58 protein-coding genes and 1 tRNA gene (2 of these 59 only partly in view) are annotated in these 56,289 nt (G+C 54.6%); 40 read left to right on the top strand and 19 right to left on the bottom strand.

Annotation, left to right across the window (positions count from 1 at the left end; translation table 11 throughout):
• Positions 1 to 955, top strand: the 3' portion of a protein-coding gene (locus QLG09_RS01510) for an Nramp family divalent metal transporter (RefSeq protein WP_020883097.1). Its footprint begins 284 nt before the window's first position; the window shows 955 of its 1,239 coding nt (coding positions 285–1,239); its start codon lies beyond the left edge, outside the window; its stop codon occupies positions 953 to 955.
• Between the two features lie 75 nt (positions 956 to 1,030).
• Here QLG09_RS01510 and QLG09_RS01505 read toward each other — a convergent pair whose 3' ends face one another.
• The gene (locus QLG09_RS01505; RefSeq protein ID WP_014171067.1) at positions 1,031 to 1,378 is read right to left on the bottom strand and encodes a DUF2502 domain-containing protein; all 348 of its coding nucleotides are present in this window, start codon (positions 1,376 to 1,378) and stop codon (positions 1,031 to 1,033) included.
• Positions 1,379 to 1,505: 127 nt separating this feature from the next.
• Positions 1,506 to 2,504, bottom strand: a complete 999-nt coding sequence (gene mgrA / locus QLG09_RS01500; protein WP_049022633.1) for an L-glyceraldehyde 3-phosphate reductase — start codon at positions 2,502 to 2,504, stop codon at positions 1,506 to 1,508.
• Between the two features lie 184 nt (positions 2,505 to 2,688).
• Here mgrA and ipdC point away from each other — a divergent pair, with 184 nt between their 5' ends.
• Entirely contained in the window at positions 2,689 to 4,347 is a 1,659-nt protein-coding gene (gene ipdC, locus QLG09_RS01495; protein WP_049022634.1) for an indolepyruvate decarboxylase, read from the top strand.
• Here ipdC and QLG09_RS01490 read toward each other — a convergent pair whose 3' ends face one another.
• Positions 4,348 to 5,583 carry an ion channel protein gene (locus tag QLG09_RS01490; protein ID WP_020883101.1) on the bottom strand — a complete coding sequence of 412 codons (1,236 nt, stop codon included), beginning with the start codon at positions 5,581 to 5,583 and terminating at the stop codon, positions 4,348 to 4,350. It lies immediately after the preceding gene.
• Positions 5,584 to 5,788: 205 nt separating this feature from the next.
• Here QLG09_RS01490 and glk point away from each other — a divergent pair, with 205 nt between their 5' ends.
• Complete coding sequence (glk, locus tag QLG09_RS01485) at positions 5,789 to 6,754, top strand: glucokinase (protein WP_020883102.1); 966 nt, start codon at positions 5,789 to 5,791, stop codon at positions 6,752 to 6,754.
• Between the two features lie 32 nt (positions 6,755 to 6,786).
• Here the strand turns inward: glk and QLG09_RS01480 are convergent, their stop codons facing one another.
• Positions 6,787 to 7,518, bottom strand: coding sequence for a LytTR family DNA-binding domain-containing protein (locus QLG09_RS01480; RefSeq protein WP_020883103.1), 732 nt, complete (start codon positions 7,516 to 7,518; stop codon positions 6,787 to 6,789).
• Between the two features lie 13 nt (positions 7,519 to 7,531).
• Positions 7,532 to 9,229: a sensor histidine kinase gene (locus tag QLG09_RS01475; protein ID WP_049022635.1), complete on the bottom strand. Its 1,698-nt coding sequence runs from the start codon at positions 9,227 to 9,229 to the stop codon at positions 7,532 to 7,534.
• A gap of 386 nt (positions 9,230 to 9,615) precedes the next feature.
• On the opposite strand from QLG09_RS01475, the gene alaC reads away from it, so the two are divergent.
• Positions 9,616 to 10,854: an alanine transaminase gene (alaC, locus tag QLG09_RS01470; protein WP_025203511.1), complete on the top strand. Its 1,239-nt coding sequence runs from the start codon at positions 9,616 to 9,618 to the stop codon at positions 10,852 to 10,854.
• 52 nt (positions 10,855 to 10,906) lie between these two features.
• On the opposite strand, the gene ypdK is transcribed toward alaC, so the two are convergent.
• From ypdK to QLG09_RS01455, 3 genes are all read right to left on the bottom strand, one after another.
• Positions 10,907 to 10,978 (bottom strand): membrane protein YpdK, encoded by a 72-nt coding sequence (gene ypdK / locus QLG09_RS01465; protein WP_099458937.1) that lies wholly within the window; start codon positions 10,976 to 10,978, stop codon positions 10,907 to 10,909.
• A gap of 354 nt (positions 10,979 to 11,332) precedes the next feature.
• Positions 11,333 to 12,253, bottom strand: a complete 921-nt coding sequence (lpxP, locus tag QLG09_RS01460) for a kdo(2)-lipid IV(A) palmitoleoyltransferase (RefSeq protein ID WP_025203512.1) — start codon at positions 12,251 to 12,253, stop codon at positions 11,333 to 11,335.
• Between the two features lie 283 nt (positions 12,254 to 12,536).
• Complete coding sequence (locus tag QLG09_RS01455) at positions 12,537 to 13,013, bottom strand: WbuC family cupin fold metalloprotein (RefSeq protein ID WP_049022636.1); 477 nt, start codon at positions 13,011 to 13,013, stop codon at positions 12,537 to 12,539.
• Positions 13,014 to 13,187: 174 nt separating this feature from the next.
• Here QLG09_RS01455 and QLG09_RS01450 point away from each other — a divergent pair, with 174 nt between their 5' ends.
• The gene (locus QLG09_RS01450; RefSeq protein ID WP_071843330.1) at positions 13,188 to 13,862 is read left to right on the top strand and encodes a helix-turn-helix domain-containing protein; all 675 of its coding nucleotides are present in this window, start codon (positions 13,188 to 13,190) and stop codon (positions 13,860 to 13,862) included.
• On the opposite strand, the gene QLG09_RS01445 is transcribed toward QLG09_RS01450, so the two are convergent.
• Positions 13,822 to 13,896 (bottom strand) — tRNA-Arg (locus tag QLG09_RS01445). The genes QLG09_RS01450 and QLG09_RS01445 overlap by 41 nt on opposite strands.
• A 75-nt stretch (positions 13,897 to 13,971) precedes the next feature.
• Complete coding sequence (locus tag QLG09_RS01440) at positions 13,972 to 14,901, bottom strand: formate/nitrite transporter family protein (RefSeq protein ID WP_020883107.1); 930 nt, start codon at positions 14,899 to 14,901, stop codon at positions 13,972 to 13,974.
• 315 nt (positions 14,902 to 15,216) lie between these two features.
• Between QLG09_RS01440 and mlaA the strand changes: the two genes are divergently transcribed.
• Entirely contained in the window at positions 15,217 to 15,969 is a 753-nt protein-coding gene (mlaA, locus tag QLG09_RS01435; protein ID WP_020883108.1) for a phospholipid-binding lipoprotein MlaA, read from the top strand.
• A gap of 63 nt (positions 15,970 to 16,032) precedes the next feature.
• On the opposite strand, the gene fadL is transcribed toward mlaA, so the two are convergent.
• Complete coding sequence (fadL, locus tag QLG09_RS01430) at positions 16,033 to 17,361, bottom strand: long-chain fatty acid transporter FadL (RefSeq protein WP_020883109.1); 1,329 nt, start codon at positions 17,359 to 17,361, stop codon at positions 16,033 to 16,035.
• Between the two features lie 372 nt (positions 17,362 to 17,733).
• Between fadL and QLG09_RS01425 the strand changes: the two genes are divergently transcribed.
• The 4 genes from QLG09_RS01425 to sixA all read left to right on the top strand — a co-directional run bounded on the left by QLG09_RS01425 (position 17,734) and on the right by sixA (position 22,410).
• Positions 17,734 to 18,018 (top strand): YfcZ/YiiS family protein, encoded by a 285-nt coding sequence (locus QLG09_RS01425; protein ID WP_014171053.1) that lies wholly within the window; start codon positions 17,734 to 17,736, stop codon positions 18,016 to 18,018.
• Between the two features lie 239 nt (positions 18,019 to 18,257).
• Positions 18,258 to 19,568: an acetyl-CoA C-acyltransferase FadI gene (gene fadI / locus QLG09_RS01420; RefSeq protein ID WP_049022637.1), complete on the top strand. Its 1,311-nt coding sequence runs from the start codon at positions 18,258 to 18,260 to the stop codon at positions 19,566 to 19,568.
• Positions 19,568 to 21,715: a fatty acid oxidation complex subunit alpha FadJ gene (gene fadJ, locus QLG09_RS01415; protein ID WP_020883111.1), complete on the top strand. Its 2,148-nt coding sequence runs from the start codon at positions 19,568 to 19,570 to the stop codon at positions 21,713 to 21,715. The genes fadI and fadJ overlap by 1 nt, the downstream gene beginning before the upstream one ends.
• Positions 21,716 to 21,924: 209 nt before the next feature.
• Positions 21,925 to 22,410, top strand: a complete 486-nt coding sequence (sixA, locus tag QLG09_RS01410) for a phosphohistidine phosphatase SixA (protein WP_014171048.1) — start codon at positions 21,925 to 21,927, stop codon at positions 22,408 to 22,410.
• A 48-nt stretch (positions 22,411 to 22,458) separates the two neighbouring features.
• On the opposite strand, the gene smrB is transcribed toward sixA, so the two are convergent.
• Positions 22,459 to 23,010 (bottom strand): endonuclease SmrB, encoded by a 552-nt coding sequence (smrB, locus tag QLG09_RS01405; protein ID WP_014171047.1) that lies wholly within the window; start codon positions 23,008 to 23,010, stop codon positions 22,459 to 22,461.
• 145 nt (positions 23,011 to 23,155) lie between these two features.
• On the opposite strand from smrB, the gene prmB reads away from it, so the two are divergent.
• From prmB to QLG09_RS01375, 6 genes are read left to right on the top strand one after another with little or no spacing between them, the layout of a single operon-like run.
• Complete coding sequence (gene prmB, locus QLG09_RS01400; RefSeq protein ID WP_014171046.1) at positions 23,156 to 24,088, top strand: 50S ribosomal protein L3 N(5)-glutamine methyltransferase; 933 nt, start codon at positions 23,156 to 23,158, stop codon at positions 24,086 to 24,088.
• Between the two features lie 60 nt (positions 24,089 to 24,148).
• Positions 24,149 to 25,234, top strand: coding sequence for a chorismate synthase (aroC, locus tag QLG09_RS01395; protein ID WP_025203566.1), 1,086 nt, complete (start codon positions 24,149 to 24,151; stop codon positions 25,232 to 25,234).
• A gap of 2 nt (positions 25,235 to 25,236) precedes the next feature.
• On the top strand, positions 25,237 to 26,061 hold the full coding sequence (gene mepA, locus QLG09_RS01390) for a penicillin-insensitive murein endopeptidase (protein WP_014171044.1): 825 nt from the start codon (positions 25,237 to 25,239) through the stop codon (positions 26,059 to 26,061).
• Positions 26,061 to 26,870 carry a sulfite exporter TauE/SafE family protein gene (locus QLG09_RS01385; RefSeq protein ID WP_014171043.1) on the top strand — a complete coding sequence of 270 codons (810 nt, stop codon included), beginning with the start codon at positions 26,061 to 26,063 and terminating at the stop codon, positions 26,868 to 26,870. Before mepA ends, QLG09_RS01385 begins: the two co-directional genes overlap by 1 nt.
• Positions 26,870 to 27,415 (top strand): elongation factor P hydroxylase, encoded by a 546-nt coding sequence (locus QLG09_RS01380; protein WP_020883114.1) that lies wholly within the window; start codon positions 26,870 to 26,872, stop codon positions 27,413 to 27,415. Before QLG09_RS01385 ends, QLG09_RS01380 begins: the two co-directional genes overlap by 1 nt.
• A 13-nt stretch (positions 27,416 to 27,428) precedes the next feature.
• Positions 27,429 to 27,707, top strand: coding sequence for a YfcL family protein (locus QLG09_RS01375; RefSeq protein WP_014171041.1), 279 nt, complete (start codon positions 27,429 to 27,431; stop codon positions 27,705 to 27,707).
• A gap of 50 nt (positions 27,708 to 27,757) precedes the next feature.
• On the opposite strand, the gene mnmC is transcribed toward QLG09_RS01375, so the two are convergent.
• The gene (mnmC, locus tag QLG09_RS01370) at positions 27,758 to 29,755 is read right to left on the bottom strand and encodes a bifunctional tRNA (5-methylaminomethyl-2-thiouridine)(34)-methyltransferase MnmD/FAD-dependent 5-carboxymethylaminomethyl-2-thiouridine(34) oxidoreductase MnmC (protein ID WP_282488689.1); all 1,998 of its coding nucleotides are present in this window, start codon (positions 29,753 to 29,755) and stop codon (positions 27,758 to 27,760) included.
• Positions 29,756 to 29,913: 158 nt separating this feature from the next.
• On the opposite strand from mnmC, the gene fabB reads away from it, so the two are divergent.
• Together fabB and QLG09_RS01360 are read left to right on the top strand one after the other, a co-directional pair.
• The gene (gene fabB, locus QLG09_RS01365) at positions 29,914 to 31,131 is read left to right on the top strand and encodes a beta-ketoacyl-ACP synthase I (protein WP_014171039.1); all 1,218 of its coding nucleotides are present in this window, start codon (positions 29,914 to 29,916) and stop codon (positions 31,129 to 31,131) included.
• Positions 31,132 to 31,336: 205 nt separating this feature from the next.
• Positions 31,337 to 32,515, top strand: a complete 1,179-nt coding sequence (locus QLG09_RS01360) for an MFS transporter (protein ID WP_059306631.1) — start codon at positions 31,337 to 31,339, stop codon at positions 32,513 to 32,515.
• A gap of 76 nt (positions 32,516 to 32,591) precedes the next feature.
• On the opposite strand, the gene flk is transcribed toward QLG09_RS01360, so the two are convergent.
• Entirely contained in the window at positions 32,592 to 33,596 is a 1,005-nt protein-coding gene (gene flk, locus QLG09_RS01355) for a flagella biosynthesis regulator Flk (RefSeq protein WP_049022640.1), read from the bottom strand.
• Positions 33,597 to 33,709: 113 nt separating this feature from the next.
• Between flk and pdxB the strand changes: the two genes are divergently transcribed.
• The 15 genes from pdxB (at position 33,710) to hisP (ending at position 47,786) form a co-directional block, all read left to right on the top strand.
• Positions 33,710 to 34,846, top strand: coding sequence for a 4-phosphoerythronate dehydrogenase PdxB (pdxB, locus tag QLG09_RS01350; protein ID WP_020883119.1), 1,137 nt, complete (start codon positions 33,710 to 33,712; stop codon positions 34,844 to 34,846).
• Positions 34,847 to 34,913: 67 nt separating this feature from the next.
• On the top strand, positions 34,914 to 35,927 hold the full coding sequence (locus tag QLG09_RS01345; RefSeq protein WP_014171035.1) for an aspartate-semialdehyde dehydrogenase: 1,014 nt from the start codon (positions 34,914 to 34,916) through the stop codon (positions 35,925 to 35,927).
• Positions 35,927 to 36,739, top strand: coding sequence for a tRNA pseudouridine(38-40) synthase TruA (gene truA, locus QLG09_RS01340; RefSeq protein ID WP_025203571.1), 813 nt, complete (start codon positions 35,927 to 35,929; stop codon positions 36,737 to 36,739). The genes QLG09_RS01345 and truA overlap by 1 nt, the downstream gene beginning before the upstream one ends.
• A gap of 28 nt (positions 36,740 to 36,767) precedes the next feature.
• A complete protein-coding gene (locus tag QLG09_RS01335; protein WP_020883122.1) occupies positions 36,768 to 37,427 on the top strand; it encodes a DedA family protein in 660 nt (219 codons plus the stop codon).
• 154 nt (positions 37,428 to 37,581) lie between these two features.
• On the top strand, positions 37,582 to 38,487 hold the full coding sequence (gene accD / locus QLG09_RS01330) for an acetyl-CoA carboxylase, carboxyltransferase subunit beta (RefSeq protein ID WP_020883123.1): 906 nt from the start codon (positions 37,582 to 37,584) through the stop codon (positions 38,485 to 38,487).
• Between the two features lie 67 nt (positions 38,488 to 38,554).
• Positions 38,555 to 39,823 (top strand): bifunctional tetrahydrofolate synthase/dihydrofolate synthase, encoded by a 1,269-nt coding sequence (gene folC, locus QLG09_RS01325; protein WP_040018046.1) that lies wholly within the window; start codon positions 38,555 to 38,557, stop codon positions 39,821 to 39,823.
• Positions 39,813 to 40,514, top strand: a complete 702-nt coding sequence (gene dedD / locus QLG09_RS01320; RefSeq protein ID WP_049022641.1) for a cell division protein DedD — start codon at positions 39,813 to 39,815, stop codon at positions 40,512 to 40,514. The genes folC and dedD overlap by 11 nt, the downstream gene beginning before the upstream one ends.
• Before the next feature lie 211 nt (positions 40,515 to 40,725).
• The gene (gene cvpA / locus QLG09_RS01315) at positions 40,726 to 41,214 is read left to right on the top strand and encodes a colicin V production protein (protein ID WP_000262116.1); all 489 of its coding nucleotides are present in this window, start codon (positions 40,726 to 40,728) and stop codon (positions 41,212 to 41,214) included.
• 36 nt (positions 41,215 to 41,250) lie between these two features.
• Positions 41,251 to 42,768: an amidophosphoribosyltransferase gene (purF, locus tag QLG09_RS01310; protein ID WP_014171028.1), complete on the top strand. Its 1,518-nt coding sequence runs from the start codon at positions 41,251 to 41,253 to the stop codon at positions 42,766 to 42,768.
• 89 nt (positions 42,769 to 42,857) lie between these two features.
• Positions 42,858 to 43,427: a UbiX family flavin prenyltransferase gene (locus QLG09_RS01305; protein WP_014171027.1), complete on the top strand. Its 570-nt coding sequence runs from the start codon at positions 42,858 to 42,860 to the stop codon at positions 43,425 to 43,427.
• A 297-nt stretch (positions 43,428 to 43,724) separates the two neighbouring features.
• Complete coding sequence (gene argT, locus QLG09_RS01300; protein WP_014171026.1) at positions 43,725 to 44,507, top strand: lysine/arginine/ornithine ABC transporter substrate-binding protein ArgT; 783 nt, start codon at positions 43,725 to 43,727, stop codon at positions 44,505 to 44,507.
• A 226-nt stretch (positions 44,508 to 44,733) separates the two neighbouring features.
• Positions 44,734 to 45,516, top strand: a complete 783-nt coding sequence (hisJ, locus tag QLG09_RS01295; RefSeq protein ID WP_020883126.1) for a histidine ABC transporter substrate-binding protein HisJ — start codon at positions 44,734 to 44,736, stop codon at positions 45,514 to 45,516.
• A gap of 88 nt (positions 45,517 to 45,604) precedes the next feature.
• Positions 45,605 to 46,291, top strand: a complete 687-nt coding sequence (locus QLG09_RS01290; RefSeq protein ID WP_020883127.1) for a histidine ABC transporter permease HisQ — start codon at positions 45,605 to 45,607, stop codon at positions 46,289 to 46,291.
• A complete protein-coding gene (locus QLG09_RS01285) occupies positions 46,288 to 47,004 on the top strand; it encodes an ABC transporter permease (protein WP_008502590.1) in 717 nt (238 codons plus the stop codon). Before QLG09_RS01290 ends, QLG09_RS01285 begins: the two co-directional genes overlap by 4 nt.
• A gap of 8 nt (positions 47,005 to 47,012) precedes the next feature.
• Positions 47,013 to 47,786, top strand: a complete 774-nt coding sequence (gene hisP / locus QLG09_RS01280) for a histidine ABC transporter ATP-binding protein HisP (RefSeq protein WP_020883129.1) — start codon at positions 47,013 to 47,015, stop codon at positions 47,784 to 47,786.
• A gap of 47 nt (positions 47,787 to 47,833) precedes the next feature.
• Here hisP and QLG09_RS01275 read toward each other — a convergent pair whose 3' ends face one another.
• From QLG09_RS01275 to yfcG, 4 genes are all read right to left on the bottom strand, one after another.
• A complete protein-coding gene (locus QLG09_RS01275) occupies positions 47,834 to 48,343 on the bottom strand; it encodes a GNAT family N-acetyltransferase (RefSeq protein ID WP_032678617.1) in 510 nt (169 codons plus the stop codon).
• 41 nt (positions 48,344 to 48,384) lie between these two features.
• Positions 48,385 to 49,278: a TIGR01777 family oxidoreductase gene (locus QLG09_RS01270; protein ID WP_014171021.1), complete on the bottom strand. Its 894-nt coding sequence runs from the start codon at positions 49,276 to 49,278 to the stop codon at positions 48,385 to 48,387.
• Positions 49,279 to 49,291: 13 nt separating this feature from the next.
• On the bottom strand, positions 49,292 to 49,660 hold the full coding sequence (folX, locus tag QLG09_RS01265) for a dihydroneopterin triphosphate 2'-epimerase (protein ID WP_032680550.1): 369 nt from the start codon (positions 49,658 to 49,660) through the stop codon (positions 49,292 to 49,294).
• 74 nt (positions 49,661 to 49,734) lie between these two features.
• Positions 49,735 to 50,364, bottom strand: a complete 630-nt coding sequence (gene yfcG / locus QLG09_RS01260; protein ID WP_020883132.1) for a GSH-dependent disulfide bond oxidoreductase — start codon at positions 50,362 to 50,364, stop codon at positions 49,735 to 49,737.
• 140 nt (positions 50,365 to 50,504) lie between these two features.
• Here yfcG and yfcF point away from each other — a divergent pair, with 140 nt between their 5' ends.
• From yfcF to yfcD, 3 genes are read left to right on the top strand one after another with little or no spacing between them, the layout of a single operon-like run.
• Positions 50,505 to 51,149, top strand: a complete 645-nt coding sequence (gene yfcF, locus QLG09_RS01255) for a glutathione transferase (protein ID WP_049022765.1) — start codon at positions 50,505 to 50,507, stop codon at positions 51,147 to 51,149.
• A 54-nt stretch (positions 51,150 to 51,203) separates the two neighbouring features.
• Complete coding sequence (gene yfcE / locus QLG09_RS01250) at positions 51,204 to 51,755, top strand: phosphodiesterase (protein ID WP_014171017.1); 552 nt, start codon at positions 51,204 to 51,206, stop codon at positions 51,753 to 51,755.
• A 55-nt stretch (positions 51,756 to 51,810) separates the two neighbouring features.
• Positions 51,811 to 52,365: an NUDIX hydrolase YfcD gene (gene yfcD / locus QLG09_RS01245; protein WP_014171016.1), complete on the top strand. Its 555-nt coding sequence runs from the start codon at positions 51,811 to 51,813 to the stop codon at positions 52,363 to 52,365.
• A gap of 3 nt (positions 52,366 to 52,368) precedes the next feature.
• On the opposite strand, the gene QLG09_RS01240 is transcribed toward yfcD, so the two are convergent.
• The gene (locus QLG09_RS01240) at positions 52,369 to 53,388 is read right to left on the bottom strand and encodes a LacI family DNA-binding transcriptional regulator (protein WP_049022766.1); all 1,020 of its coding nucleotides are present in this window, start codon (positions 53,386 to 53,388) and stop codon (positions 52,369 to 52,371) included.
• Between the two features lie 238 nt (positions 53,389 to 53,626).
• Between QLG09_RS01240 and QLG09_RS01235 the strand changes: the two genes are divergently transcribed.
• From QLG09_RS01235 to QLG09_RS01220, 4 genes are all read left to right on the top strand, one after another.
• Positions 53,627 to 54,070 carry a PTS sugar transporter subunit IIA gene (locus QLG09_RS01235; protein ID WP_025203579.1) on the top strand — a complete coding sequence of 148 codons (444 nt, stop codon included), beginning with the start codon at positions 53,627 to 53,629 and terminating at the stop codon, positions 54,068 to 54,070.
• A gap of 79 nt (positions 54,071 to 54,149) precedes the next feature.
• Positions 54,150 to 54,422, top strand: a complete 273-nt coding sequence (locus tag QLG09_RS01230) for a PTS sugar transporter subunit IIB (protein ID WP_014171013.1) — start codon at positions 54,150 to 54,152, stop codon at positions 54,420 to 54,422.
• Between the two features lie 21 nt (positions 54,423 to 54,443).
• Positions 54,444 to 55,835: a PTS ascorbate transporter subunit IIC gene (locus QLG09_RS01225; protein WP_020883137.1), complete on the top strand. Its 1,392-nt coding sequence runs from the start codon at positions 54,444 to 54,446 to the stop codon at positions 55,833 to 55,835.
• Positions 55,832 to 56,289, top strand: partial view of a transketolase gene (locus QLG09_RS01220; protein ID WP_049022768.1) — the 5' portion only. The gene runs 373 nt beyond the window's last position; the window shows 458 of its 831 coding nt (coding positions 1–458); it begins with the start codon at positions 55,832 to 55,834; its stop codon lies beyond the right edge, outside the window. Before QLG09_RS01225 ends, QLG09_RS01220 begins: the two co-directional genes overlap by 4 nt.

Raw genomic sequence — 56,289 nt, 5'->3', positions numbered from 1 at the left:
GCTTTACTGGGTTCAGGCGGAAATTATCGCCATGGCAACTGACCTCGCCGAATTCATCGGGGCCGCGATTGGTTTTAAATTGATCCTCGGCGTCTCGCTGCTTCAGGGCGCGGTGCTCACCGGGATTGCCACTTTCCTGATCCTGATGCTGCAGCGTCGCGGTCAAAAACCGCTGGAAAAAGTTATCGGTGGGCTGCTGCTGTTTGTGGCGGCGGCCTATATCGTCGAACTGATTTTCTCTCAGCCGAATCTGGCACAGCTCAGCAAAGGGATGATTATCCCGAGCCTGCCAACCTCTGAAGCGGTGTTCCTGGCCGCCGGTGTGCTGGGCGCAACCATCATGCCGCATGTCATTTACCTGCATTCCTCGCTGACACAGCACCTGCACGGTGGGACGCGCAAAGAGCGTTACTCTGCGACGAAATGGGATGTGGCGATCGCCATGACCATTGCCGGTTTTGTGAACCTGGCGATGATGGCGACCGCTGCCGCCGCTTTCCATTTTAACGGTCACACCGGTATTGCCGATCTCGACCAGGCATACCTTACGCTGGAGCCGTTACTGAGCCATGCTGCTGCCACGATATTCGGGCTGAGCCTGGTGGCGGCCGGTCTCTCGTCAACGGTTGTGGGGACGCTGGCAGGGCAGGTGGTGATGCAGGGCTTTGTCCGTTTCCACATTCCGCTTTGGGTTCGTCGCTCCGTGACCATGCTGCCCTCCTTTGTTGTGATTCTGATGGGGCTGGATCCCACGAGAATTCTGGTCATGAGCCAGGTACTGCTGAGTTTTGGTATCGCGCTTGCACTGGTGCCGCTGCTGATCTTTACCAGTGACAAAAGCCTGATGGGCGAACTGGTGAACAGCACGCTGGTGAAACGAACCGGTTGGGTCATTGTGGCGGTAGTGGTGTCGTTGAACCTGTGGCTCCTGGTCGGCACTGCTCTGGGGTTATAGCATCGCGTTGAACCAAAGAAAAAGGAGCCGGGAGGCTCCTTTTTGCATTACTGATGATGCATTAGTGATGATGCATTAGTGATGATGGCCGTGACCACCGTGTCCTCTGCCACCGTGACCCCAGCCACCGCGGCGGTCGTCACGATCGTTCCAGCCTTCACGGTAACCACGCTCATAGGCGTTGTTTTTGTACCAGCCGCGATGCAGGCCATTATCATGTCTGCGCCAGCGGTCGCCGCGCCACTCATAGTGACGGTTCCAGTAATCACGGTCGCGCCAGTAGCCACCGTCCCAGTATCTGCCGTAGTCGTCACGATCGCCAATTTGTAATTTAACTGATGGCAACAGGGTGATTTCGCCCGCAGTGGCGATCAGCGGGGCCGAAGCCAGTAATACCGCTGCAAGAATCAGTGACCTGAACATACTCTTTCTCCTTCACGATCGGGGCCTTTGTGGGGCCTGTTAACGCAATATTACGAGTTGGTAAAGGCTCGTTTCATCGCCTCAACTCCTAATTCATGAATGAGAGCACTTTTTGCTAAAAGTGATTTTATTTTGAGCTGTTCAGGATCTCATCAATGATTGCCAGTTCTTCCGCCGAGAAATGGCGGTTTTCCAGCATTGCCACGGCATCGTCAATCTGGGCAGTTTTACTGGCCCCAATCAGCACTGACGTTACCGACTCGTGGCGTAAAATCCACGCCAGCGCCATCTGTGACAGTTTCTGGCCGCGGTTTTCCGCCAGCGCGTTCAGTTGACGGACCTTCTCCAGCTTCTCTTCGGTGATCTGATCGGGGTTAAGGAACTTACTGCCGCTTGCCGCACGCGAGTCTGCAGGAATACCGTTCAGGTAGCGGTTAGTCAGCTGTCCCCCCGCCAGCGGCGAGAAGGGAATGCAGCCGACGCCTTTTTCCTGCAGCACGTCCAGCAGGCCTTCCTCTGGCGCACGTTCAAACATCGAATATTTCGGCTGGTGGATCAGACACGGCGTCCCAAGGTCGTTCAGGATATCGATAGCCTTGCGGGCCTGTTCTGCAGGGTAATTTGATAACCCGACGTAAAGGGCTTTTCCCTGGCGCACCACATGGTCAAGCGCTTTCATGGTTTCCAGCAGTGGCGTTTGTGGGTCAGGACGGTGATGATAGAAGATATCCACATATTCCAGCCCCATACGCTTCAGGCTTTGATCCAGGCTGGCAACCAGATATTTGCGTGACCCCCAGTCGCCGTAGGGGCCATCCCACATGGTATAACCCGCTTTGGTCGAGATGATCAGCTCGTCGCGCCATGGCAGGAAATCTTCCTGCAAAATGCGACCGAAGTTACGTTCGGCTGAGCCGGGAGGAGGACCGTAATTATTGGCAAGGTCGAAATGCGTAATACCCAGATCGAACGCGCGTTGTAAAAGTTGACGGCTGTTTTCGACAAGCGTGGCGTCGCCAAAATTGTGCCACAACCCGAGTGAGATGGCAGGCAACCTGAGTCCGCTTTGCCCACAGCGGCGATACTGCATTGTCTGATAACGATTTTTGTCCGGCTGGTAACCCATTCTGATGCCCTCTGGCGCTGAAAGGAAAAATCAGTGTATACGTTTACATTTACATGAAAAAAAAGAGCATAGCGCAGCCTTTTTTGTAAAGCATTCTTTCCATGCCCTTCTTACGACCAATTCTGGACAGCCATCACGCTTCTTTAATACTCAAAGTGAGGTCAACGTCAGAAGGACACCTGTTATGCGAACCCCATACTGCGTCGCCGATTACCTGCTGGACCGTCTTACAGATTGTGGTGCCGATCATCTGTTTGGCGTGCCGGGCGACTATAACCTGCAGTTTCTCGACCACGTAATAGACAGCCCGGATATTTGTTGGGTGGGCTGTGCCAATGAGCTGAACGCATCCTATGCCGCTGACGGATACGCCCGATGTAAGGGCTTTGCCGCGCTGCTGACCACATTCGGCGTTGGGGAGTTAAGTGCCATGAACGGTATTGCCGGCAGCTATGCCGAGCATGTCCCGGTTTTACATATTGTGGGGGCGCCGGGTACGGCGGCACAGCAAAGGGGAGAGCTGCTGCATCATACGTTGGGGGATGGGGAGTTCCGTCACTTTTATCATATGAGCGAGCCGATCACCGTCGCACAGGCGGTCCTTACCGAACAAAATGCCTGTTATGAAATCGACCGTGTGCTGACAACCATGCTTCGGGAACGTCGCCCCGGTTATCTGATGTTACCCGCCGATGTGGCAAAAAAAGCCGCCACGCCGCCTGTAAACGCTCTCACTCATAAGCAGGCTCATGCCGATAGCGCCTGCCTGAAAGCGTTCCGTGATGCTGCTGAGAACAAACTGGCGATGAGCAAACGTACCGCGCTGCTGGCCGACTTCCTTGTTCTGCGCCATGGCCTGAAGCATGCGCTACAGAAGTGGGTGAAAGAGGTACCGATGGCCCATGCCACCATGCTGATGGGGAAAGGGATATTCGACGAGTGTCAGGCGGGTTTTTACGGCACATACAGTGGTTCAGCCAGCACTGGCGCGGTAAAAGAGGCGATTGAAGGGGCTGACACGGTATTGTGTGTTGGCACGCGTTTTACCGATACCCTGACGGCCGGGTTCACGCACCAGCTTACCCCGGCGCAGACCATTGAAGTTCAGCCGCATGCCGCACGCGTCGGGGATGTCTGGTTTACCGGCATCCCAATGAACCAGGCGATTGAGACGCTGGTCGAACTCTGCAAACAGCATGTGCATGCTGGCCTTATGTCGTCATCATCCGGCGCAATACCTTTCCCGCAGCCGGACGGTTCGCTTACCCAGGAGAATTTCTGGAGAACGTTGCAAACCTTTATTCGCCCGGGGGACATTATCCTTGCCGACCAGGGAACATCGGCCTTCGGTGCGATTGATCTGCGTTTACCGGCTGATGTGAATTTTATCGTCCAGCCGCTGTGGGGCTCGATTGGTTACACGCTGGCGGCGGCGTTTGGTGCACAAACCGCATGCCCGAACCGACGCGTGATTGTGCTAACGGGGGATGGCGCGGCCCAGCTCACCATTCAGGAACTAGGCTCGATGCTGCGTGATAAGCAGCACCCCATTATTCTGGTGCTCAACAACGAAGGCTACACGGTTGAGAGGGCTATCCACGGGGCGGAGCAGCGGTATAACGACATTGCTTTGTGGAACTGGACGCACATTCCGCAGGCGTTGAGCCTCGATCCTCAGTCTGAGTGCTGGCGGGTCAGTGAAGCGGAACAGCTGGCGGACGTACTTGAAAAAGTGGCGCACCACGAGCGGCTCTCGTTGATTGAGGTGATGCTCCCGAAAGCGGATATCCCGCCGCTGCTCGGGGCGCTTACCAAAGCTCTGGAAGCGCGTAATAACGCCTGATTACTTGTCGTTTCGCCAGGCCATCATCATCGGTTTGCCCGCCAGCAGGAGCCAGGCGGGCAACATCACGATACAGAGCAGGGGGAAGAGCGTTGAATCCGGCACCACTACCGCCGCCATAAACAGGCTCAGCCACGCATCGCGCGTCACCACCAGCACCAGCCCCAGAATTGAGCAAGAGACCGTTATCGCTGCCGGCACCGCATCCACATGCTCATGCAGCATCAGCCCCAGCGCCACGCCGATAAACACCGCCGGGAAGATACGCCCACCGCGGAACCCACATGCTGCAGCTACCACCAGCGCCGCCAGTTTAACCAGCGCAAACAGCAGGTAATCAGACACGCTGAACACCTGGCTGAAAGCCAACTGCTGCATTTCATCAAGGCCTTTAAACAGCGTTACCGTTCCGCCGATAGCCCCTAATACGCCCAGCATCAGACCACCCGCCCCCAGAATCAGCACCGGGTGCTTCAGCCGGTGCATCAGACGGTGCAGGCGCGGAAGGCACCATACCGCAATCATCCCGAGTGCAATGGCGATCGCGACGACGATGGCACCGCTGAAAATATCGGCAATATGCATCTGACCGTAGTGGGGCAGAGAGAGTGAGAAATGAGGATGGAAAAACAGACTGGTCGTGAGCGCACCAGCCGCAGCGGCCATCAGCGGCGCAAAGAGTTTATCCCAGAGCGGGACGTCGTTATTGCTGGTAAGCGTCTGAGAAAAAATAAGGGCGGCGGCAACGGGCGTGCCGAAAAGCGCCCCGATGGTGCCTGCAGAGGCGAGGATGGTCCAGTCCAGCGCACCGACCCGGGGTAAAATGCGCGAACCGAGAAAGACCGCCATACCAATGTTTACCGCCATGATGGGGTGTTCAGGACCAAGGCTGACACCGCCCGCCAGACCCAGGATCAACGCGATAATCAGCCCCGGCAGCGCCGAGGGGGGAACGGGCGCACCGATCAGTGGCTCAAGCGCCGGATCCGGCCCGGCGTGCCCGGGGCTAAAGCGGATCACCAGACCCACCGCAACGCCGGTGAGCGTCAGCATCAACATGATCCATCCCGGCGAATCCACGCTGACGCCCAGTTGTGCAGGAAGCGCCGTCCATAACATCGCCTGCAACACCGACGCGACTTTCATCACGACAATGAGCACCAGACTTGAGGCAACGCCAATGATCAGCGCCGGTATTGCCAGTAAGAGCATGGTTCTGGCTCGCGGATGGAGCATGATGATTTCCTTGTACAAAACGCTATTACGTTACTTTGCACAATCAGCTTTATGGCAATAGTGCAAAAGGTGCTGAAACGGTAAAGTTATTCTGTGACGAAGATCGATAATCCACGGGCATTCACCTTCCGGTCGTTGTTGTTATCACGCCTTGAACTTACAGTGTCCCAAAGATTTATTCTGACTTTAGCGGAGCAGTAGAAGAATGACAAAGTATGCTTTGGTAGGCGATGTGGGCGGCACGAATGCTCGCCTTGCCCTATGCGATGTAAATAGCGGTGAAATTTCCCGGGCGAAAACCTATTCAGGGCTGGATTATCCAAGTCTTGAGGCCGTTGTTCGGGTCTATCTTGAAGAGCAACAGGTGAGCATCGAAGACGGATGTATCGCCATTGCCTGCCCGATTACCGGTGACTGGGTGGCGATGACCAACCATGTCTGGGCATTTTCCATCGCTGAGATGAAAAAAAACCTGGGTTTTGCGCATCTTGAAATCATCAATGACTTTACTGCCGTGTCCATGGCGATCCCGATGCTGAAGCCAGAGCATCTGATTCAATTTGGCGGTACAGCGCCAGTAGAAGGTAAGCCGATTGCGGTCTACGGTGCCGGTACCGGTCTTGGCGTTTCACATCTGGTTCACGTCGACCAGCGTTGGGTAAGCCTGCCGGGTGAGGGCGGTCACGTGGACTTTGCGCCCAACAGCGAAGAAGAGGGCATTATCCTCGAAGAGCTGCGCGCTGAAATCGGCCACGTCTCCGCCGAGCGCGTGCTTTCCGGTCCGGGTCTGGTGAATCTGTACCGGGCGATTGTAAAATCAGACGGCCGTCTGCCGGAGAATTTGCAGCCAAAAGATGTGACCGAGCGCGCGCTGGCGGACAGCTGCATTGACTGTCGCCGTGCGCTGTCGCTTTTCTGTGTGATCATGGGACGGTTTGGCGGCAACCTGGCGCTGACGCTGGGTACCTTCGGGGGAGTCTACATCGCGGGCGGGATCGTACCGCGTTTCCTCGACTTCTTTACAGCCTCAGGCTTCCGCGGTGCGTTTGAAGACAAAGGTCGCTTCAGAAGCTATGTGCAGGACATCCCTGTGTACCTGATTGTGCACGATAACCCTGGCCTGCTTGGCTCGGGCGCGCACCTGCGTCAGGTACTGGGTCAAATCCTCTGACGACTATCCCTCTCCTGCGGGAGAGGGGATTTTTACAGATGCATCAGCTGGCGGAACTCTTTCACCTTGCTGCGACTCACCGGGACCTGAAAATCAAGATCCTTCAGACGCAAAATATAGGTGTTGTTAAACCACGGTTCGATCTCGCGGATCTTGTTTAGATTGACGCAAAACGAACGGTGGCAGCGGAAAAAGTGCGCCGCCGGCAGTTTGTTGCAAAACTCGGTGATGTTCATTGCCATCACGTACGATTCACGCCGTGTATAGACAAACGTCATCTTCTCGTGCGCTTCGGCATAGTAGATATCGTCGATAGGCGTCACGATGATGCGTTCATCCTTGACCAGATTTATGGTGTCGTTTTCACGTATCGCCGGGCTTGCGTTAGCAGGCGTGGCCTGTTGTTGCCATGCGGCTTCCAGCTTTCGCAGCATGCTGACAATACGCGATTCCTGGTAAGGCTTCAGAATATAGTCAAACGCTTCCAGTTCGAAGGCTTCTACGGCGTGCTCTTTCCAGGCGGTAACGAAAACAATAAACGGCTTATGAGCAAACTGATTAATATTTTGCGCCAGTAATACACCGTCCAGTGATGGAATGTTGATATCCAGAAAAATGGCGTCGACCCGGTTATGCTGCAAAAACTTGAGCACGTCCAGACCATCCTCAAAGGTACCCACAATCTCCATCTGGCTGTGCGTTTTGATAAGCCAGCTCAGCTCCTGTTGAGCCAGAATTTCATCTTCCACGATGATGACTTTCATTGATTACTCCGGCCTATGGCAACAGTGATGTCGCTGCATGAACGGGGGAGCGTTCATTCGGGACGTAAAAAGCAATTTCGGTGCCGGGTTCGAGACGGTGAATGTGCAGTCCATCGCCGAACAACAGCTTGACCCGATGGTGCACGTTCAGCAGTCCAATTTTATTGCCCGGCATTTCGTTAGACTCCACGCGCTCAATGACTTTTGGATCAATACCGTGGCCGGTATCGCGCACGGCAATGCGCACGCGGTTACCGCTTTCGGTTACGCTGATGGTGACCACGCCTTTACCTTTACACGGCTGAATGCCGTGAACAATCGCGTTTTCCACCAGCGGCTGGATCAGCAGGCTTGGGATCACACAATTGATCTCTTCATCGATATCGTAAATCACCGTGAGCTTGTCACCAAAACGGGCCTGCTCAATCGCGATATAGTCCTTGATCTGATACAGCTCTTTTTTGATGTCGATCTGCTCGTCATCGTTCAGTTCAATGTTGTAGCGCAGGTAGCGCGACAGATTGAATATAAGCTGACGCGCGGTGTCCGGATTCATCCGGATGGAGGACGAGATGGCGTTCAGCGCGTTAAACAGAAAATGAGGATTGATTTTGCTCTGAAGCGCGCGCAGTTCTGCCTTATTTGCCATCTCGCGCAGCTGTTCTGCACGGGAAACTTCCAGCTGGGTAGAGATAATTTGCGACAGGCCGATGGCCATCTCCTGAAGCGTGGAGGTGATCTGGTGCGCGTGGCAGTAGTAGATTTTTAGTGTGCCCGTTACCACGCCTTTTTCCCACAGCGGAATCACCAGCATGGAGTGGATTTCCGGCGTTCGGTGAGCTTCATCATTGTTCTTAATGATGATTTTACCGTAGTTGATCGCCTGTCGGGTGGTGGGGCTAATGGTATCGTCATTATCGCGGTAATTGTGTTCCCCGACGCCGACGTAAGCCAGTACGTGGTCGTTATTGGTAATGGCGACCGCATCGGCATGAATATCGCGGCGGATTATATCGCAGACCTGACGTAACGACTCCGCGTTCACATGGCGGAAGAGTGGCAGCGTTTTGTTGGCGATATCCAGCGCCAGCTTGGCCTGACGCGCGGCACTGGCCTCTTTTTCTCCCTCAACGCTTTGTACCAGCAGCACGATAAAACCGATGCAGACGCTGCCGAGGATCATGGGAATACCGATTTTCGAAACGATATCCAGCCCCAGTGCGATAGTGGGGGCCCACACCACCACCAGGATCATGGTCAGCGTTTCGCACACCATGCCGGCGATGATCCCGGCGCGCCAGCGCTGCTTTTTCGGGATCTTGCGGTTAATCCATCCTGACAGTATCCCGGCAATAATACTGGTAATAAAACAGGGAATTGCCGTCACGCCACCGATATCAATCAGGTAACGGTGCGTACCGGCAATCAGTCCGGTGATGACGCCGACCCACGGGCCAAACAAAATCCCGCCGGACATAACGGCAATGATGCGCACGTTAACCAGCGATCCCTCGACCGGCACGCCGGACCAGGTGCTGAACAACGCGAACAGCGAGAAGATAGCCGTTACGGCCAGCAGCTCTTTTGGCGAGTGCGCAGACTTGTGCAAAAGCTCGCGGAACAGGCGAATGCGGATAAGGAAAAACAGGCAAATCAGCATTAATGCCGCGCGGTCAAAAACTGCCAGCAGCATATTGAATATTTCGTGCACGAGTAGACCAGGGAAAACGGGAAAGAACCATGATAAAAAACCTGGCGCGTATTGACCAGCTATCCGTCAGGTTTATCAAATGGGGAAAAACCCTGTTTTGCAAAGGGGATGATCAGGAGAGGGCTGAAGTCTCCCGATTTTTTTGTGATAACGCCTGAGCAGGTAACGGTTTTGATATCATCGTGTTACACAACAGATATCAGAAAGAGGCTGTCACTTCGGACGCTTCCGCTTTTCAATGCAGCAGGGTTCCGATTTTAGCGCGCACTCTTTTTTTTCATTTCCCTCTCGACAGCATGATTTTTTTCAGGTTATTTTCTAAACATGCCACATCGGTGGCAGCGTCGCTCGGACGGTCCGGGCGCTAACGTTAATCTGAGGAATCTATGGCTGAATTCAGTCCTGAACGCCGTTTTACGCGTATCGATCGTCTCCCCCCTTATGTATTCAACATCACTGCTGAACTGAAAATGGCTGCGCGTCGGCGCGGCGAAGACATTATTGATTTCAGCATGGGTAACCCTGACGGCCCAACACCGCCGCATATTGTTGAGAAGTTATGTACGGTTGCTCAGCGTCCGGATACGCACGGCTACTCCACCTCTCGCGGTATTCCTCGATTACGTCGTGCAATTTCTCGCTGGTATCAGGATCGCTACCAGGTTGATATCGACCCTGAAAGCGAGGCGATTGTCACCATCGGCTCAAAAGAAGGTCTGGCGCACCTGATGCTGGCGACTCTGGATCATGGTGATACCGTACTGGTGCCCAATCCGAGCTACCCGATTCACATTTATGGTGCAGTGATTGCCGGAGCGCAGGTTCGCTCCGTACCACTGGTGGAAGGGGTCGATTTCTTTAACGAACTGGAACGTGCGATTCGCGAAAGCTATCCGAAACCTAAGATGATGATCCTCGGTTTTCCGTCGAACCCGACGGCGCAGTGCGTAGAGCTCGATTTCTTTGAAAAAGTGGTCGCCCTGGCCAAACGTTACGACGTGTTGGTGGTGCATGATTTAGCCTATGCCGATATTGTCTATGACGGCTGGAAAGCCCCTTCGATTATGCAGGTTCCTGGTGCACGCGATGTGGCGGTTGAGTTCTTTACGCTGTCGAAAAGCTACAACATGGCTGGCTGGCGCATCGGCTTTATGGTGGGCAACAAGACGCTGGTGAATGCCCTGGCGCGCATCAAGAGTTATCACGACTACGGTACCTTTACCCCGCTTCAGGTCGCGGCTATTGCAGCACTTGAAGGCGATCAGCAGTGTGTGCATGAGATTGCTGCGCAGTATAAGCGTCGCCGTGATGTGCTGGTCAAAGGGTTGCATGAAGCGGGCTGGATGGTGGACATGCCGAAAGCGTCCATGTACGTCTGGGCTAAAATTCCGGAGCCGTATGCGGCAATGGGATCGCTGGAGTTTGCCAAAAAGTTGCTGCAGGATGCGAAGGTATGTGTCTCGCCGGGCATTGGCTTTGGTGATTATGGCGACACCCATGTGCGATTTGCTCTGATTGAAAACAGTGACCGCATCCGCCAGGCGGTGAGGGGCATCAAGAGTATGTTCCGCGCCGACGGACTTCTCTCATCGAAAAGCGTCACCGAACATCACGCGTCATCATGACATAAAAAAACAGGAGCCATCGGCTCCTGTTTTTTTGACTGCATGTTCTTCACTAGATCATCAGGGCAAACGTTCCGGCCCAGACTAAAACAATCACCGAAATGCCCATAAAGAAATATTTCACGTTTCATCGCTCCGCGTATCTTGTGGTACGCATTTAAAAACAGAGTCCACCTGATTATAGAGAGCTGAAGTTGGCTTATAGCGGAAATAAGATTTTTCCCGTAATACCGCCGACTCCCGCTCAGAATTCTGTGCTTTCCTGTTGCCAGACGGCGCTAATGTACGCCTAAAAATGGGGGGTGACAAGAGGGGTTTTTTTAAATAATTTCCGTCACTTACGGGTGTCGTGGAACGGCGACAGTTTGATTTCAGAACGCAATAAATTCACTTTGAGCGACGCAAAGAAAGACAGTACACAGCGTGATTACAGGTCATTGAAAAGGTTAGTTTCTTAACGAAACTAACCTTCTGGAATTTAGATATACAGCGAGGCTTCGCCAAGAGGGCGTGTTTTGAAACGGCGATGCATCCAGAGATATTGCTCAGGCGCACGCATGATTTCCATTTCGATAACTTTATTGATGAACGTAGCGGCTTCGCCTTCGTTTTCCGGATAGTTAGCCATCTCAGGGGAGATATGCAGGCGATAGCCTGATTTATCCGCTTTTCTGACCATCGTGACGGTCAACATGGAGGCACCGGAAAGGCGTGAAATCACAAAGGTACCATTGGTCGTGGCGACATCTTTCACTGCAAAGAACGGAGCGAAGCTACTGCCTTTACGCCCATAATCCTGGTCCGGTGCGAACCAGACGGCCTCACCTTTTTTCAGTGCGCCAACCATGCCGCGCAGGTTGTTACGGCTGATCATCGCCTTATTCGAGCGCATACGACCACGTGTCTGCACCCATTCCATCACAGCGCTGTTGTGCGGACGGTAGGTTGCCATCATCGGCTGGCAAAGCCCCATGACGCGCCCCCCCAGTTCCAGTGACATAAAATGAACGCCGACCACCATCACGCCGCGGTTTTGCAACTGGGCACGTTTCAGGTTATCCAGGCCTTCCACATCAAACCATTTACGAACACGCTCATCAGACCAGAACCATGCCATACCGGTTTCAAGCAGAGCCATGCCGATAGATTTAAAGTTTTCAGCAATCAGTTTTTCGCGCTGTTCCGCATTGTACTGTGGAAAGCAAAGTTCGAGATTTTTACGCGCAATAGACTCACGACGCTTAAGGAAGTGGCGCGATGCGCTGCCAAGCCTGGAGCCCAGAATGCGGATTACGGGATAAGGAAGCTGAACCAGTAACCAGAGCACGCCAAGACCAAACCATGTGAACCAGTAACGCGGGTGCAGAAACGCGCGTTTGAATTTGGATTGTGACAAAATAATGGGAACCTATATAAAGTCGGTGAAAGTCACGCATTGCGTAACCACGTACCTGTTAGACCGTAGTACAAGGTCATGGTTGCAGGCTTTACCGATCTTTACGGCGTTGCCTGGCCATTGCTGACGTTGGGTGGGCGGTATAATGTAGCACCCTTTATACGGTATGTGCTATTACTCGTTCTTGATTAAAAAAGCGGCAATTCGAAAGGTCTTTGATTTTTCTGTTTTTATAAACCAGAACAGATGCGCTACGGCATCTGTTTGGATATTTTGAAAGCAGTCGTTATGCTTTCCAGGCCGCATCGCCAGGCTGTACCTGTTTATACCATGCCATCAGCGCGGCTGTACTGGGCTCTCCCTCGGCGGGGGCCCAGGTAACGAAATCCTCATCAGCCACCGGTTGATAGCCACCGTGTTTAACTTCAAAAATAACGCCGCCATGATCCAGTGACAGTACGGCATGCCAGGTTCCCGCCTCCATCTCCAGCGCCATACACGCTTCACCTAATACGACGCGACGGGTGACGACGCCCTGGTCGTCAAAATTCAGCACGACAAAACGCCCGCGAAGGGGAAGTAACAGCTCAAAGGTATGCGGATGACGATGAGGGCGAACATAGGTGCCAGGTTCCATCGCGATGGCCAGTCGCTGAACCGGGTCGCTCAGTTCAGGATGAAAGTTACGATGCGCGCGTAAACGCGGGGCGTTAGCCGCCGCTTCACTTTGTTGCGTCAAATCGGAGAGCGTGATTTGTTTCATGATGGTTGCCTGAAAGAGAAGAGGGCCTGTGGAGTAAAGCAGTGGAATTGTAATACGGAATAACATAACCCGTATAAATGAGGGTTCAATCACTGCACATCACCTCTGGAGCATAATAACCTGTGCTGCTAAATTCTCTTTAGCGGCTAAAACGTGACTGACAGGGAAAAGTGGGTGACAGAGCAAATCGATTATCAGATTGAAAAATATAGATTTACAGAGGCGAATGAACCTCCGCGTCTTACCCGTCAGTGGGCCGACGTTTTAAGCGAGTGCAAGGCGATCCAGGCCGGGGCCGAGGCGCGTCTGCGTATTGCCCTGACCAATGTCGATTACGTTACCAGCTTTGAGCTGCCTTTCCGCCTGCTGCTCGTGCGGACACCTCAGTTAATTGCCGGGTTGCGTGATGAACTGCAGCTCAGCCAGAAGAATGTCATTTTTAACGGGAAGCGGTTTGGCTGTGTCTGGAGCGTGAAGTCCGATTTGAGCGATGTACCTGACGTTTTTCAATATCATCTGTCCACACGTATACGGCGAATGGAAGCGACACAATTGACCGCGGAACCTTTTCTGCAGATAGCCAAAGAAATTAAGCCCCCCACGGAACGTCTGAAGCGTGCTCTGTTAAGTGGTCTGGAGGTAACCGCGCTTGATGCGCTGTTCTGGTTTGGGATCCAGCGGATTGCTGCTGAGGTGTCGCGTCTGAGAAAGGCCGGAATGAGAATTACCACTGCGGAAAAACAGGTATTTGATAATCTTACCGGAACCACTCGCCTTGTGCCGGTGTATCGGCGCGCCGATGAGAGCATGGTGTCCCCTGCAGGAATCGAACCTGCAACTAGCCCTTAGGAGGGGCTCGTTATATCCATTTAACTAAGGGGACAAGGCGGCACGAGTATAGCCTCATTTACACTTTGCGTTAAGCTCATCGCCGCCTGACTGCTCAAAGAGTCACCATTCAGGTCGATTTTTTTGCAGATTTATCATCGTTTTCCCGCGCTTTCTGTTCGGCCTTGCGCTTATTAGACATGTCGTTACGGATTTGCGCATGGCTTAACAGTGCAAAGATAAACGTTCCGCCGCAGATATTGCCTGCCAGCGTCGGCAGGGCGAACGGCCAGAAAAAATCGCTCCAGTGAAGCGTACCATTAAAGACCAGATAGAGGATTTCAACGGTTCCGACCACGATGTGCGTGGTGTCAGCCAGCGCTATCAGCCAGGTCATTAATATGATCACGACAATTTTGGCACTGCCCGCGGAAGGAAACATCCACACCATGGTCGCGATTATCCAGCCGGAGATGATGGCATTTGAGAACATTTCGAACGGCGTGTTTTTCATTACGTCCATACCGATTTTCACGAAGGCATCCCGGGTGGGCTCATCGAATATCGGCATATATTCAAATGCCCATGCCGCCACGCCTGTACCGATGATATTCCCCAGCAGCACCACGCTCCATAAACGCATCAGTAAACCGAAATTACCGAGGGTAGGGTTTTGCATCACCGGGAGAACGGCGGTAACGGTGTTTTCAGTAAACAGCTGCTGGCGCGCCATAATGACAATCACAAAGCCAAAGGTGTAGCCGAGATTTTCAAGTAAAAACCCACCGGGTACCCCTTCCAGTTGCACATGGAATATGCCCTTGGCGAGGAGTGAGGCGCCCATCGACAAGCCTGCCGCGATGGCCGACCAAAACAGAGCCATGGCATCACGCTCCATCTCTTTTTCGCCATCCTGTCGGATATGTTCATGGATCGCCATCGCACGGGAAGGAAGGCGATCTTCATTGATTTCTATCTCCTCACCGCGCTCTTTTTCCTCGCTTTCAATTTCAATTTCCTCATTACTCTCGCCAATTTTTTCTTCGCCCACTTCTTTCATAGCCACTCCAACACGATGATCTTTCTATAAAGCGTAGCGGCTTTTAATGAAATGCCCGTGGGGATGCTCTTAAATTGGCGGCAATGGCAACAAAGGCGATACATCTCATTAAAAGACATTATAAAATTGCCAGCGAAACGAATTCTAAAAGCCAGGCTATGCTGAGATCAGAGTGACGGTGGTTACTGCCCGTAATTGTGCTCGTAGACATCGGTAAACGTGCTGTTACAATCACTTGCACGTTTACAGGCGGAGCAACCCATGCTCCGTTACGGATGGCAATCAACGATAGCCATACTGAACAGGGAGATATTTATGAAACTTCGGCTGTCGGCGCTTGCGCTGGGCGCGACGATGCTTGTGGGCTGCGCCAGCTCTGGAGAGCAAACGGGACGCTCCGATCCTCTCGAAGGATTTAACCGCTCAATGTACAGCTTCAACTACAACGTGCTGGACCCGTATGTGGTTCGCCCGGTGGCAGTTGCATGGCGTGATTATGTTCCACAACCTGCGCGTAACGGGTTGAGTAACTTCACCAGTAACCTGGAAGAACCTGCGGTGATGGTGAACTACTTCCTGCAGGGCGATCCGTATCAGGGTATGGTGCACTTTACCCGCTTCTTCCTGAACTCATTGCTGGGGATGGGGGGCTTCATCGATGTTGCCGGTATGGCGAACCCGAAACTTCAGCGTGAGCAACCGCACCGTTTCGGCAGTACGATGGGGCATTATGGCGTGGGTTATGGTCCGTATGTTCATCTGCCATTCTACGGCAGTTTCACGGTACGTGATGACGGCGGCGACATGGTGGATACGCTGTATCCGGTTCTGTCGTGGCTGACCTGGCCGCTGTCGGTAGGAAAATGGACGGTGGAAGGGATCGAGACACGTGCGCAACTGCTTGATTCGGACGGTCTGCTGCGTCAGTCTTCTGACCCGTATATTATGGTCCGCGAAGCTTACTTCCAGAATCACGACTTTATTGCCAATGGCGGCAAGCTGAAGCCGGAAGAGAATCCGAACGCGAAAGCAATCGAGAACGAATTAAAAGATATCGACTCGGAATAAAGATATCGACCCGGAATAAAGAAAAAAGGTGAGCCATGCTCACCTTTTTTAATCCCTGCGCGATTAGAACGCGTAGTTGAAGTTCATGCCATACAGCCAGGCTTTACCTTCAGAAGAGAACTCATACGGCCCCTCCTTAAAGTTAACTTTTTGACCGTGCATGTAAGAGATGCCCGCATCGATAGAAGCATCTTTATTGAAGGCATAGGTTGCACCTGCGCTCAGCCAGAAGCGGTCCTGGTCCGGAATGGAGATGGAACGCTTGTCAGCCGGTACCGGACTATCATCGAAGGCAATACCGGTACGGAATGTCCAGTTGTCATCCATATAGTAGGTGGTACCCAGCGCGATACGGTAGGCATCACGGAAGCTTTCATCTTTATAGAAGAGAGTGTCACCATTGCTGTTGGTCGCTTTCAGCTCCTGGAACTGGCTCCAGCTGGTGTAGGTCAGGCTATAGTGAACCGCCCACTGCGGCGCCACTTTGTTATAACCCGACAGTTCCCACATTTCTGGCAAGTGCAGGCTCAGAGAACCGCCAGTGGTACGGCCGTCGGTGCCCATTGGCAGGCCGAAGCTACCCAGAATCTGGTTATAGGCTGAAGGCAGGCTGCTCTTATAATCGCCATCGAAGTCAATTTTCACTTCGGAACGGTAGGTTAAACCATAGCGGTTATTTTTATCGATTTCATAAAGGATACCGGCGTTCCAGCCAAAGCCCCATTCGTCACCCTTAAGGTAAGCAATCTGGGTATCTGCCGGAATACCTGCAACCTGCTGTGCCAGACCCGGAATCGGTGGCAGAGCGCCTGAGCCAGCAACGACTTTACCCAGGTCACCCGCGTAGCGCTCGATCTTCGCTTTAGCATAAACCGCATCAAAGCCGACGCCGAAGCTCCAGTGGTTGTCCAGACGGTAAGCACCGCTCAGGTTCAGGTTCAGGGTTTCAAGGTCGGTTTTACCGCCATACGCCCCTGCGGCGTAGTTATTATTAAACTCGGTAGCCAGACCGTAGTTAGACGTCACGGAAGCGCCCCAGCCGAACTGGTCATTAATTGGCGCAACGAAGTGGAGGTTTGGCACCCAGGCTGTTGGCGCGATGTTGTCTGCCTTCAGGCTGGCGCCTGTTGGCGAGCGGCCCGAGATATCAACACCCGGATCAACAAAGATTGCACCAGCAGAGAAGGTCGGACGATCGAACATCATGATCAGTGCAGGGTTACGACTCGCGTTGCCCGCATCATCAGCAATTGCGCCTTCCCCGGAATACGCACGGCCAAGGCCAGAGGAAGAAAATTCGTTTAACTGAAAGCCCGCGGACCAGGCGGACGTAGAGACGATTGCCACTGCGACTGCCAGCGCAGTCTTTTTGAACAGGGTTTTCTGGCTCATGACCATAACCTCATTGAGTTATTTTTATTCAATAATTGTTACATACCGTAACAGGAGCGCGAAGTGTAGGGTCTGAGGTATGACATACAAATCAGACCAGTGGCGAGAGTATAGGTCTGACCAGCCAGAATGTTGCAAGTTTGTTTATTAATATTTTCAAACATGTTTCTTGAAACGAGATCTGGTTGGCAAAATTGTGACCATTGCGAATCGTCTGAAAGGGTGATTTTTGTTCTAGATCATTTTTTAGTGTGATATTGGTCACTTATCCGCTTTTGCGCCATTAACGGCTGGAGAGAGCCAGCCCCGGGGCGTAAAATAGCAGCATCGTGTTTATCTCGCGCCTTGCGCGAATACAGAGGAAATTGAGCTATGAGTAAATGCAGTGCTGATGAAACCCCGGTTTGCTGCTGTATGGATGTTGGTACCATCATGGACAACTCCGATTGCACCGCCTCTTACAGCCGTGTATTCAGCAACCGCGCCGAAGCGGAAGAAACCCTGGCCGCGCTGAGCAAACGTGCACGTGAGGTCGAATCCGATCCGTGCGAAATCAAATCCACCTTTACTGACGTGGACGGCGGTGTGAAGCTGGATATCGACTTTGTGTTCGCCTGCGAGGCGGAAACGCTGATTTTCCAGTTGGGTCTGCGCTAACCTCAACGGCGTAATGCCCTCATCCTGGCCCCTCTCTCACAGTAGAGGGTGCACACTAAAACGGTAACCTTCGGGTTACCGTTTTGATTTCATTTTCGCAGAGGCATTTTCTTTTTCTTCTCTGTGCCTTAGCTCGCACTTTTTCGTTTCCCTGATTGGCTGAATGTAAAAAAATGGTTAAGACTGTTATCAGGTCAGACCACTTTATGTTTGAGTAAAAAATTTTACAGGGGAAGGTTATGAGTCAGGCGTTACCGCTTATTACCCGTCAGGGCGATCGCATTGCCATTGTCAGTGGATTACGTACGCCATTTGCACGTCAGGCGACAGCGTTTCATGGCATACCGGCTGTCGATCTGGGGAAAATGGTGGTGGGGGAGATGCTGGCTCGCAGCGAAATTCCGCCTGAGGTCATCGAGCAGCTGGTTTTTGGCCAGGTTGTGCAGATGCCTGAAGCACCCAATATTGCGCGCGAAATCGTCCTCGGTACGGGGATGAACGTCCACACTGATGCTTACAGCGTCAGCCGGGCATGTGCTACCAGTTTCCAGGCGGTGGCTAACGTGGCTGAAAGCCTGATGGCAGGTACCATTCGCGCTGGGATCGCCGGCGGGGCGGACTCCTCTTCGGTTCTGCCGATTGGGGTCAGTAAAAAGCTGGCCCGGATCCTGGTTGACGCCAACAAAGCCCGTACCGTCGGTCAGAAACTCAAACTTTTCTCACGCTTACGCCTGCGTGACCTTATGCCTGTACCGCCCGCAGTGGCGGAGTATTCCACCGGTCTGAGAATGGGCGATACCGCCGAGCAGATGGCAAAAACTTACGGGATCACCCGTGAGCAGCAGGATGCGCTGGCTCATCGCTCACATCAGCTGGCGGCGAAAGCCTGGTCGGAAGGCAAACTGGCTGATGAAGTCATAACGGCGTACATCCCGCCATACCGTGAACCGCTGTCAGAAGATAACAATATTCGCGGCAGTTCGACGATGGCGGATTACGCCAGGCTCCGTCCGGCATTTGACCGCAAACACGGTACCGTCACGGCCGCCAACAGTACTCCGCTGACGGACGGTGCCGCCGCGGTGATCCTGATGACGGAATCCCGTGCCAAAGAGCTGGGCATAAAACCGCTGGGCTACCTGCGCAGCTACGCCTTCACGGCGATTGATGTGTGGCAGGACATGTTGTTAGGGCCGGCGTGGTCCACACCGCTGGCGCTGGAACGCGCGGGACTGACCCTCGCGGATTTAACCCTCATTGATATGCACGAAGCCTTTGCCGCACAAACCCTGGCAAACATACAACTGCTGGCGAGTGAACGTTTCGCGCGCGATGTTCTTGGCCGAGCCCATGCCACTGGCGAAGTGGATCAGAGCAAATTTAACGTCCTGGGTGGTTCCATCGCCTACGGTCATCCATTTGCGGCGACGGGGGCGAGAATGATCACCCAGACATTACATGAGTTACGCCGCCGGGGCGGTGGTTTTGGTCTCGTAACCGCCTGCGCAGCGGGTGGTCTGGGCGCGGCAATGGTTCTGGAGGCTGAATAATGGATATGCCATCTGCATTTAATCTGACGGTACGCCTCGATAACGTCGCCGTTATTACTATCGATGTTCCCAACGAGAAGATGAACACCCTGAAAGCCGAGTTCGGCGTTCAGGTGCGCGCGATGCTAAAGCAGATCCGCGAGAACAAAGCGATTCGCGGCCTGGTGTTTATCTCGGCGAAACCGGACAACTTTATTGCCGGAGCCGATATCAACATGATTGCCCGGGCGCAAAACGCACAGGAAGCCGAAGAGCTGGCGCGTCAGGGGCAACAGGTCATGGCGGAGATCCATGCGCTGTCTATCCCGGTCATCGCGGCGATCCACGGTGCCTGTCTGGGCGGTGGGCTGGAGCTGGCGTTGGCCTGTCACAGCCGCATTTGTACCGACGATGCGAAAACCGTTCTGGGCCTGCCTGAAGTGCAGTTAGGCCTCCTGCCAGGCTCCGGCGGGACGCAGCGTCTGCCGCGTCTGGTTGGGGTCAGCACTGCGCTGGAAATGATATTAACCGGCAAACAACTGCGTGCGCGTCAGGCGCTGAAAGCCGGCCTGGTCGACGAGGTGGTTCCTCACGCCATTTTGCTTGAGGCGGCGGTTGAACTGGCGCTCAAAGGACGGCAGGCAAAACGTCCTCTGCCGGTGCGTGAGCGCGTGCTGGCCGGGCCACTGGGCCGCACACTCCTGTTCAGCATGGCGGGCAAGAAAACCGAACAAAAAACCAAAGGCAACTACCCGGCGGCGAAACGTATCCTTGAGGTTATTGAAGTGGGCTTATCTCAGGGCAGCAGCAGCGGCTATGCCGCAGAAGCAAAAGCCTTTGGTGAGCTGGCGATGACGCCGCAGTCTCAGGCGCTGCGTAACATCTTTTTTGCCAGTACAGAGGTAAAAAAAGACCCCGGCAGCGAGGCGCAACCTGCCCCGCTGCATGCCATTGGCGTACTGGGTGGCGGGCTGATGGGGGGCGGAATATCTTTTGTTACCGCCAGCAAAGGCAAATTGCCTGTACGTATCAAAGACATCAATGCGAAAGGAATCAATCACGCGCTGCAGTACAGCTGGCAGAACCTTGATCAAAAGGTTAAACGCCGCCATATCAAGGCCAATGAGCGTGATAAAACCCTGGCACTGATCTCCGGCACGACAGACTACAGCGGTTTTGCCCATCGCGATCTGGTGATTGAAGCGGTGTTTGAAGACCTGGCGCTTAAGCAGCAGATGGTGGCTGACGTTGAGCAACATTGCGCACCCCATACCATTTTTGCGTCGAACACCTCGTCATTGCCCATTGGCGATATTGCGGCCAGAGCCCAGCGTCCGGAGCAGGTGATTGGCCTGCACTATTTCAGTCCGGTTGAAAAAATGCCGCTGGTGGAGGTTATCCCGCACGCCAGCACCAGCCCGCAAACCGTTGCTACCGTGGTTAAACTGGCCAAAATGCAGGGTAAGACACCGATAGTGGTGGCGGACAAAGCCGGCTTTTATGTTAACCGCATTCTGGCGCCTTATATAAATGAAGCGATGCGGCTGCTGACGGAAGGGGAGAAGATCGAACACGTCGACGAGGCGCTGGTGAAGTTTGGGTTCCCCGTTGGCCCAATCCAACTTTTGGATGAGGTGGGAATTGACACCGGCACTAAAATTATACCTGTGCTGGAAGATGCTTATGGAGATCGTTTTAGCCCGCCTGCAAACATTGTTTCTGCAATTTTGAAGGACGATCGCAAAGGCAGAAAAAATGAACGCGGTTTCTATCTTTACGGCGCGAAAGGGCGTAAAAGCAAGAAACAGGTCGACCCTTCGGTTTATGGGCTTATTCCGACAACCGGTCAGGGAAAACTGTCACCCGTTCAGTGTGCTGAACGGTGTGTGATGATGATGCTTAATGAAGCGGCACGCTGCTTTGGTGAGCAGGTGATTAAAAGCGCGCGCGATGGTGACATCGGTGCGGTATTTGGCATTGGTTTCCCGCCGTTCCTCGGCGGCCCGTTCCGTTACATGGACACTCTCGGTGCGGGTGAAGTGGTTGCAATCCTGCAACGTCTGGCCTCGCAATACGGTCCGCGGTTTACACCGTGTGACGAATTATTGCAGATGGCGGAACGGGGCCAGACATTTTGGCCTTCAAGGGAAACTGTCCTCGTAAGTTGAGGTCAAAAAAGGGTAAATCCTGAAGTGTATGAACCTGTTTTGGCGATTTTGTAAACAGAGATTGACTATACTTACGCCATTGAGGTAAAAAACAGCGTTTCATTCACCGAATGGATCAGGCACAATGCCCGACCATCGGGTTTTCTACCTCGGAGCGGTAATCGCGGGTAGTCAACGCCGGTGATTCTGGTTAACAAAAGCGGTGCAATATGCAAGTTTTTATCATGCGTCACGGCGACGCGGCACTCGATGCCGCCAGTGACTCAGTACGTCCTTTGACCGTCTGTGGCTGCGACGAATCTCGTCTGATGGCGACCTGGCTTAAAGGTCAAAAAGTGGACATCGAACGCGTTCTGGTGAGTCCGTTCCTGCGTGCAGAACAGACGCTGGAAGTGGTGGGGGAGTGTATGAACCTGCCAGCCAGTGTGGATGTTCTCCCGGAACTCACCCCGTGCGGTGATGTCGGCCTTGTCAGCGCTTATCTTCAGGCGCTGTGCAATGAAGGTGTCGCTTCCGCGCTGGTCATTTCCCACCTGCCACTCGTTGGCTATCTGGTATCTGAGCTGTGCCCGGGCGAGACGCCGCCGATGTTCACGACTTCCGCCATTGCCAACGTCGCTCTCGACGAAACGGGCAAAGGGGTCTTCAACTGGCAAATGAGTCCGTGCAATCTGAAGATGGCAAAAGCTATCTGATGTGACGTGCGATATGGCGGGGAGCAGAACATGCCTCCCGCCGTCCTGTCAGGGTAATTCTGGCGGCTGCCACTCTTCTACTTCAATCAACACCAGTAATGCGGCATCTCCGCCGTACTCTTTGGGTGCCTGATGAAACGCCATCACGTGGGGATGCTGAGCCAGCCACAGCGGTGTTTGTTGCTTCAGGATATGTTTGCCGTGGCCGTGCATCACGCAGGCGCAGAAAACATGTTCGCGACGACAGGCGGCAATTAACGCTCCCAGCTCCTGCTTCGCCTGCATCTGCGTCAAACCGTGCAGATCAAGAAACAGCTCGGGCGAGTAATCCCCCCGGCGTAATTTTTTCAGCTCAAAGTGGCTGACATCTTCCCGTACGTACTTCACCGCGCCCTGCGTATTGAGCAGGGGCTGAAATTCATCTGAAAAATAGTGGCTATTATCTGCTTGCTCCTGGAGCAATCGCTTGACCGGGACTTCCGTGATTTTTTTGCGCATCGGACGGTGGACAATGATGTCCTGCTTGATTTGACGCGTCCCGGTCATCAGCTGACGGAAGAGCGCCTGATCCTCCTCGCTAAGGGATGTTTTCTTTTTCATGGGTCATTCTCATCTCGTATTTCCGACAGTGTACCCGACTAAACGCATTTTTTAACCTCAAGCGCGACGCGTCATTGCTGATTTATCGCCGTCTTCATGGCAAACTAGCCGCCGAAAATTATGCGAGCATGCCCTGGAGGAAAGAGTGGATAAAATTTTTGTCGATGAAGCAGTAAATGAGCTGCATACCATACAGGACATGTTGCGCTGGTCGGTTAGCCGCTTCAGCGCCGCCAATATCTGGTACGGGCACGGTACCGATAACCCGTGGGATGAGGCCGTTCAACTGGTACTGCCGTCCCTCTACCTGCCGCTCGATATTCCGGAAGACATGCGTACCGCACGCCTGACCTCCAGCGAAAAGCACCGTATCGTGGAGCGTGTTATCCGCCGCGTTAACGAGCGCATTCCGGTTGCCTATCTGACCAACAAAGCCTGGTTCTGTGGTCACGAGTTCTATGTTGATGAACGCGTTCTGGTGCCGCGCTCGCCGATTGGCGAACTGATCAACAACCACTTTGAAGGCCTGATTAACCATCAGCCAGAGCATATCCTTGATATGTGTACCGGCAGCGGCTGTATCGCGATTGCCTGTGCGTACGCCTTCCCGGAAGCGGAAGTGGATGCCGTGGATATCTCCACCGATGCGCTGGCTGTGACCGAGCACAATATTGAAGAGCACGGTCTGATCCATCACGTTACGCCAATCCGCTCCGATCTGTTCCGCGATCTGCCAACGCTGCAGTACGATCTGATCGTCACCAACCCGCCGTATGTTGATGCGGAAGACATGTCCGATCTGCCAAACGAATATCGCCACGAGCCGGAGCTGGGTCTGGCGTCAGGCTCTGATGGCCTGAAGCTTACCCGTCGCATTCTGGCCTGCGCGCCGGATTATCTGACCGACGACGGTGTTCTGATTTGTGAAGTGGGCAACAGCATGGTACATCTGATAGAGCAGTACCCGGATGTGCCGTTCACCTGGCTCGAGTTCGATAACGGCGGTGACGGCGTCTTTATGCTGACCAAAGCGCAGCTGCTTGACGCGCGCGAATACTTCAGCATTTACAAAGATTAATCCAGCGGGCTTCGGCCCGTTTCACAACGCTCAAACACAAATAACGACATCGGAGCCGTGATGGCAGGAAACAGTATTGGACAATTATTCCGGGTGACCACCTTTGGTGAATCGCACGGGCTGGCACTGGGCTGTATCGTTGACGGCGTACCGCCAGGCATCGAACTGACCGAAGCTGATTTACAGCACGACCTCGACCGTCGTCGTCCGGGGACTTCTCGCTACACCACGCAGCGTCGCGAGCCGGACCAGGTCAAAATTCTTTCCGGCGTTTTCGAAGGCCGCACCACCGGCACCAGCATCGGGCTGCTGATTGAAAATACCGATCAGCGCTCGCAGGATTACGGCGCCATCAAAGATGTGTTCCGTCCTGGACACGCCGATTACACCTACGAACAAAAGTATGGCTTCCGTGATTATCGCGGCGGCGGACGTTCGTCTGCCCGTGAAACCGCGATGCGCGTTGCGGCAGGGGCTATCGCCAAAAAATATCTGCAGCAGAAATTTGGCATTGTGATCCGCGGCTGTCTGACCCAGATGGGCGATATTCCACTGGCTATCAAAGACTGGGATCTGGTCGAGCAAAATCCGTTCTTCTGTGCCGATGCAGATAAGCTGGAAGCGCTGGACGAACTGATGCGTGGCCTGAAAAAAGAGGGCGACTCCATTGGTGCCAAAGTTACCGTCGTGGCTGATGGTGTACCACCAGGCTGGGGTGAACCGGTATTTGACCGTCTGGATGCGGACATCGCTCACGCGCTGATGAGCATCAACGCGGTGAAGGGCGTAGAAATTGGCGACGGTTTTGACGTCGTTGCGCTGCGCGGCAGCCAGAACCGCGACGAAATCACCAAAGACGGTTTCCAGAGCAACCACGCGGGCGGCATCCTCGGCGGTATCAGCAGTGGTCAGCAGATTATTGCCAATATTGCGCTGAAACCGACCTCCAGCATTACCGTGCCAGGCCACACGATTAACCGCTCTGGCGAAGAAGTTGAGATGATCACTAAAGGACGTCACGATCCCTGTGTGGGGATCCGTGCGGTGCCGATCGCAGAAGCGATGCTGGCGATCGTACTGATGGATCACTTCCTGCGCCAGCGCGCGCAGAATGCGGATGTGACGACCACCATTCCACGCTGGTAAACATGAAAAAAACCGTCATTGCTCTGCTGGCACTGCTTGCCAGTGGAGCCAGTCTGGCCGCGACGCCATGGCAGAAAATTACCCATCCTGTGGCGGGCAGCGCGCAGTCTATTGGCGCGTTCTCGAACGGCTGTATCGTTGGGGCACAGGAACTTCCGCTGCAGTCCGATACCTATCAGGTGATGCGTACCGACCAGCGTCGTTATTTTGGCCACCCGGATCTGGTGCTGTTTATCCAGCGTCTGGGAAACCAGGTGCATAACCTGGGGCTGGGCACGATGCTGATTGGCGATATGGGGATGCCTGCCGGCGGTCGGTTCAACGGCGGACACGCTAGTCACCAGACCGGTCTCGATGTCGATATCTTCCTGCAACTGCCGAAAGCGCGCTGGAGTTCAGCCCAGTTGCTGAAACCGCAGGCGCTGGATCTGGTGGCGCGCGACGGTAAAAATGTCGTGCCATCGTTGTGGACGCAGGACGTCTTCAGCATGATTAAGCTGGCGGCGAAAGATAACGATGTCACGCGGATTTTCGTGAACCCGGCCATCAAGCAGCAGCTCTGCCTGGATGCCGGCACCGATCGCGACTGGCTGCGTAAAGTGCGTCCGTGGTTCCAGCATCGTGCACATATGCACGTTCGTCTGCGCTGCCCGGCAAACAGCCTGGAATGTGAAGATCAGCCGTTACCCCCGCCAGGCGATGGCTGCGGTGCGGAACTGCAGAGCTGGTTTGAGCCGGCAAAACCTGGAACCTCTAAGCCTGAGAAGAAGACACCGCCTCCGTTGCCGCCTTCCTGCCAGGCGCTACTGGATGAGCATGTACTTTAATGGATAATTTCGTCGAACTGTTTATGGTGTCGCCGCTTCTGCTGGTGGTGCTTTTCTTTGTGGCGATGCTGGCCGGGTTTATTGATGCTCTGGCGGGCGGCGGTGGTTTGTTAACCGTACCGGCGCTGCTGGCCGCGGGCATGAGCCCGGCACAGGCGCTCGCCACTAACAAGCTTCAGGCGTGCGGTGGCTCGCTCTCCGCGTCGCTCTATTTTATTCGCCGTAAGGTCGTCAGTCTGGCTGACCAGAAGCTCAATATCCTGATGACCTTTATTGGTTCGACCTCGGGTGCACTGCTGGTTCAGCATGTACAGTCCGATATTCTGCGCCAGATCCTCCCCATTCTGGTTATCTGCATCGGTCTCTACTTTTTGTTGATGCCAAAGCTCGGGGAAGAAGACCGGCAGCGACGTCTGCATGGCCTGCCGTTCGCTCTTATCGCGGGTGGCTGCGTCGGGTTTTACGATGGCTTCTTTGGCCCCGGAGCAGGCTCGTTCTATGCCCTTGCGTTCGTGACGCTGGCCGGCTTTAATCTCGCTAAATCCACCGCCCACGCCAAAGTGCTCAATGCGACGTCAAACGTCGGCGGCCTGCTGCTGTTTATCATTGGTGGCAAAGTTATCTGGGCAACCGGATTTGTGATGATGGCAGGGCAGTTTTTAGGCGCACGCGCGGGCTCGCGTCTGGTATTAAGCAAAGGACAGAAGCTCATTCGCCCGATGATTGTTGTCGTCTCAGCGGTCATGAGTGCCAAACTGCTTTATGACAGCCATGGACAAGAGATCCTCACCTGGCTGGGAATGAATTAATGAACACAACCCATAAATACGAACAGCTGATTGAGATTTTTGATGGCTGTTTTGCTGATGATTTTAATACCCGTCTGATTAAAGGCGACGACGAACCGATCTATCTTCCTGCTGATGCGGACGTGCCGTATAACCGTATCGTGTTCGCGCACGGCTTTTACGCCAGCGGGTTACACGAGATTTCGCACTGGTGTATAGCGGGGAAAGCGCGTCGTGAGCAGGTGGACTTCGGCTACTGGTATTGTCCGGACGGCCGTGACGCCGCCACGCAGAGCCAGTTTGAAGATGTGGAGGTGAAACCGCAGGCGCTGGAATGGTTATTCTGTGTGGCGGCAGGTTTCCCGTTCAACGTCAGCTGTGACAACCTCGAAGGAGAGGTCGAGCCAGACCGTATTGTCTTCCAGCGCCGCGTTCATGCGCAGGTGATGGAGTATCTTGAGAAAGGCATCCCGGAACGCCCGGCGCGCCTGATCGAGGCCTTACAGAATTATTACCACACGCCGGAGATCACGGCGGAATGCTTCCCTTGGCCGGAAGATCTTTAACAGAGGAAAGAAGATGATCGCAGAATTTGAATCACGCATTCTGGCGTTAATTGATGACATGGTGGAACACGCCAGTGATGATGAGCTGTTCGCCAGCGGTTATCTGCGTGGTCACCTGACGCTGGCTGTCGCTGAGCTGGAAGCAGGGGACGATCACTCTGCCGAGGCCATTCATGATGAAGTGAGCCGCAGCCTGGAGAAAGCGATCCAGGCAGGGGAACTCTCTCCGCGTGACCAGTCATTAGTGCTGGGTATGTGGGACACCCTGTTCCAGCAGGCAAAAGGCAGGTAGTCATTTTTCCTCCCTCTCCCGGTGGGAGAGGGAGGACATCGACCCGCACGTTACTTCACCCTTTTTCCTTTCAGTAACTTCCGTACCCACAAACGGTTGGGATTGAGCCCCGCAAGCGTAACGCTGTCCAGCGGAACGGGCTCATCACTCATCTGTGCCGCCAGCACTTCGGCCAGCAACGGCGCTGAGCATAATCCCCGTGAACCGAGTCCCCCGAGCATAAACAGCTGCGGATAAACTGGCGCACTCACCGCGGTATCACGGTTTTCAGCAAGATTCTGATAAGCCTCAAGCGTTGCTTCATAGTCAGGCACATTTCCCGCCATCGGCAGATGGTCCCGGGTGGCGCAGCGTACGCCACAGCGCGCGTCACCGGCGCTGATATCAACCTCTTTTGCCCAGTCGGCCTGCGGGAAGCAGTTGAGCAGGCGCTGGCGATTTTGCTGCTGATCGTCTTCGCTGTAGCGCATGTCGGTCTCACCGCGATGGTAGCTGGCACCAATGCAGTGGTGGCCGTTGGATGGATTTTGTGGCGTCAGATAGCCGTCGTAGCAGAGTACCTGCTTCAGTTTTTCCAGCGCTGGCGAGGTGGGGATATGGCTGACCTGGCCGCCGACAGGGTAAAGCGGCAGCTTTTCCGTCTGGTTGAACTGGCTGATAGGGTGACCGTTGGCCAGCACTACGCAGGTATGCTGCGCCTCTTCGCCGGTGGTGAAATGCAGGTTCCAGTGCTCCGTGTGGTGAAGTGAGGCGACCTGGCGGGAATAGTGCACCGTCAACCCGCGCGACTGCGCCAGCGCAATGGCTGCCGTGGTCAGATCTGCCGGACACAGCCAGCCACCGAGCGGATAGTGGATACCGTCGCAGCCCGTATCGACGCCCGCGGTTTCGGTTATCTGCTGCGCATTCACCGCCCGGGCAATTTCGAGCGGCAGACCCAGCGACAACATGTGCGCGATTTTTTGCTGGCTCTTCTCATCCCAGCCCAGTTGCGTAACGCCACACCAGTCGTGGTCAAACGCCACAGGCAGGGCATCATACAGGCGCCGGGCAAAGGTAAAGGCTGCCGGGAAAAACTGGCTCAGCGCCGGATCGTGAGCGCTTAACAGTGGGTAGAGCGCCCCCTGGCGGTTGCCGGAAGCGCCCTTTGCCGGCGCGTCGTCGGCGCAGTAGAGCGTTACCTGCCAGCCACGGTGTAAAAGCGCGAGCGAAAGCAGGGCGCTGGCAATCCCGCCGCCGACAATTGCTACCTCTCGTGAAGTGCTGGCGCTGCGTGAAAACCAGGGCGTCTGAGCGGGGATCTCCAGCGTCTGATCCATTCTTCCGACCAGCATGTCGCGCTTGCGACCAAAACCTTTGGTCTTTTGCATGGTAAAGCCGGCCTCCTGCAATCCGCGGCGGACAAAGCCTGCCGAGGTGAAGGTCGCGAGCGTTGCGCCAGGACGCGCCAGGCGTGCCATTGCGTTAAACAGATGCTGGCTCCACATGTCCGGATTCTTGGCGGGGGCAAAACCATCGAGGAACCATGCGTCCACTTTCTGATTCATTGAATCATCAAGCTTATCGGTCAGATCATTGATGTCGCCGAGCCACAGATCCAGCGTGACGCGCCCGCCGTCCAGCAGCAGACGATGACAGCCGCCGAGGTGCGGCGGCCACTGCGCCTGAAGCTGCTCCGCCCATGGCGCAAGTTCCGGCCAGTGTTGATGGGCCAGACGAAGGTCATGCGCGGTGAGCGGAAATTTTTCAAAACTGATGAAATGTAATCTTTGCAGTGTAGCGTCAGGGTGAGCAGCGTGAAACTGATCGAACATCTGCCAGAGGGTGAGAAAATTCAGACCGGTACCAAACCCGCTCTCGGCGACCACGAACAGACTGCGCTGATGCGTGGGGAAACGGGCGTTTAACTGGTTTCCGTCGAGGAAAACATAGCGGGTTTCTTCCAGTCCGTTATCATTAGAAAAGTAGACGTCATCAAAATCTCGGGAAACAGGTGTACCCTCAGCGTTGAATTCGAGGTTGGCGGGTTGTATAGCGTTTTGTTTCACGTAAGTTACTCGTCTGACAGGCAGTGACACGATCTTAACGATGTGCGTCCATCGGTGCAAATTTCCGCAGAAAATGTCTGATCGGACTTGTTCGGCGTACAAGTGTACGCTATTGTGCGACTCGAAACTTAATATAGTGCGACTTACAGAGGTATTGAATGAAACGTGCAGTGATTACTGGCCTGGGCATCGTTTCCAGCATCGGTAATAACCAGCAGGAAGTCCTGGCATCTCTGCGTGAAGGACGCTCCGGGATCACTTTCTCTGAAGAGTTTAAAGATTCAGGTATGCGTAGCCACGTATGGGGTAACGTCAAACTGGACACCACCGGTTTGATTGACCGTAAAGTGGTTCGTTTCATGAACGATGCCTCTATTTATGCTTATCTCTCCATGCAGGAAGCGATTGCGGATGCGGGTCTGAGCGCGGAAGTTTACCAGAACAACCCACGCGTAGGTCTGATCGCCGGTTCCGGTGGCTCATCTAAAGCGCAGGTTTTTGGTGCCGACGCAATGCGTAGCCCACGTGGTCTGAAAGCGGTAGGTCCTTATGTTGTGACTAAAGCTATGGGTTCAGCGGTTTCCGCTTGCCTGGCGACCCCGTTCAAAATCCACGGCGTTAACTACTCCATCAGCTCTGCCTGTGCGACCTCCGCACACTGCATCGGTAATGCGGTTGAGCAGATCCAGCTGGGTAAACAGGACATCGTGTTTGCTGGCGGCGGCGAAGAACTGGGCTGGGAAATGGCCTGTGAATTCGACGCAATGGGGGCACTGTCCACCAAATATAACGAAACTCCGGATAAAGCATCCCGTACCTATGATGCGCACCGTGACGGTTTCGTTATCGCAGGCGGCGGCGGTATGGTTGTGGTTGAAGAGCTGGAGCACGCGCTGGCGCGTGGTGCGCACATCTACGCTGAGATCGTGGGCTACGGTGCAACGTCTGACGGCGCTGACATGGTGGCTCCATCCGGTGAAGGCGCAGTGCGCTGCATGAAGATGGCGATGCACGGCGTTGACACACCAATCGACTACCTGAACTCCCACGGTACCTCTACTCCGGTAGGCGACGTGAAAGAGTTGGGTGCGATCCGTGAAGTGTTCGGTGACAACAGCCCGGCTATCTCTGCGACCAAAGCCATGACCGGTCACTCTCTGGGTGCTGCTGGCGTTCAGGAAGCGATCTACTCTCTGCTGATGCTGGAAAATGGCTTTATCGCCCCAAGCATCAACATTGACGAGATGGACGAGCAGGCCGCAGGTCTGAACATCGTGACCCAGCCAAAAGAAGCGACACTGACTACCGTCATGTCCAACAGCTTCGGTTTCGGCGGTACTAACGCCACGCTGGTGATGCGTAAGTACAACGCATAAGTTCTGACTGATTCAAAAGGGGAGCCTGACGGCTCCTTTTTTTATGCATTGACAAGCGGCTGATCTCGCAGGCAAACTTCCTACCTCAACATTATCCTCACGATAATGCGTAAGCGTTCAACGTCAACCAACGCACCTAAATCCTGGTTATCAGGAAGAGGGGGCGTGGTTTTTCCCCGCCTTACTCTTCATTTCGGAGTAAAGCATGACTGCAGTCACTCAAACAGAAACAACCTCTTCAGCGAACGTCTCGCTGTTTCGCATCGCGTTTGCGGTGTTCCTGACCTATATGACCGTCGGCCTGCCGCTGCCGGTGATCCCGCTGTTTGTTCATCAGGAGCTGGGCTATGGCAACACCATGGTCGGCGTCGCTGTGGGTATTCAGTTCCTGGCTACGGTATTAACCCGCGGTTATGCCGGACGTCTGGCGGATCAGCACGGGGCAAAACGCTCGGCGTTACAGGGCATGTTTGCCTGTGGTCTGGCGGGAGGTGCATGGCTGCTGGCCGCTCTCCTGCCGGTTGACGCTGCGTATAAATTTGCGCTGCTGATCGTGGGGCGTTTAATCCTGGGCTTTGGTGAAAGCCAGCTCCTGACCGGTACGCTGACATGGGGTATGGGACTGGTGGGGCCTGCACGCTCCGGCAAAGTCATGTCCTGGAATGGCATGGCCATTTATGGCGCGCTTGCCGCAGGCGCCCCGCTCGGGTTGCTTATCCACAGCCACTTTGGCTTTGCCGCGCTGGCAGCGACCACCCTGATGCTGCCGCTGCTGGCATGGGCATTCAACGGTCCGGTGCGTAAAGTCCCTGCCCATAAAGGGGAGCGCCCGTCTTTGTGGAGCGTGGTGGGTCAAATCTGGCAGCCGGGCCTTGGCCTGGCCCTGCAGGGCGTCGGTTTTGCGGTAATCGGTACGTTCGTCTCGCTCTACTTTGTGAGCCGCGGCTGGGCGATGGCAGGTTTTACGCTGACCGCCTTTGGTGGCGCATTTGTCTTAATGCGCGTGCTGTTCGGCTGGATGCCGGATCGTTTTGGCGGCGTGAAGGTTGCAGTGGCGTCACTGGTGATTGAAACCCTGGGTTTGCTGTTACTGTGGAATGCACCCGTTGCCTCCGTCGCGTTGTTAGGCGCGGCGTTGACCGGCTGCGGATGTTCGCTTATTTTCCCGGCGCTGGGTGTGGAGGTGGTAAAACGTGTCGCCCCGCAGGTGCGTGGCACGGCGCTTGGCGGCTATGCGGCGTTTCAGGATATCTCATACGGGGTAACCGGGCCGCTGGCAGGTCTTTTAGCAACGTCGTTCGGGTATCCGTCTGTTTTCCTGGCGGGCGCGGTTGCAGCGGTTGTGGGCATTGTGGTGACGCTGGTGGCGTTTCGTCAGTCTTAGCGGTTAAGTGCCGGGGCGGCAAGCCTTCCCCGGTGTGCTGTCGGCCCGGCAGGCGTAGCGCCACCGGGCGAAACCGTTATGCGACCAGCCAGAAAATCGCCAGTGCAATCATTAACGCAATAAACATCAACCCTGGACGGGCAGAGAGGGTTCTGAACGTTTCCACCACCGGCGCAAACAGCGGATTGTAGATTGGCTGTATGTTTCGTGCTTCCGGCACGCCCCCTTCGCGTTCGGCGCGGCGAACGAAAATCTGGTTGAGCACATCCTGCACCTGCGCGGTGGTCAGTACCGTTTGCGGTGTGGCCTGCCAGGTCTGCTGGGCGTAATCACGAATGGCGTCAAATTCGTTCGGCTCCAGCGGCTGCTTAAGTGCCGCCTGAACCGTGTGCAGGGTTGGAGCGGTCTGGGTGCTGAGCGTCTGACGCGCCTGTAGCCAGGTCACCAGATGCGTAAACTGTTTCGCCGGGATCAGCTCGCCCGCTTTTACGCCGGAGAGTTCCAGCATTGATTGCCAGATAAGCTTCGTTGGTTCGCCGGTGGCGGCGGCCAGCTTGGTCACCATCTGCTTGAGCGTGTTGTGCTCGGCAGGCAGCAGCGGACGCTCGGTCGCAGGGCGTTGCTGAGGCTGTGGAATTGACAGCTGATTGGTTTGCAGCAGCGTCAGTACGGTTTTGAGCTGTTCCGGGGTCAGCTGGCTCAGGGCGGTCTGACCAAACTGCTGGCGAATAAAATCACTCACCGCCTGGCGGTTATTTCCCTGGCCCAACAGCTCGGTCAGCTGCGAGACAATCTGGCGTGTGCTGTGATTCTGCTGTGCAGTATCAATCCGCTGGTGCAGGTTTTGCTCGGCAGCAGGGAAATGGCGCGACTGCAAAGGTGCGTCGTTCCTGACACCTAAATCGTGCTTTACCCCAGCCCAGACTTCCGCGTTTTGCTGCGACGTCAGCGCGATCAGACGCGTGATCAGTCGCTCCAGCACGGTGCGCTGTTGTGTCGATAGCGGTTGTTCGCCTGCAACGTTTGGCGTGACAGGGCCTTCACCCGGAGGGCGCGGCGGCGTACCTGAAATGGGCTGCATCGTCAAAAATCCTTAAAGTCAAAACTCAGCGTAAACCTGGCAGACGTATATGCCTGGCGGCCAGATTATGGCACACTTGATGGGTTTTCTTCCTCTCAAACAGGTACTCAGACGTGAAAATCCTCGTTGATGAAAATATGCCTTATGCCCGCGAGCTCTTTAGCCGCCTCGGCAACGTTAAGGCTGTCCCGGGTCGGCCGATCCCGGTAAACGAGCTGGATGATGCAGACGCGCTGATGGTGCGCTCGGTAACCAAAGTAAATGAGGCGTTGCTCTCCGGCAAAGCAGTGAAATTTGTCGGGACCGCAACGGCAGGGACGGATCATGTGGATGATAAATGGCTTAAGCAGGCGGGGATCGGTTTTTCAGCCGCGCCGGGCTGCAACGCCATTGCGGTCGTGGAATATGTCTTCTCCTCCCTGCTGATGCTGGCAGAGCGCGACGGTTTTGCGTTGCAGGACCGTACCGTCGGGATTGTTGGTGTGGGCAACGTGGGTGGGCGCCTGCATAAACGTCTTGAGGCGTTAGGCATTCGCACCCTGCTGTGCGATCCGCCGCGTAAAGACAACGGTGATGAAGGCGACTTCCGTTCGCTGGATGAACTGGTTGCACAGTGCGATGTGATCACTTTCCATACGCCGCTGTTTAAAGAGGGGCCTTATAAGTCGCTGCACCTTGCTGACGAAGCCCTGATCCGTCGTCTGAAGCCTGGCACTATTCTGATAAATGCCTGCCGGGGTCCGGTGGTCGATAACCTTGCGCTGCTGAAATGTCTGGAAGAGGGGCAAGCGCTTAGCGTGGTGCTGGACGTCTGGGAGCCGGAGCCTGAGCTTAACGTTGCGCTGCTTAACAAGGTGGACGTCGCAACGGCGCATATAGCCGGTTATACCCTTGAAGGAAAAGCCCGCGGCACGACGCAGGTCTTTGAGGCCTATAGCGCCTTTATCGGCCATCCACAGCAGGTGGCGCTGGATACCTTACTGCCTGCGCCTGAATTTGGCCGCATTACCCTGCACGGACCACTCGATCAGGCAACGCTGAAACGACTGGTCCATTTGGTGTATGATGTGCGCCGCGATGACGCGCTGCTGCGTAAAGTGGCGGGTATTCCGGGTGAGTTTGATAAGCTGCGCAAGAACTATGTTGAGCGCCGCGAGTGGTCTTCCCTGTATGTGATTTGCGACGACGCAACGGCTGCGACGCAGCTGCATAAACTGGGTTTTAACGCCGTTCATCATCCGGCACATTAATGTCTTCTTAATGCTCCCTGTTGGATACTCCGACAGGGACGCTTTTTTATTTCTGGAGTAAACCACCATGTCTGAAGGCTGGAACATTGCCATTTTAGGTGCCACGGGTGCCGTGGGTGAAGCCCTGCTCGAAACCCTTGCTGAGCGTCAGTTCCCGGTGGGTGATATCTATGCGCTGGCGCGTACAGATAGCGCGGGTGAACATCTGCGTTTTGGCGGTAAATCTGTCATGGTTCAGGATGCGGCCGGGTTCGACTGGACTCAGGCGCAGCTGGCGTTTTTTGCAGCCGGTGCTGAGGCTACGGCGTCTTACATTGAAGAGGCCACCAACTCGGGTTGTCTGGTGATTGATTTAAGCGGCCTGTTCGCGCTTGAGCCGGATGTGCCGCTGGTGGTGCCGGATGTGAATCCGTTTGTGCTGGCAGACTACCGAAACCGCAACGTTATCGCCGTACCGAACAGCCTGACCAGTCAGCTGCTTACCGCGCTGAAACCGCTGATCGACGAAGGCGGCCTGTCGCGTATCTTCGTCACCAGCCTGCTGTCTGCGTCTGCCAACGGCAAGCAAGCGGTTAACGCGCTGGCCGGGCAGAGCGCGAAATTGCTGAGCGGCGTTCCGATTGATGAAGACGACTATTTTGGTCGCCAGCTGGCGTTTAACATGCTGCCACTGCTGCCGGATCGCGAAGGCAGCGTGCGCGAAGAGCGCCGTATTGTCGATGAAGTCCGCAAAATCCTGCAGGATGATGGCCTGATGATCTCTGCCAGCTGCGTGCAGTCTCCTGTCTTCTACGGCCACGCACAGATGGTCGGTTTTGAAGCGCTGCGCCCGCTCGCCGCAGAAGAAGCGCGTGACGCGTTTGGTCGCGGTGAGGATATCGCCCTCTCCGAAGAGAGTGAGTTCCCGACACAGGTTGGTGATGCGACCGGTAGTGCACATCTGTCTGTTGGCTGCGTGCGTAACGATTACGGAATGCCTGAGCAGATCCAGTTCTGGTCAGTTGCCGATAACGTTCGCTTTGGCGGCGCGCTGATGGCGGTGAAAATTGCGGAGAAACTCGTGCAGGAGTACCTGTACTGATGTCAGAAGTGGATCACAAGCCTGTTCATAAAATTGCCCTCGGTATTGAGTACGATGGCAGTAAGTATTATGGCTGGCAGCGTCAAAATGAGGTGCGCAGCGTCCAGGAAAAACTGGAAAAAGCGCTCTCTCAGGTGGCGAACGAACCGATAAGCGTTTTCTGTGCCGGGCGTACGGATGCCGGCGTTCACGGCACGGGGCAGGTGGTTCATTTTGAAACCACCGCTGTGCGAAAGGACGCCGCATGGACGCTGGGGGTGAATGCGAATTTACCTGGAGACATTGCAGTTCGTTGGGTTAAAGATGTTCCCGATGATTTTCATGCGCGTTTCAGCGCCACCGCGCGCCGTTACCGCTATGTCATCTACAATCAGCGTCTACGTCCGGCGGTGTTAAGCCAGGGCGTGACGCATTTTTATGAACCGCTTGATGCTGAACGTATGCATCGTGCGGCGCAGTGTCTGATTGGTGAAAATGACTTTACCTCGTTCCGTGCGGTGCAGTGCCAGTCCCGTACGCCGTGGCGTAATGTCATGCACATAAACGTCAGCCGTTATGGCGCGTATGTGGTGGTGGATATCAAAGCCAATGCCTTTGTACATCATATGGTGCGGAATATTGTGGGCAGCCTGATGGAAGTGGGTGCCGGACACCAGCCGGAGAGCTGGATTGCAGAACTGCTGGCAGCGAAGGACAGAACGCTTGCGGCAGCCACGGCGAAAGCGGAAGGGCTGTATCTGGTCTCGGTAGACTATCCGGATCGGTTTGACCTGCCGAAACCGCCAATGGGCCCGCTGTTTTTAGCGGACTAATCAAAGGTGCAATTAAGGCTTAGACAAAATGGACGTAATACGTTTTTTGATTGATTTCATCCTGCATATTGATGTTCACCTGGCGGAGCTGGTCGCGCAGTACGGCGTCTGGGTTTACGCTATTCTGTTCCTCATTCTGTTCTGTGAAACCGGTCTGGTTGTCACCCCGTTCCTGCCGGGGGATTCACTGCTGTTCGTGGCCGGCGCGTTATCCGCGTTACCGACTAACGATTTGAATGTGCATCTGATGGTTGTGTTGATGGTTATCGCCGCGATCATTGGTGATGCGGTGAACTACACGATTGGACGGGTGTTTGGTGAGCGGCTTTTCAGCAATCCGGACTCGAAAATTTTCCGTCGCAGCTATCTCGACAAAACCCATGCGTTCTATGAACGTCATGGCGGCAAAACCATTATCCTTGCCCGTTTTGTGCCTATTGTGCGTACATTTGCACCGTTTGTGGCGGGAATGGGGCATATGTCCTATCGTCACTTTGCGGCATATAACGTTGTTGGCGCGCTGCTGTGGGTGCTCCTGTTTACCTATGCCGGCTACCTGTTTGGCGATCTCCCGGTGGTCCAGGAAAACCTTAAGTTACTGATTGTAGCGATTATTGTGCTTTCGGTACTGCCTGGGGTTATTGAGATTATCCGTCACCGACGTGCGGCAGCAAAGCAAGCGAAGTAAATGCATACTGGCGGTTCGACCACTTTTTTATCCAAAGTTTCGGGCTGTTATGTTTTAATGTGCAACATTCATGGTCTGTTGGAGGCAAAAATGGCATTATTCGCCTCTTATAGCAAAACTGGCATACGACCAGGTTCAGGCAGAAAGGTTATCAATGAGCTGGATTGAACGAATTAAAAGCAACATAACCCCGACTCGTAAAGCGAGCATTCCTGAAGGGGTATGGACGAAGTGTGATAGCTGCGGCCAGGTTCTGTACCGCGCAGAGCTGGAACGCAATCTTGAGGTGTGTCCGAAGTGTGACCACCACATGCGTATGACGGCGCGTAATCGCCTGCATAGCCTGCTGGACGAAGGTTCTCTGGTAGAACTGGGTAGCGAGCTTGAGCCAAAAGACGTGCTGAAGTTCCGTGATTCCAAAAAATACAAAGACCGTCTGGCCTCTGCACAGAAAGAGACCGGCGAGAAAGACGCGCTGATCGTCATGAAAGGCACCCTGCACACGATGCCGGTGGTGGCTGCCGCGTTTGAGTTCTCCTTTATGGGTGGCTCAATGGGCTCTGTCGTGGGTGCGCGCTTCGTGCGTGCCGTTGAGCAGGCGCTGGAAGACAACTGCCCGCTGATCTGCTTCTCCGCTTCCGGTGGTGCACGTATGCAGGAAGCGCTGATGTCGCTGATGCAGATGGCGAAAACCTCTGCTGCGCTGGCGAAAATGCAGGAGCGCGGTTTGCCGTACATCTCCGTGCTGACCGACCCGACGATGGGTGGCGTTTCCGCAAGCTTTGCCATGCTGGGCGATCTGAACATCGCTGAGCCGAAAGCGCTGATCGGTTTTGCGGGTCCACGCGTCATCGAACAGACCGTACGTGAAAAACTGCCGCCGGGCTTCCAGCGCAGTGAGTTCCTCATCGAGAAAGGCGCTATCGACATGATCGTCCGCCGTCCGGAGATGCGCCTGAAACTGGCAAGCATCCTGGCGAAGCTGATGAATCTGCCAGCGCCGAACCCGGACGAGCCGCGCGAAGGCGTGGTGGTACCGGATCAGGAACCCGAGGCCTGATAACTGAAAAGGGCAGGGCCGGATGGCGCTGCCCTTTTGCTTTCTCAACTGTTAATGACCGGGCATCATGGAAAATAAAAGCATTCCCCAAGCCACGTCGCCCCTGGCCGCGTGGCTTTCTTATCTGGAAAACCTGCACAGTAAAACCATCGATATGGGGCTTGAGCGCGTAAGCCAGGTTGCCGCGCGTCTCGACGTACTGAAACCAGCGCCGTTTGTGTTCACCGTTGCCGGAACGAACGGTAAAGGCACGACGTGCCGCACGCTGGAATCTGTCCTGATGGCAGCAGGCTATAAGGTTGGCGTTTACAGCTCTCCACACCTCGTGCGGTATACCGAGCGGGTGCGTGTGCAAAACCGCGAGCTGCCGGAATCAGCGCATACTGCCTCTTTCGCGGAAATTGAAGCCGCGCGCGGTGAAATTTCATTAACCTATTTTGAATACGGTACCCTGTCGGCACTGTGGTTGTTTAAGCAGGCGCAGCTGGACGTGGTGATTCTGGAAGTCGGCCTCGGCGGGCGTCTTGATGCCACCAACATGGTGGATGCGGATGTGGCCGTCGTGACCAGCATTGCGCTGGATCATACCGACTGGCTGGGGCCGGATCGCGAAAGCATTGGTCGCGAGAAAGCCGGGATTTTCCGGGCGAATAAACCTGGCGTGGTCGGCGAGCCGGATATGCCGCACACCATTGCAGAGGTGGCGAATGAGACGGGTGCGCGTCTGCTGCGCCGTGGCGTAGACTGGCAGTATGAGGTTCAGGCAGACGGCTGGCGCTTTAGCGATGCGCAGGGCGCACTGGACAACCTGCCATTGCCGCAGGTGCCGCAGCCTAACGCGGCAACCGCGCTGGCGGCACTGCGCGCAAGCGGTCTGGCGGTGAGCGAGCAGGCGATTCGCGAGGGCATTGAGCGGGCGATCCTGCCCGGGCGTTTCCAGATTGTCAGCGAGTCACCGCGCCTGATCCTCGATGTGGCGCATAACCCGCATGCCGCGGCGTATCTCGCGGGACGTCTCAAATCGTTACCAAAAACCGGGCGCGTGCTGGCGGTTATCGGTATGCTTCATGATAAAGATATTGGCGGTACGCTGGCCTGCATGGAGAGTGTGGTCGATAGCTGGTATTGTGCTCCTCTGGAGGGGCCACGCGGGGCGACCGCTGAGCAGTTGATGGAACATCTCGGCAAAGGCGCAATCTATAATAGCGTGGCTCAGGCCTGGCATGCCGCGATGGCGGATGCTAAACCAGAAGATACCGTGCTGGTGTGTGGTTCGTTCCACACGGTGGCACATGTCATGGAAGTGATGGACGCGGGGAGAACCGGTGGCGAGTAAGTTTCAGAACCGTTTAGCAGGAACAATAGTGCTGGTGGCGCTGGGAGTCATTATTCTCCCGGGCCTGCTCGACGGGCAGAAAAAGCACTATCAGGATGAGTTTGCAGCCATTCCACTGGTACCGAAACCGGGCGATCGCGACGAGCCGGATATGCTGCCTGCGGCGACACAGGCCCTTCCTGCTCAGCCGCCGGAAGGCGCAGCGGAAGAGGTTCGCGCGGGTGATGCGGCTGCGCCGTCTCTTGATCCGTCTCGTCTGGCGGCGAGCAACACCAACGATATCGATCCTGTAACGGTTCCGGTCGTGCAGCCTAAACCGGCTGAGAAACCGAAGCCGGTCGAAAAAACGCAGCCGAAACCGCAGCGTGATAAAACGAGCGAACAGCTTACCGCAGCGACAGAGACACCGCCTCCGGCGAAATCGGCTCAGCAGGAAGCCGCTCCGACGGGCAAAGCCTACGTCGTGCAGCTGGGTGCGCTGAAAAATGCCGATAAGGTCAATGAGGTGGTGGGTAAACTGCGCAGTGCGGGATATCGTGTTTACACTTCACCTTCCACGCCGGTACAGGGTAAAATTACCCGTATTCTCGTGGGGCCAGAAGCGTCCAAAGATAAGCTTAAAGGATCGCTGGGTGAGCTGAAGCAGATCTCCGGCCTGAGCGGTGTGGTGATGAGCTACAGCGCGAACTAACCCCTCCCTCACCCTTATCCTTTCTGTGAGGAGAGGGTGGGGGGAAGAGTGACGGCAGACGTCCACAGAGACGTAAAAAGCCACGGCGTTGAACATTTTTTCAGCGCCTTTTTTATTTACGCGCGGGAAGGAAATCCCTACGCAAACGTTTTCTTTTTCTGTTAGAATTCGCCCCGAACTGGATGACAGGGCGTTAAATCGTGGGACACATATGGTCTGGATTGATTACGCCATCATTGCGGTGATTGGTTTTTCCTGTCTGGTTAGCCTGATCCGTGGCTTTGTTCGTGAAGCGTTATCGCTGGTAACCTGGGGTTGTGCTTTCTTTGTTGCCAGTCATTACTACACTTACCTGTCTGTCTGGTTCACGGGCTTTGAAGATGAACTGGTCCGAAATGGAATCGCTATCGCGGTGCTGTTTATCGCGACGCTGATTGTCGGCGCTATCGTAAATTACGTGATAGGTCAGCTGGTCGAGAAAACCGGTCTGTCAGGAACAGACAGGGTACTCGGGATCTGTTTCGGCGCACTACGAGGCGTGCTGATTGTGGCCGCGATCCTGTTCTTCCTGGATACCTTTACCGGGTTCTCCAAAAGTGAAGACTGGCAAAAATCGCAGCTCATTCCAGAGTTCAGTTTCATCATCAGATGGTTCTTTGACTATCTGCAAAGCTCGTCGAGTTTCTTGCCCAGAGCGTAATGCGCTCTGAGATGTGGCTTAACGAGGAAAAGACGAATGTGCGGTATTGTCGGTATCGCCGGTTTCATGCCGGTAAACCAGTCGATTTATGACGCGTTAACGGTGCTCCAGCACCGTGGGCAGGATGCTGCGGGTATCATCACCATTGATGCAAACAACTGCTTCCGTTTACGTAAGGCGAATGGTCTGGTAAATGATGTGTTTGAAGCCCGCCATATGCAGCGTCTGCAAGGTAATATGGGGATCGGTCACGTTCGTTATCCTACTGCTGGCAGTTCCAGCGCCTCTGAGGCTCAGCCTTTCTACGTCAACTCACCGTATGGCATCACGCTTGCCCACAATGGCAACCTGACCAACGCGCACGAGCTGCGTAAGAAGTTGTTCGAAGAGAAACGTCGCCACATTAACACCACCTCTGATTCTGAAATTCTGCTCAATATCTTTGCCAGCGAGCTGGATAACTTCCGTCACTACCCGCTGGAAGCAGACAACATTTTTGCCGCCGTTGCCGCGACTAACCGCCAGATCCGTGGTGCGTATGCCTGCGTGGCGATGATTATCGGCCACGGGATGGTTGCCTTCCGCGATCCAAACGGCATCCGCCCGCTGGTACTCGGTAAGCGCGATCTCGGTGATGGTCGTACCGAATACATGGTTGCCTCTGAAAGCGTGGCGCTGGATACCCTGGGCTTCGAGTTCCTGCGTGATGTTGCGCCTGGCGAAGCGGTCTATATCACTGAGAAGGGCCAGCTGTTCACCCGCCAGTGTGCTGACAACCCGGTGAGCAATCCGTGCCTGTTTGAATATGTTTACTTCGCCCGTCCGGACTCGTTTATCGACAAGATTTCCGTTTACAGCGCGCGCGTGAACATGGGGACAAAACTTGGCGAGAAGATTGCCCGCGAATGGGACGATCTGGATATCGACGTCGTTATTCCTATTCCGGAAACGTCCTGCGATATCGCTCTGGAAATCGCCCGCATTCTGGACAAGCCATACCGTCAGGGGTTTGTGAAAAACCGCTACGTTGGTCGTACCTTTATCATGCCGGGTCAGCAGCTGCGCCGTAAGTCCGTGCGTCGTAAACTGAACGCAAACCGCGCTGAGTTCCGCGATAAAAACGTCCTGCTGGTGGATGACTCCATCGTTCGCGGCACCACCTCAGAACAGATTATTGAGATGGCGCGCGAAGCGGGTGCGAAGAAAGTGTATCTGGCCTCAGCCGCACCGGAAATTCGTTTCCCGAACGTGTACGGCATCGATATGCCAACCGCCAACGAGCTGATCGCTCACGGTCGTGAAGTGGACGAAATTCGTCAGATCATCGGTGCCGACGGCCTGATTTTCCAGGATCTGAACGATCTTATCGACGCAGTACGCGCTGAGAACCCGGATATTCAGCAGTTCGAATGCTCCGTGTTTAATGGCGTCTACGTGACGAAAGACGTTGACCAGCAGTACCTCGACTACCTTGATTCGCTGCGCAACGACGATGCGAAAGCCGTCCAGCTGCAAAACGATCTCGAAAGTTTAGAGATGCACAACGAAGGTTGATGTCTGTGCAAGTGAGGGCATTTGCCCTCACTTGCAACTCCCCGCAAAATGCTGCACAGTCTGCCCTGAAATCAGTTAGGGCGAAAATCATGAAACGACTCATTGTTGGGCTCAGTGGTGCCAGTGGCGCGATTTACGGCGTACGTCTGTTACAGGTGCTGCGCGACGTGGCAGAAGTGGAAACGCATCTGGTCATGAGCCAGGCGGCACGTCAGACCCTCTCTCTTGAAACCGACCTCTCACTGCGTGATGTCCAGGCGCTGGCGGATGTGGTTCACGATGCCCGCGATATCGCCGCCAGCATCTCCTCTGGCTCGTTTAAAACGGCCGGCATGGTTATCCTGCCATGTTCCATTAAAACGCTCTCCGGCATTGTAAACAGCTATACCGACACGCTGGTGACCCGCGCCGCGGACGTGGTGCTGAAGGAGCGTCGTCCTCTGGTTCTCTGCGTGCGGGAAACGCCGCTGCACCTGGGCCATCTGCGTTTAATGACTCAGGCTGCTGAACTCGGCGCGGTGATCATGCCACCGGTACCGGCGTTCTATCACCGGCCCGTTTCACTGGATGATGTGATTAATCAGACGGTTAACCGCGTTCTCGATCAGTTTGATATCGACCTGCCCGAAGACCTCTTCACCCGCTGGCAGGGTGCCTGAATCTGTGCACCCACAGCGTGCATGAAAAGATAACGTGCCCTGTTTCAGGGCAATTATGCAACGGCGATCATATCCTCGACATTTAATTCGCTTTTTCCCTTTTTCTCTTTCCGGTTCGTTCGGCAGACCTGCTATCTTTCACCATTAAGGCAATATCGCAACGTTTTATTAACATATTTAACGTCGAACTTTTCACCAGACGGCAATGTGGCATAAGACCTGCAAGAGAAGCCTGCAACACAACACACAACACACAACACAATACATAATAAAATCACGGTACTTGAGGGTAAATGTATGAAGAAGACGGTTCTGGCTCTGTCTTTGCTGGTGGGGTTAAGTGCGGCAGCAGGTAGCTACGCAGCGCTTCCACAGACAGTTCGTATCGGTACAGACGCAACCTACGCGCCATTCTCTTCCAAGGATGCGAAAGGCGATTTCGTTGGGTTTGATATCGATCTGGGAAATGAAATGTGCAAACGCATTGCGGTGAAATGCACATGGGTGGGCAGCGACTTTGATGCGTTAATCCCGTCGCTGAAAGCCAAGAAAATCGACGCCATTATCTCTTCTCTCTCTATCACCGAAAAACGTCAGCAGGAGATTGCCTTCTCTGACAAGCTTTACGCTGCAGATTCACGTCTGATTGCCGCTAAAGGCTCCCCGATTCAACCCACCATCGACTCGCTGAAAGGCAAGCATGTCGGCGTGCTTCAGGGCTCAACGCAGGAAGGGTTTGCCAATGCGAACTGGCGTGAGAAGGGCGTCGACGTGGTGGCGTACCAGAACCAGGATCTGATCTACTCTGACCTGGCGGCAGGCCGTCTGGATGCGGCATTCCAGGATGAAGTCGCCGCGAGCGAAGGCTTCCTGAAACAGCCAGCGGGCAAAGAGTACGCTTTTGCTGGCCCGTCCGTGAAAGACAAAAAGTACTTTGGTGACGGTACGGGTATCGGCCTGCGTAAGGATGATACCGAGCTGAAAGCCGCCTTCGACAAAGCGTTTGCTGAGCTGCGTAAAGACGGTACCTACGACAAACTGGCGAAGAAATACTTCGACTTCAACGTCTACGGTGACTAATACCTGACGACAATGCACTGCTGAGGTGCATTGTCGGGCGGGATGATCCAATATGGTGCAATTAATGCACTGTATTGGATCGCTGTGTGCATACTTACGCATTTATAATGCAAAAAATCCCGGCCCAAAGGCATTATTCTTTGCCTGACGGAGGGGATTGATGGCACATTAGCACCACCCCGTCGTCGTAAAAATCCCGTATGTAGACAGTTTGTTGAGGACAGATATGAAAAAACTAGTATTGTCACTTTCTCTGGTGCTGGCCTTTTCCAGCGCCACCGCGGCATTCGCAGCAATTCCGCAGAAAATTCGAATCGGTACCGATCCTACCTATGCACCGTTCGAATCGAAGAATTCTAAAGGTGAATTGGTTGGTTTTGACATCGATCTGGCCAACGAACTGTGCAAACGCATCAAAGCGCAGTGTACCTACGTTGAGAACCCACTGGACGCGCTGATCCCGTCGCTGAAAGCGAAAAAAATCGACGTGATTATGTCCTCGCTCTCCATCACTGAAAAACGCCAGCAGGAGATTGCTTTCACGGACAAACTCTACGCGGCAGATTCACGTCTGGTCGTCGCCAAATCTTCCGACATTCAGCCCACTCTCGAGTCGCTGAAAGGCAAACGCGTGGGCGTGCTGCAGGGGACTACTCAGGAAACCTACGGTAACGAACACTGGGCGCCGAAAGGGATTGAAATCGTCTCTTATCAGGGCCAGGAAAATATCTACGCTGACCTGACGGCAGGCCGCATTGACGCAGCGTTCCAGGATGAAGTCGCGGCGAGCGAAGGCTTCCTGAAGCAGCCGGTCGGCAAAGACTATAAGTTTGGCGGTCCATCCATCAAGGATGTGAAGTTGTTTGGTGTAGGCACCGGTATGGGCCTGCGCAAGGAAGACAACGAACTGCGAGAAGCGCTGAACAAAGCGTTTGCCGAAATGCGCGCTGACGGCACGTACGAGAAAATTGCGAAAAAATACTTCGATTTCAATGTTTACGGCGGCTAATCGCCCCGTCAAATAACGTGCAGCCCCTCCCACTGTGGGAGGGGAAAAGACACGGTTCCACCACTCACGATACGACAGGGCTCGCGGTATGCTGTACGGATTTTCTGGCGTTATTTTACAGGGCGCGCTTGTCACCCTTGAGCTGGCTCTCAGCTCCGTGGTGCTGGCGGTGCTGATAGGTCTGGCGGGCGCAGGGGCGAAGCTTTCAGCTAACAAGCCGCTGGCGCTGATTTTTGAAGGCTATACGACGCTGATTCGCGGTGTTCCCGATCTGGTGCTGATGCTTCTGATCTTTTACGGTCTGCAGATTGCGCTTAACAGCGTGACGGACGCAATGGGTATGGGACAAATCGATATCGACCCGATGGTGGCCGGTATCATTACGCTCGGTTTTATCTACGGGGCCTACTTCACCGAAACCTTCCGCGGCGCGTATATGGCTGTGCCGAAAGGCCACATTGAAGCGGCAACCGCATTCGGTTTCACCTCCTCACAGACGTTTCGTCGAATCATGTTCCCGGCCATGATGCGCTATGCGCTTCCAGGTATCGGTAACAACTGGCAGGTTATTCTTAAGGCAACCGCGCTGGTCTCTCTGCTTGGCCTGGAAGATGTGGTGAAAGCGACCCAGCTTGCCGGCAAAAGCACCTGGGAGCCGTTCTACTTTGCGGTGGTATGTGGCGTAATCTATCTGGTCTTTACGACCGCCTCCAATGGTGTGCTGCTTCTGCTCGAACGTCGCTACTCCGTGGGTGTGAAGAGGGCTGATCTGTGATTGAGATTATTCAGGAATACTGGAAATCGCTGCTGTGGACAGATGGCTATCGCTTCACCGGCGTTGCCATTACGCTCTGGCTTCTGATCTCCTCCGTGGTGATGGGCGGCATTCTGGCGGTATTTCTTGCCATTGGTCGTGTGTCGAACAATAAATTTATCCAGTTCCCAATCTGGCTGTTTACCTATGTGTTTCGCGGTACGCCGCTGTACGTGCAACTGCTGGTGTTCTATTCGGGGATGTACACGCTTGAGATCGTAAAAGGCACTGAAATGCTCAATGCGTTCTTCCGCAGCGGTCTGAACTGTACGGTGCTGGCATTGACGCTCAATACCTGCGCCTATACCACCGAGATTTTCGCAGGGGCGATTCGCTCTGTCCCGTACGGTGAGATTGAAGCGGCGCGTGCGTACGGCTTCTCCTCCGTGAAGCTTTACCGTTGCATCATTCTGCCATCGGCGCTGCGTATTGCGTTACCGGCGTACAGTAACGAAGTGATTCTGATGCTGCACTCCACGGCGCTGGCCTTTACCGCCACGGTGCCGGACTTACTGAAGATTGCCCGGGATATTAACTCGGCAACCTATCAGCCGTTTACCGCATTCGGTATTGCGGCAGTGCTTTATTTGATAATTTCATACGTCCTGATTAGCCTGTTCCGTAAGGCAGAAAAACGCTGGTTGCAGCATATAAAACCTTCTTCGACGCACTGAGAATGATGATGGCTGAGAACAAATTAAACGTTATTGATCTGCACAAACGCTACGGCGAACATGAAGTGCTGAAAGGGGTGTCGCTGCAGGCAAACGCGGGCGATGTCATCAGTATTATCGGCTCATCCGGCTCCGGTAAAAGTACTTTCCTGCGCTGCATTAACTTCCTCGAAAAACCGAGCGAAGGCTCAATTGTGGTGAGCGGGCAGAACATCAATCTGGTGCGTGACAAAGACGGCCAGCTGAAGGTGGCGGATAAAAATCAGCTGCGTCTGTTGCGTACGCGCCTGACGATGGTTTTCCAGCACTTTAATCTCTGGAGCCATATGACGGTGCTGGAGAACGTAATGGAAGCGCCAATCCAGGTGCTGGGTCTCAGCAAACAGGACGCCCGCGACCGTGCGGTGAAATACCTGGCGAAAGTGGGTATTGATGAGCGCCAGCAGATGAAGTATCCGGTACATCTGTCCGGCGGGCAGCAGCAACGTGTATCCATTGCCCGCGCGCTGGCGATGGAGCCGGAAGTCTTGCTGTTCGACGAACCGACCTCCGCGCTGGACCCGGAACTCGTTGGCGAAGTGCTGCGCATCATGCAGAAGCTGGCCGAAGAGGGCAAAACGATGGTGGTGGTGACGCACGAGATGGGCTTTGCCCGGAACGTCTCTAACCACGTCATCTTCCTGCATCAGGGTAAAATCGAGGAGCAGGGGCATCCCGATGAGGTGTTAGCGAACCCGCAAAGCCCACGTTTACAGCAGTTCCTGAAGGGGTCTTTGAAGTAGGTTTTGCCTTTTCCCTCTCCCGGTGGGAGAGGGCCGGAGTGTGGGCATCAGACCGCACCACACTCCAGTCGATACACCCAGTCGTCATACCGCACACCGTTAATCTCATACGCTTTTTCCAGCACCTGCGTGCGCACAAAACCCGCTTTCTCCAGTACCCGGACTGACCCGCCGTTGTCTGCCAGCACATATGCGTTAATCGCCTTTACGCCCGTCTGGTTAAATGCGTAGTCACACACCGCGCGCAGTGCCTCACTGGCGATGCCCTGGCCCTGCGCGGCAGGCACGACCGTATAGCCGATATCCGCCTCTTCACGATTTTCAGCGCTGATTTGCAGGCCGATATCGCCCAGCGGGGTCTCTTCATCGCGTAAGCGGATAACGAACACATGCGCTGCCGTCAGACGTGCGGCAAACAGGCGTCGGGTCTCTTTTTCCGGGGCGATAGCGGCCATATACTGCATGATGGCGCGATCCTCGCGCAGGGCACGGAAAAAAGGCCAGTCAGTGGGTTCGAAGGGGGTGAGATGGAGCCGGGGAGTGGTAATGGTTGCCATAGATATGCCATTTCGTCGGAACATGGCATATCACTGTAACATTATCTCACCACATCCCCCAGCGCCTCTTCTAAGTCATACCAGCGGAACGCAAACCCGGCCGCTTCCAGCCGTTTTGGCAGGGCCCGTTGCCCGCCTAATACCAGCACGGACGCTTCACCCATCATCAGGCGGATCACCGTAGCAGGCACGCGCAAAATCGCCGGGCGATGCAGGGCATGTCCGAGAGCATGGGCAAACTGTTCGTTACGCACCGGGTAGGGCGCAACCATATTAAACGGCCCGCGCAGATCGTTATCCAGCAGCCAGAGAATACCGTTGACCATATCGTCGATATGGATCCATGCCAGATACTGACGGCCATTGCCGATTGGCCCGCCAAGACCGAGCCTGAAAGGGGGGAGCATCTTCGCCAGAATGCCGCCTTTCGGGGCAAGGACCACACCGGTGCGTAGCAGGCAGACGCGGGTATGATCGCTTTGCGCAGCACAGGCGATACGCTCCCACTGGGCGCAAAGTTTATGGGTGAACTCGTTGTGGGGCGGCTCTTCTTCCGTTACCACCACCTCGCCGAGATCGCCGTAATACCCTACGGCAGAACCCGAAATGAGAACCGACGGCGGGGTATGACTGTTGCGGATAAGCTCAACCAGCTTCTCGGTAAGGGTCCACCGGCTGCTGCACAGGAGCTGTTTTTGTTCTTCCGTCCAGCGCTTATCGGCGATCGGTTCGCCTGCCAGGTTGATGACGGCGTCAAACCCGTCCAGATTCTGCTGCTCGGCCAGATTTCTCCAGATGTCGATACCTGCGCCCAGTACCTGGCGCGCTTTCTCTGGACTGCGCGTCACCACGGTGATGTCGTGATGCAACGCCTGCAGACGCGCAATGAGATGGCGACCAATCAGGCCGGTACCGCCGGTCAGCAAAATCTTCATACAACCTCCAGGGTTACGCCTGGCGTTGCCAGCTTAACGTCATCGAGACGGAATCGGCGTAACGCAGGGCGTGAAGTTTATCGATCTCTACTTCAGCATAAGTGACCCAGTGATGATCGCGTGCGATGTCGAGCACATCCTGAGTTAATTTTTCCAGTAAAGAGAAGCGGTTGTTTTCCACGTACTGGATGATTTTTTTGGTTATCGTGCGGTAGTTCAGCGCATCATTAATATCTTCGCTGGCCCGCGCTTTATCAGCCGGGTAGTGGATAACCACATTAATCACGATATCCTGACGGTTGGCGATCTCTTCCTCTTTGATACCGATGAAGGTGCGTAGGCGTAAATTTTTTATACGAATAATAGCGTCATGCTGTGACATTGCAGGTCTTCTCCGTGTCAGAATTACCTTCACATAATACATGAGAGCCTCTCCGGCACACACCAGCCACCGGCTTAAATTTGCTGGATTTTTTGCATGGCGCGTTCGGTGGCCGGACGCGTGCGGATTCGTTCAAACCAGTTGTTCACCGCCGGGTAAGACGCCAGGTCAATGCGGTGCTTTTCATGGGTATTCACCCAGGGCCAGCAGGCAATGTCGGCGATGCTGTAATGATCCCCGCCGAGCCACGGTGCTTTCTCCAGCCGACGGTTCAGAACGCCGTATAACCGCTGGGTTTCCACCTGATAGCGTTCGATAGCATAAGGAATCGGCTGCGGTGCGTAGGCGGTAAAATGGTGGTTTTGTCCGAGCATTGGCCCCAGACCGCTCGTCTGCCAGAAAAGCCACTGCAGCGTGTGGTGACGCTCGCGCAACTCTCCGCTCAGCAATTTGCCTGTCTTCTCTGCCAGATAGAGCAATATTTCTCCGGATTCAAACAGGCTCAACGGCTTGCCCCCATCGGCAGGATGGTTATCAATAATGGCCGGGATTTTATTGTTTGGCGATATAGCCAGAAAGAGAGGACTGAACTGATCGCCTTTGCTGATATCCACGCGAATGATCCTGTAATCCAGTTCGGCTTCCTCAAGAAAGAGGGTGATCTTATGGCCGTTCGGGGTGGGGGCATAATAAAGGTCGATCATTCTCAACTCCTGTCAGTGAAAATAGTGACGCCATGAAAAATGAGTATAGGTGGTTGTTGTAAATCGTGAGTTTTCATCAAGTGACAGCGAGGCAAAGAGATTATATGTTGAATGAAAACCGATCAGCCGATGAGGATGTTATGAACCAGCCCGTAATCACGTTATGGTCCGATGCAGATTTCTTTTCTCCCTATGTTCTGAGCGCGTATGTGGCGCTGGCCGAAAAAGGACTGTCATTTACGCTAAAGACGGTGGATCTGGACGGCGGTGAACATCTGAAACCACAGTGGCAGGGCTACGCCCTGACCCGTCGCGTGCCGGTGCTGGACATTGATGGCTTCGCGCTGAGTGAATCGTCGGCGATCGATGAGTATCTGGAAGATCGGTTCGCACCTCCTGAGTGGGAGCGCATCTACCCTCACGATCTGCAAAAACGTGCCCGCGCACGTCAGATCCAGGCGTGGCTGCGCAGCGATCTGGTGCCGATTCGCGTGGAACGCTCCACGGATGTGGTGTTTGCCGGGGTGAAAAAACCGGCGCTGAGTAAAGACGGTGCGGCCAGTGCCCAAAAACTGATCGATACCGCGTCTTCTCTGCTGGCTCATGGTAATCCGAATTTATTCGGCGAGTGGTGTATTGCCGATACCGATCTGGCGCTGATGCTGAACCGTCTGATCCTCAATGGAGATGAGGTGCCTCAGCTGCTGGTGGATTATGCCGCGTTTCAGTGGCAACGCGCCTCAGTGCAGCGCTATGTGGCACTCTCCGCTAAGCGGGCGGGCTGATATAGCCTGACGCTTCAGGTATGATAGGGCAGTCTGATTTCCAGGGAGTGACTGATGAAACTGATGTTTGCGTCTGATATCCATGGTTCGCTGCCCGCGACCGAGCGTGTTCTTTCTCTGTTTGCTCAAAGCGGGGCGCAATGGCTGGTGATTCTGGGGGATGTGTTAAATCATGGTCCGCGCAATGCGCTGCCGGAAGGCTATGCACCGGCGCAGGTAGCGGAAAAACTCAACCAGTATGCTTCGCGCATTATCGCCGTTCGCGGTAACTGCGACAGTGAAGTGGACCAGATGTTGCTGGATTTTCCCATCACTGCCCCCTGGCAACAGGTGCTGATGGAAAATAGCCGTCTGTTCCTGACCCATGGTCATCTTTTTAGCCCGGAAAATCTCCCGGCACTGGCGGCTGGCGATGTCCTGGTTTACGGTCATACTCATATTCCGGTGGCAGAAAAACGCGGCGAGATGTATCACTTTAACCCCGGTTCGGTCAGCATACCGAAAGGTGGAAATCCAGCAAGCTATGGCATGCTCGATGAGAATACGTTAAGCGTAATCGCACTTAATGATCAGCAAGTTATTGCGCAAATAGCGATTAATCCGTAAGTTACACCTCAACTGCAAACGCGCCGAAAGAGCGCTTAGACGAGAAGGTTTCCCGATGGTGGAGCAGAGTCATTTGGCAAGTACAGAGTGGGTTGACATTGTCAACGAAGAGAATGAAGTGATCGCGCAGGCCAGCCGCGAACAAATGCGCGCGGAGCGTCTGCGTCACCGTGCGACATACATCGTTGTGCATGACGGGATGGGCAAAATTCTGGTTCAGCGCCGCACGGACACCAAAGATTTTCTCCCTGGTATGCTGGATGCAACTGCAGGCGGCGTTGTTCAGGCGGATGAAGTTCTGCTGGACTCCGCGCGTCGTGAAGCGGAAGAAGAGTTAGGGATTGCCGGCGTGCCGTTTGCCGAGCATGGTCAGTTCTATTTCGAGGACGAGCATTGCCGCGTTTGGGGCGGGCTGTTTAGCTGCGTTTCCCATGGCCCGTTCGCCCTGCAGGAAGAAGAAGTGAGCGAAGTGAACTGGATGACGCCGGAAGAAATTACCGCGCGTTGCGACGAGTTCACCCCGGATTCGTTAAAAGCGCTGGCGCTGTGGATGACCCGCAACGCTAAAAACGAATCCACGAAAGCGGAAAAAGAGGAAGAGGCGGAGTAAGCCTCAACAGCTCTCCCGCAGACACAGGCTGGACGCGATAGGTTTATGATCGCGCCAGTCTCCATCATTCAGACGTTCCAGTAACGCGCGTCCCGCTTCAATCCCAATCTTACGATGTGGCACAGCCATGGTCGTCAGCGGTGGCTGACAGACCCGGCTGACGTCGCTATCGCCAAAACCCACCACGGCCAGATCGTCCGGTACTTTTATACGCCGACGCTGGCATTCATAAAGTGCCCCGCAGGCCAGTTCATCCGACACGCACACCAGTGCATCCAGCTCTGGCCACGCCAGCAGGAACTCCGGCAGTTGCGCCGCACCCGTGGAAAAACTCGGTGGCATGGCGGCGTTAATCACCCGGTTTGGTGACATATGGTGGCGAAGCATCGCTTTGTACCAGCCCTGTAAATGCTGCTGGAAAATCCACTGCTCCTGGTTAGCGCACAGCAGGCCAATATTCTGGTAGCCGCGCTTAATAACCATCTCCGTCAGTTCGTACATCGCCGCGACGTTATCAATCCCGATATTCATATCGATAGGATCGGCGCGCATGGCCCCCATCTCCATGACCGGAATGGAGGCGTTTTTCAGCCAGTGGCGGACAGTATCGGAGTGTTCAACGCTGAGCAAAATCGCAGCGGCAATGTTCGACGCCAGCAGCGTCTCCAGCAATTTTTCTTCCTGCTCGAGTCGATGCTGTGATTCGGCCAGCATGATCTGGTATCCGGCAGGCTGCAGCACCTGCTGAAGCCCGGCGAACATCTCCGAGCAACCGGATTCGGAGAGATTAGGAACGACCATCGCAATCGTCCATGACGATGCCGAGGCCAGCGCGCTGGCAGCAAGATTAGGCATGTAACCCAATTCCTGTACAGCGGCTTCTATTTTTTCTCGCAGTTTATTGGAAACCTGTTCAGGCGTGCGGAGTGCACGGGACACGGTCATCGTGCCCACCCCGGCAAGCTGTGCGACATCGGCGAGTGTCACTTTACCGGTACTGCGCCGTTTTCGGGTTAGAGACATACACCTTCCTGCTGACCAGACGCGTTTTTATTATCATCCTTCGTTTCACGTGAAACGCAGTATACGCCTTAAATCCCTTTTTTTGCTGTGAATTCACACCATGATTACAATTTGATAGCGCTATCACACTTCTGAATGTTAGCGATTGGTAGCGCTATCTTTGTGATCCCGATCGCAGTCAATATGGGATGTGTTGAATAAAGTTTGCTCATCTTTTGCATTGTGGCGGGACGGAGAAATGCTGAAAAAGTGGATATATGATACAACCATCACGCTGCAGGAGAGCGTGGAAAGCTGGCCGCAGGCGCTGGAAATATGTGCGAAACCGTTGCTGGATCTGCAGGTGATTGGCCCGGAATACGTGACGGCCATCATTGAGCAGCATCATGCATTAGGACCTTATTATGTGCTGGCACCAGGGCTGGCCATGCCGCATGCGCGGCCGGAAGAGGGGGCCAAAGGATTAGGCCTCTCATTATTAAAACTGAAAAAGGGAGTCTCTTTTGGTGCCGGCGAGTTCGATCCCGTGGATGTTATTATTATGCTCGCGGCGCCGGATAAACACAGTCACATCGACATGATCTCTGCCCTCGCTGAATTATTTTCCAGCGACGACGATATGGCTGAATTGCATCAGGCGAATACTCTGGAGGATATTAAAACGATTATTGACCGCTTCTGATTTAATTCTCTCATCCGATTTATCACAACATTACGTTTAGCGTGATGGGGCGTGCTCTACTCAAAAAAAGGGGACAACAATGAAAATTATGGCTATTTGCGGTTCAGGCCTGGGCAGTAGTTTTATGGTCGAAATGAATATTAAAAAGGTGCTCAAGAAGCTGGCCATTGACGCCGACGTTGAACACTCCGATCTCTCCTCGGCAACGCCGGGTGCCGCCGATCTTTTCGTGATGGCGAAGGACATTGCCGCCAGTGCCAGCGTGCCGGAAAGCCAGCTGGTGGTGATCAACAACATCATTGATATCAACGAACTCGAAGCGCAGCTCCGCGCCTGGTTCGACAGACAATAATCCTGATAAGGCGAGGTGGATATGTTTATCCTTGAAACGCTGAATTTCGTTGTTGATATATTAAAAGTCCCGTCGGTTCTGGTGGGCTTAATAGCCTTAATTGGCCTGGTCGCTCAAAAGAAATCTTTTTCTGATGTGGTGAAAGGGACCATTAAAACCATACTCGGTTTTATTGTGCTTGGCGGCGGGGCCACGGTGCTGGTTGGGTCATTAAACCCGTTAGGCGGAATGTTTGAACACGCCTTTAATATTCAGGGCATTATTCCCAATAACGAGGCAATTGTTTCTATTGCGCTAGAGAAATACGGTGCCTCTACCGCGCTGATTATGGCATTCGGTATGGTGGCAAATATCATTGTCGCCCGCTTTACGCGTCTGAAGTATATCTTCCTGACCGGGCATCACACCTTCTACATGGCATGCATGATTGGGGTCATCCTCACCGTGGCGGGCTTTGAGGGCGTTGGTCTGGTCTTTACCGGGTCGCTGATCCTCGGTCTGGTGATGGCCTTCTTCCCGGCGCTGGCACAGCGTTACATGAAGCGCATTACCGGCAACGATGACATCGCTTTTGGTCACTTCGGTACCCTGGGCTATGTTCTCTCCGGCTGGATTGGCAGCAAGTTCGGCAAAGGCTCTCGCTCGACTGAAGAGATGAACCTGCCGAAGAACCTGAGCTTCCTGCGCGACAGCTCTATCTCCATCTCGCTGACCATGATGATCATCTACCTGATCATGGCGGTGAGCGCCGGGCGTGACTACGTTGAGGCGACCTTCAGCGGCGGTCAGAACTACCTGGTCTATGCCATCATCATGGCCATCACGTTCGCCGCGGGGGTGTTCATCATCCTGCAGGGTGTGCGCCTGATTCTGGCGGAAATCGTCCCGGCCTTTACCGGCTTTTCTGAAAAACTGGTGCCGAATGCACGTCCGGCTCTGGACTGCCCGGTTGTCTATCCGTATGCGCCAAATGCGGTGCTGATTGGCTTCCTGTTCAGCTTCCTTGGCGGGCTGGTGGGTCTGTTTATCTGTGGGCAGTTCAGCTGGGTGCTGATTCTGCCTGGTGTGGTGCCGCACTTCTTCACCGGCGCTACCGCGGGCGTGTTTGGTAACGCCACCGGGGGACGTCGTGGAGCGATGATTGGTGCGTTTGCCAACGGCCTGCTGATCACCTTCCTGCCGGTTCTGCTGCTGCCGGTGCTGGGGGCAATTGGATTTGCCAATACCACGTTCTCGGACGCTGACTTTGGCGCTGTCGGGATCGTGCTGGGTAACCTGGCGCGCTTCCTGTCGCCGCTTGCCATCACCGGCCTTGTTGTGGCGTTGTTCGCACTGCTGGTGGCGTACAACGTGTTCGCTAAAAACAAATCTGCGGGCGATAACGCGCAGGAAAACACCGGAGCCAAATCATGAATGAGAATGAGATAACCCATCTGGCGCGTCAGATCCGCCTTGAAACGCTGAAAATGCTGACCCTGCTGGGCTTTGGTCACTACGGCGGCAGTATGTCGGTTGTTGAAACCCTGGCCGTGTTGTACGGCGCAGTGATGAAAATTGACCCGGCCGACCCGGACTGGCCAGAGCGTGACTACTTTGTCTTGTCAAAAGGACACGCTGGCCCGGCGCTGTACAGCACCCTGGCGATCAAAGGCTATTTCCCGATGGAAGAGCTGAGCACGCTGAACCAGAACGGTACGCGTCTGCCGAGCCATCCGGACCGGCTAAAAACGCGCGGCGTGGATGCCACCACCGGCTCGCTGGGGCAGGGGATTTCCATCGCCGGTGGAATGGCGCTATCGCATAAGCTGGCGGGACGCCCCAACCGGGTTTTCTGTATCGTCGGCGACGGCGAGCTGAACGAAGGGCA

Source organism: Enterobacter sp. V89_11, from assembly GCF_029967775.1.
GTDB lineage: Bacteria > Pseudomonadota > Gammaproteobacteria > Enterobacterales > Enterobacteriaceae > Enterobacter > Enterobacter ludwigii.
The sequence above is the reverse complement of the archived record's forward strand: the minus strand, read 5'-3'. Positions and strand labels throughout refer to the sequence as shown.

Coding starts and splice junctions, on each gene's coding strand:
- glk (WP_020883102.1), top strand. CDS start 5,789: ATGACAAAGTATGCTTTGGTAGGCGATGTGGGCGGCACGAATGCTCGC.
- QLG09_RS01270 (WP_014171021.1), bottom strand. CDS start 49,278: ATGAAGATTTTGCTGACCGGCGGTACCGGCCTGATTGGTCGCCATCTC.
- QLG09_RS01235 (WP_025203579.1), top strand. CDS start 53,627: ATGCTGAAAAAGTGGATATATGATACAACCATCACGCTGCAGGAGAGC.
- QLG09_RS01440 (WP_020883107.1), bottom strand. CDS start 14,901: ATGAAAGAAGTGGGCGAAGAAAAAATTGGCGAGAGTAATGAGGAAATT.
- QLG09_RS01425 (WP_014171053.1), top strand. CDS start 17,734: ATGAGTAAATGCAGTGCTGATGAAACCCCGGTTTGCTGCTGTATGGAT.
- QLG09_RS01360 (WP_059306631.1), top strand. CDS start 31,337: ATGACTGCAGTCACTCAAACAGAAACAACCTCTTCAGCGAACGTCTCG.
- mgrA (WP_049022633.1), bottom strand. CDS start 2,504: ATGGGTTACCAGCCGGACAAAAATCGTTATCAGACAATGCAGTATCGC.
- QLG09_RS01225 (WP_020883137.1), top strand. CDS start 54,444: ATGTTTATCCTTGAAACGCTGAATTTCGTTGTTGATATATTAAAAGTC.
- fabB (WP_014171039.1), top strand. CDS start 29,914: ATGAAACGTGCAGTGATTACTGGCCTGGGCATCGTTTCCAGCATCGGT.
- yfcE (WP_014171017.1), top strand. CDS start 51,204: ATGAAACTGATGTTTGCGTCTGATATCCATGGTTCGCTGCCCGCGACC.
- sixA (WP_014171048.1), top strand. CDS start 21,925: ATGCAAGTTTTTATCATGCGTCACGGCGACGCGGCACTCGATGCCGCC.
- QLG09_RS01345 (WP_014171035.1), top strand. CDS start 34,914: ATGTCTGAAGGCTGGAACATTGCCATTTTAGGTGCCACGGGTGCCGTG.
- yfcF (WP_049022765.1), top strand. CDS start 50,505: ATGAACCAGCCCGTAATCACGTTATGGTCCGATGCAGATTTCTTTTCT.
- QLG09_RS01240 (WP_049022766.1), bottom strand. CDS start 53,388: ATGTCTCTAACCCGAAAACGGCGCAGTACCGGTAAAGTGACACTCGCC.
- folC (WP_040018046.1), top strand. CDS start 38,555: ATGGAAAATAAAAGCATTCCCCAAGCCACGTCGCCCCTGGCCGCGTGG.
- folX (WP_032680550.1), bottom strand. CDS start 49,660: ATGTCACAGCATGACGCTATTATTCGTATAAAAAATTTACGCCTACGC.
- aroC (WP_025203566.1), top strand. CDS start 24,149: ATGGCAGGAAACAGTATTGGACAATTATTCCGGGTGACCACCTTTGGT.
- ipdC (WP_049022634.1), top strand. CDS start 2,689: ATGCGAACCCCATACTGCGTCGCCGATTACCTGCTGGACCGTCTTACA.
- QLG09_RS01275 (WP_032678617.1), bottom strand. CDS start 48,343: ATGGCAACCATTACCACTCCCCGGCTCCATCTCACCCCCTTCGAACCC.
- QLG09_RS01375 (WP_014171041.1), top strand. CDS start 27,429: ATGATCGCAGAATTTGAATCACGCATTCTGGCGTTAATTGATGACATG.
- smrB (WP_014171047.1), bottom strand. CDS start 23,010: ATGAAAAAGAAAACATCCCTTAGCGAGGAGGATCAGGCGCTCTTCCGT.
- QLG09_RS01305 (WP_014171027.1), top strand. CDS start 42,858: ATGAAACGACTCATTGTTGGGCTCAGTGGTGCCAGTGGCGCGATTTAC.
- QLG09_RS01385 (WP_014171043.1), top strand. CDS start 26,061: ATGGATAATTTCGTCGAACTGTTTATGGTGTCGCCGCTTCTGCTGGTG.
- QLG09_RS01230 (WP_014171013.1), top strand. CDS start 54,150: ATGAAAATTATGGCTATTTGCGGTTCAGGCCTGGGCAGTAGTTTTATG.
- mepA (WP_014171044.1), top strand. CDS start 25,237: ATGAAAAAAACCGTCATTGCTCTGCTGGCACTGCTTGCCAGTGGAGCC.
- flk (WP_049022640.1), bottom strand. CDS start 33,596: ATGCAGCCCATTTCAGGTACGCCGCCGCGCCCTCCGGGTGAAGGCCCT.
- cvpA (WP_000262116.1), top strand. CDS start 40,726: ATGGTCTGGATTGATTACGCCATCATTGCGGTGATTGGTTTTTCCTGT.
- QLG09_RS01335 (WP_020883122.1), top strand. CDS start 36,768: ATGGACGTAATACGTTTTTTGATTGATTTCATCCTGCATATTGATGTT.
- QLG09_RS01505 (WP_014171067.1), bottom strand. CDS start 1,378: ATGTTCAGGTCACTGATTCTTGCAGCGGTATTACTGGCTTCGGCCCCG.
- yfcG (WP_020883132.1), bottom strand. CDS start 50,364: ATGATCGACCTTTATTATGCCCCCACCCCGAACGGCCATAAGATCACC.
- fadI (WP_049022637.1), top strand. CDS start 18,258: ATGAGTCAGGCGTTACCGCTTATTACCCGTCAGGGCGATCGCATTGCC.
- QLG09_RS01480 (WP_020883103.1), bottom strand. CDS start 7,518: ATGAAAGTCATCATCGTGGAAGATGAAATTCTGGCTCAACAGGAGCTG.
- QLG09_RS01290 (WP_020883127.1), top strand. CDS start 45,605: ATGCTGTACGGATTTTCTGGCGTTATTTTACAGGGCGCGCTTGTCACC.
- purF (WP_014171028.1), top strand. CDS start 41,251: ATGTGCGGTATTGTCGGTATCGCCGGTTTCATGCCGGTAAACCAGTCG.
- fadL (WP_020883109.1), bottom strand. CDS start 17,361: ATGAGCCAGAAAACCCTGTTCAAAAAGACTGCGCTGGCAGTCGCAGTG.
- QLG09_RS01380 (WP_020883114.1), top strand. CDS start 26,870: ATGAACACAACCCATAAATACGAACAGCTGATTGAGATTTTTGATGGC.
- argT (WP_014171026.1), top strand. CDS start 43,725: ATGAAGAAGACGGTTCTGGCTCTGTCTTTGCTGGTGGGGTTAAGTGCG.
- yfcD (WP_014171016.1), top strand. CDS start 51,811: ATGGTGGAGCAGAGTCATTTGGCAAGTACAGAGTGGGTTGACATTGTC.
- truA (WP_025203571.1), top strand. CDS start 35,927: ATGTCAGAAGTGGATCACAAGCCTGTTCATAAAATTGCCCTCGGTATT.
- hisJ (WP_020883126.1), top strand. CDS start 44,734: ATGAAAAAACTAGTATTGTCACTTTCTCTGGTGCTGGCCTTTTCCAGC.
- QLG09_RS01455 (WP_049022636.1), bottom strand. CDS start 13,013: ATGAAACAAATCACGCTCTCCGATTTGACGCAACAAAGTGAAGCGGCG.
- mlaA (WP_020883108.1), top strand. CDS start 15,217: ATGAAACTTCGGCTGTCGGCGCTTGCGCTGGGCGCGACGATGCTTGTG.
- fadJ (WP_020883111.1), top strand. CDS start 19,568: ATGGATATGCCATCTGCATTTAATCTGACGGTACGCCTCGATAACGTC.
- hisP (WP_020883129.1), top strand. CDS start 47,013: ATGGCTGAGAACAAATTAAACGTTATTGATCTGCACAAACGCTACGGC.
- QLG09_RS01490 (WP_020883101.1), bottom strand. CDS start 5,583: ATGCTCCATCCGCGAGCCAGAACCATGCTCTTACTGGCAATACCGGCG.
- alaC (WP_025203511.1), top strand. CDS start 9,616: ATGGCTGAATTCAGTCCTGAACGCCGTTTTACGCGTATCGATCGTCTC.
- accD (WP_020883123.1), top strand. CDS start 37,582: ATGAGCTGGATTGAACGAATTAAAAGCAACATAACCCCGACTCGTAAA.